Source organism: Streptomyces sp. NPDC003697, from assembly GCF_053587115.1.
In genome coordinates this window covers 1-46,831 of record NZ_JBSFNN010000054.1, presented here as the reverse complement: position 1 = coordinate 46,831, position 46,831 = coordinate 1, and the positions used below count along the sequence as shown (strand labels likewise).

The window sequence follows — 46,831 nt, the reverse complement described above, 5'->3', positions numbered from 1 at the left end:
CGGTAGTAACGGCGCAGCTGCGCCGTTACTACCGTCCGCTCGCCCGTTCGTGCCTGACTGACCACCGGTAGGAGAGAGCCGGGCGAGCGCGCTCAGGATGATCGATGCGGTACCCAGGCCTCCGGTGACCCTCCGCGACGACGTGGGTTCTGTCATGTCGGGCCGACGAGGGTGCCTGCTCAGTGCGGAGCTACCCGGTGTGGCGAGGCTGGTTGACTTCTCCTCGTCGAGCACGGGGATCGGGAACGACGCGGTCTTGCCGGACCCGATGCCGGCCGGGTCGGCGTCATGAGCGCCTTTCGGGTAAGTCGGTTAGGACCGCCGGGTACGCAACACCGCGACAACCGGCGAAGACGCCATGATGATCAGCGCTTACAACAACGCCCACCTCGGACATCGCTACCCACCCGGTCCATACCGGATCCCGGCCGCGGGGCACGGGGACGCGGGCGCCCGGTGACGCAGGCGGCCGAAGGTGCCTGTCCGACGGTTGCCTGCCCCGCCCCGCCGGGTGCCGGCGTCGGAAGGGCGCAAGGCTAGGATCGCTCCGTATGCGCGATTGTCATGCCGAAGTCACGGGGGCGGAGGTACGGAGCATGGGCGTACGCGGTGCGGGCGCGGGCCAGGAGGCCGGTGCCGATGTCAGAGTGTGCAGTCAGGACCTCACCAAACTGGCTGACGACCTCGACGACATGCGGATCCTGCTGGACAAGCAGGTCAGGCGGATGGATGCGATCGTCCACCGCATCGAGGCGGGCTGGCGAGGACCCGCGGCGACGGCGTACCGCGGTTTCCACCGGGCGGCGGCCGAGGACTCTGTGCGCATCCGTGAGGTGATCCGGCACCTTGAGCAGGCCGTACGCCGGAGCCGGAACGGCTTCACGGATCGGGAGCTGGAAGTGATGGCGCAACTTCGCGGGATCCCGGTGGACATCGACAGCGAGGTCGACAAGCTGTCCACACCGAGTCCGGAGACGACCGGGCCCGTCGCTCCGCGCAGCAGCCTCGACTCTTTCTGAGCATCCCTCCGATGCCCTTGCCGCAACCGCGACGACACCTGTGGAACGGGGAATCCATGCCGACCGGCAGCGCGGACGACGAGCACATCACCGTCTCCTTCGCCACCCTCCGCGAGCTCACCGCCGAACTGGAGGACATCCTCAAGAGGCTCAACGACAGTCTGGACGACCTTCACGACCGGGTCGTGCCGGTCGTGCTGTCCTGGAAGGGCGAGGCCCGCGAGGTCTTCGTCGACAAACTCGACGAATGGGACCGCTCGGCCCAGGAACTCCAGGCGGCCCAGAAGTGGCTGCACGAGTGCGTGACCGTGAGCCACGTCAACTACGCGGCGGCGCACCAGGCCGTGCTGCGCGGCTGGGGGGCCGGCTGATGGGGACGCCGCCGCCGGGCCGGAGCGGCACCATCGACGTCAAGCCGACCGACCTCCACCGTGTCTCCGCCGGTGTGGCCAGTCAGCAGACAGTGATGGACAAAGGCGCCAGGAGCCTGCTCGACGACCTGCACCAGTACCCGGACGCCGGCGGCTACGGCACCTCGCCCCAGGCGTTGGCGACGTCGTACGTCAAGGTGGGCAACCGCTTCCTCGAGGTATGGGCCAAGAGCGTCGTCAGTATCGGGGGTGCGGCAGTCGGTTTCACTTCGACGGCCAATGCCTACGCGAAGGCAGAGGCCGCCAACGACCCCGCGGGGAAGGCCAAGCCGGTCCTCCAGCCGTTGCCGAAGGTCATCGAGAAGCCACCCGTCTACGGCCCGGTGCCGAATCTGAAGTGGGGCGACGACGACGGCGGCGACGACTTCGTCCGCGGGCTTCTGGAGTGGGTACCCGAGCCCCTCCGGGACGTGCTGAGACCGGTGGTGAAGCATGCCTTCCGGATGGGCAAGGTCGCCGAGGTCTATCCGTTTCCACAGCAGCACTACCTGGACTCGCTGTCCAAAGCGTGGATGGCGACGACCACATCGCTCTCCACGGCGGAGAGCGGGCTGACCGGGAATGTCAGCAGCATCACGCAGCAGTCCCACAGCGAGTGGTACGACGCGATGCGCCAGTTCTGCAGTTCGCTGTGGGGCACGACGGCGTGGGGCACGAGCCGCGAGAACCACGACTGGAAACACGACAGGTCGTCCTCGCAGACCGCCAATCATCCCGTGATGACCGTGCTGTTCGACACGGCCCGGAAGGTCAGCGATCTCCTCTACGAATTCGCCGAGGCGGCCGTCTACCTCAACCGCGAGGTGTGGGACGTCTATGTAAAGGCCGTGCGCGACGCGATACCCCAGGTCGAGGTCGACCTCAAGGACGGCGTCGGCATGGACGACGTCAAGGGCCTGCTCAAGGGCGTGACCAAGGGTCTCGCCAAGGGTGCGAGCCAGTTGGGCGAGGGCATCGTTCTCAACATGGACACCGCCAGACTGAACGCGATCGTCACCGAGTACAACCGCCGGGTCCACGCGCTCGTGCCGCAACTCGACGCGCTGATGGGCGCGTTGGACGAGGCCTATCTGAGCGCGCCGAAGTTCGAAGCCCAGGAGGCGCGGGCGGAGGGATTCGGGATGAGATCCCTGGAGGATTTCAAGGACTCACAGGTCTGGCTGAAGATCGACTCGGCCGGGATGTACGACCTCGACCTCGCCGCCAACGAGTACCTGGAGAACGGCCACACCCTGGACAAGCACGTCGGCAAGACGGACGAGCAGTTGGCGCAGCGCTTGCGCGACCAGCAGACGAACGGGCCGACCCAGGCCTGGCCGTACGGCAAACCGTTCCCCGGGGCTGCTTCGTCCTTCCCGAACTACCGGCGCGCGGAGGAGCTGACGGAGTACAACCTCAACCAGAACAAGGCCGCCATCGACGCTTGGATCAAGGGCCCGCCGCCGCCGGCAGAGGGCAAGGTCGAGAAGTTCCTCTCGACCGCGCCGGACGGCGAGACCAGCGGCCGCAGCGTTTTCAAGCAGCCGGTGAACCCGAGTGACCCGAAGTCCGGGTACAAAGAGGGCGGGTTGGATGCCAGGGCCTATGACGTCACTGGCATCGACACGCGTATCAGGTACGACAGCAGCCGCAACCCGCCCTTCACGGTCATGACGTCGATGCCCTACAAGCCCTAGCCCGCTGAGGAAGGCCCGCACCACATGTCCACCGACCAGACGTCCTGGGACGCCGCAGTACGCCACCTGTACAGGGACGCGGCCGCGTACATCGCCACCGGCCCGCGCCGCCACGAGGACTGGACGGTGGACGCCCTCGCGCTGATGGAGCGGGCCGTGCCGGACCCCCGCGGGTGGGCCCGGATCGATGATGCGGAGGAGGCCCCCGAACGCGTGGGGAACCCCACGTGGCCCTTCGCCGCCCACCCCCCGGAGTACGTCGGTCCGCGCCTCAGGGAGATCGACCGGGACAGTGCCGAGAACCTGCTCCTGGCCCTCACCGAAGGCGGCTGCACTCTGGCCAACCTTCAGTACTTCGACGAGTCCCCGAACGAACTACGGGCGATGGCACGCACGGTCCTCGAGCGGTACGGGGACGAGGCCGTCTACCGCACCAACGTCAGCAAGACCGGCAGCGCGCCCGGCACACTCGACTTCACACTGGAGAGCCTGGGGTACAACCCGATGAGCGTCTTCACCGAGGATTGCGGCCTGGTCGTCGTCTCGGACACCGAGGTCGGCCTGTTCTGGAACTTCAACGACCTGTGACCCGGCTGCCGACCCCGCACGAGCGCAGCCTTCGGCCAGGTCGTTTGAGAGGATGTCTCCCGTGCTGACCCGTTCCGCCTCCTACCCCGACCGGGAGACCGCCCACTGGGCCACCCAGCAGGTGGTGACCGCCAACGAGCAGGTCGTCCACCGCTGGCTCGCCCAGGGCACCCGGGCCCGCCTCACCATCGAGGCCGCCTGGCCCTCCCGAGAGGAGTCCGTGGGCAGGGTGCAACTGGAGGCCGACCTACTGGCCGGGCGGGGGCCCGTCGACGTCCGCGCGGCGCGCGTGGTGCTGCGCCGCGAGCCGTCGAGCCCACATGGTTTCGTCGTCCACACGACCGTCCCGTTCTACCTGTAGGGCTGCCCGCACATGTCCATGAAGCCACTCGAATACGACCGCCGGTACGGCGAGCTGGACCAGGTGATGCGTGCCTACCTGGGGCAGCCGGCCGACGACACCCCGCAGCGGCGCAGCCACGCGCTGGACGCCTACCTCCGTCACACCTGGCACACCCGCCCCTGGGCCATCGCGGAGGCGGAACGCCAGTTGCGCGAGTACAGCCGCAATCCGCCGGGCCGCATCCGGCTCGGGCTGGGCGAGTTCTACGCCATCCCGGACACCGGGATGGCCGAGTCGGAGATCGGCGGCTGGCTGGTGGTGCTGGCCGACCACCTGAGGAAGAGCATCGAGGAAGGCGACGTCCCGGAACCGTCGATCCCGCAGACGCACTGGGCGTGGCACGCCCGCTTCCCGGAGACCGCGCAGCTGCTCGGCGGCTGGTTCTCGCAGGACATCATGGACGAGTTCCCCGACCACGAAGCCGCTGTCGCCGACTACGCCGCCACCACCGACCCCCACCTGGTCGCACGCCTCGTGGGCGAACTCCACGAGCTGCTCGCCCTCCCCCTGGACGAGGGGGACTACGCCCTGGCGGCCGCCGAACTCGGCATGGAGGTCGCCCCACCCGAGCCGTTCTCCTACGGCGCCTGGTTCCAGTCGCTGGCGACAGGGCTGTCCAGCACCTGACCCGGGCCTCGAGGCCGCCATCCAGCTCCCCTTTGGCGTCCTTGATGCGACCGGTGTCCTTGTTCGAGGAGGCGGTCGGGAATTTTCCACCGCGGACGCACATGAGGGAAAGCGTCGGGGAACAGCAGTAACCAGCCCTCGCTGTCCCACGCGGCGAGCGCGACGGCCGTCGGGAACTCCTTGCACTGGCGCGGGAACTCGGCGGTCAGTGTCTTGGTCGCGAGCGAGCCATCGGAGCCCTCCGCACGGCCGGAGTGGAAAACATCGCGGCCGGCCTCCGCCGCAACGCCCGCGACCCCCGCCGCCCCCTCGCATTCCTCGGCCTCGGGTGATCACGAACCGGACGTCATGCGACTGCGCCGAAGCCCTGGGAGAACGGGGCTGACGATCCTGGGGCGGATGCTGGGTAGGGTGAGTCGCTGAGCGTTTTCCGTCTTCACTCTGAGCCGGCCAGGCGGGGGTGAGGCCGGCCTCGACGCGACTGATGATCCGGCTGGTCGAGCACCGCAGTTCGCGGGAAGCTTGCGAGACTTGAGGGTCGCGACGGCCTGCTCGACGAGTGTCCGGATCTCGCCTGAGGCCGGTTGACCGTCCTTCCGACGCGAAGCGGGTCTCCCACGTCCGTCGTGGCGGTCCGTTGGGACGGGCGGACCATCGGTGCCGCCGGACCACCAGCGGCCGTCCGACCGCGGGAAACTCCGTGGCTCGGTGCTCGTGTCTTCCGTACTGTCGGTGCGGCATCGCGCGCTGTCTCGAAGGGGCAGTGCGCTTCCGTGACAGGTGAGAGGGGAGCCCGGCCATGCGCGACCGCGTCGCCGTCGTCGTCCCCCTGTCGCGGTCCGAGGTGATCCTGGTGTCCTCGTCCGCCCGGTGCCCGCTGCGCGGCCGGCACCGGAGGCCCGTGACGAGGATCTGAGCCTCAGCCTTCTCGCGCCTAGCGCCCGTCGACCGGCTCACGCCGGCGGGTTCGGTGCGGCTTCGTCCGGGGAATCGCGCCGTCCTTTTTCCGGATCTCCGGATCTCCGGATCTCCGGATCACATGATCACCGAAAGGCCACGGGCCATGCGCAACGACGCGACCCGCCACGTCATCGACCCCCTCGCCGCCGTCCGCAACCTCGGCATCCTCGCTCACGTCGACGCGGGCAAGACCACCGTCACCGAACGGATCCTGTACGCGACCGGCGGCACACACAAGCGGGGCGAGGTGCACGACGGCACCACCGTCACCGACTTCGACCCGCAGGAGCGCGAGCGGGGCATCACCATCTTCTCCGCCGCGGTGAGCTGTGACTGGGACGGGCATCGGATCAACCTGATCGACACCCCGGGGCACGTCGACTTCGCGGACGAGGTCGAGCGGTCCCTGCGCGTGCTCGACGGGGCGGTCGCCGTGTTCGACGCCGTCGCCGGCGTGGAACCGCAGAGCGAGTCGGTGTGGCGGCAGGCCGACCGGCACGGCGTGCCGCGCATCGCGTACGTCAACAAGATGGACCGAGCCGGTGCCGACCTCGACGCGGCCGTCGCGTCCATCCGGGAGCGGCTGCATCCGGCCCCGATGGTCGTGCAGATGCCCATCGGGGCGGAGGAGGGTTTCACCGGTGTGGTCGACCTCGTGCGCCTGCACGCCGTCGTCCGGGCCGACGGCGGTGACGCCGAGCGGGTCGGTCCGGTGCCGGACGGCCTGCGCGAGGAGGCGCTGCGGCGGCGGCGCGTCCTCGAAGAGGCGGTGGCGGAACGGCACCCGGCCGCGCTGGAGGAGTTCTGCGCGGGGGAAGGAGTCTCCGCGTCCACTCTCGTCTCCGCCCTGCGCGACCTGACCTCCACCGGCGACGGTGTGGTCGTCCTGTGCGGCTCCGCCTACCGCAACCGGGGCATCGAGCCGCTGCTCGACGCTGTCGTCGCCTATCTGCCGTCGCCGCTGGACGTGCCGCCGGTACGTGGTGTGCGGGATGCGGTCGAGCAGGAGCGGGGGGCCGACCCGGCCGCACCGTTCGCGGCGCTGGCGTTCAAGGTGCACGCGACCGCCACCGGACGGCTGACCTACCTGCGGGTGTACTCGGGCTCGATCGAGAAGGGAGACACGGTGTGGGACGCCAACGCACGACGTACCGAGCGCATCGGACGGATCCTGCGCGTGCAGGCAGACCACCGCACGCCCCTCGACCGGGCCGTGGCCGGGGACATCGTCGCCGTGGTCGGACTCAAGTCCGCCCGCGCCGGTTCCACGCTGTGCGCTCCGGACGCTCCGCTCGTCCTCGAACCGCCGGTCACCGCCGAGCCGGTCGTCTCCGTGGCCGTCGAGGCGCGCCGGAGCACGGACACCGGCCGGCTGGTGGCCGCGCTGGCCCGGCTGACCGAGGAGGACCCCTCGCTCGTCGTACGGACGGACCCCGAGACCGGTCAGACCGTGCTGTCGGGCTTGGGTGAGCTGCACTTGGAGGTCGCCGTGGAGAAGATCCGCCGTGACCACGGGCTCGACGTCGGTGTCGGCAGACCCGGGGTCGCTCTGCGCGAGACCGTCGTGCGGGGCGTGTCCGGCCATGTCTTCCGGCACGTCAAACAGGACGGCGGAGCGGGACAGTTCGCCCACGTCGTCCTCGACGTCGCGCCCCTGGACGACGGTGACGGCCACGGCGATTCGCCGGACTTCACCTTCCGTTCGGCCGTCGTCGGCGGGCGGGTGCCGCAGGAGTACGTCCGGGCGGTCGAGGCCGGCTGCCGGGACGCCCTCGCCGAAGGCCCGCTCGGCGCTCACCCCGTCACCGGGCTGTGCGTGACCCTGACCGACGGGGCGACGCACCCGAAGGACTCCTCGGACGCGGCGTTCCGCGCGGCGGGGCGGCTGGGCCTGCGTCAGGCGCTGCGTGCCTGTGCGATGGTGCTGCTGGAGCCGGTCGCGGAGGTCACGGTCACCGTGCCCGAGGACGCCGTGGGCAGTGTCCTCGGTGATCTGGCGGCACGCCGCGGCCGGGTCTCCGCGCAGGCCGTGCGTTCGGGCACCGCGGTGATCAGCGCCGTCGTGCCGCTGGCGGAGCTCTTCGGATACGCGACGCGCCTGCGCGGCCGTACCCGGGGCCGGGGCACCTTCACCACCCGGCCCGCGGGGTACGCGCGGGTTCCCGCCCACCTCACGGCCGGTTAGGGGCGGGCGGCCGGGCGCACCGTACGGCACGGGAGCCCGTCCGCCGGCCCTCGCGGCGGCCAGGGCCGCCGGCCCCTCCCGCACATCACGCGGGAGGGGCCGGCCGGACTCGGGCGGGGGACGCGCCGGCCCGGCTCACGGAGCCGGCGCCTCTCAGGCCGCCGACCCGCCGAACCGCATCGCCGTCACGGATACGACACCACCGTCGAAGGCACCGTCGACGTCCCCGACGTCGGCGCGCCCGTCTCGTTGATGACGTGCTCGTACTGGCCGTTGCCGCCGAGGGAGACCACCAGCAGGTCGTGGAACCTCACCCCGGGCCGGTTCGGGGCGGCGAAGCCGTGGTGCTGCACGATCGTCGGGTCGACGTTGTAGTAGCAGTAGCTGCCCAGGCCCCAGCCCTCGTGCTCGGTGACGGCGTCGCCGAGCTTGTAGGCGGCATAGCCCTTGACCGGGCCGTTCTGGATCGCGGCCTGGTTCGGGGCGTCGTACGCCTTCTCGTTCTGGAAGAAGATCGTGCGGCCGCGCTGGCCGTACCACTGCACGTCGTACTTGTTGAAGTGCTCCACGAACAGGCCCGTCGCCAGCACGTCGTCGCCGTTGACGACGATGCCGTAGTCGGCCCGGTTGGTCTCCCAGCCGACGCCCGTGCCGTGGTCGGCGCGCCAGACCCAGGTGTGGTCGACGATCGTGTGACGGCTGTTGACGACCATGCTCGTGGTCGCCTTGCCGGCGCCCGCGCCACCGATCCGGACGAACACGTCCTGCACGGTCGTCGGGTTGGCCGAGTGGTCCCGCGACGCGCCGGGCGGGCCGACCTCCAGCAGGGTCGCGGAGTTGACGGGGCCGGCGTCGATGAGGAAGCCGGCGAGCCGCACGCCGTCGACGTCGGCGACCTTCAGCGCCGTGACGCCGCCGTCCGGGACGATCGTGGCGTAGCCAAGGCCGAGGACGACGGTGTCGGCGCGGTCGACCTGGATCGGCTGGTCCACGTGGTAGACGCCCGGGGTGAGCAGGAGGTGCAGGCCCTGGGCGAGAGCCTGGTTGAGGGTGGCCGCGCTCACGCCGGGCCTGGCGACGTAGAACTGCGACAGCGGCAGCGAGGTGCCCCTCGGGGTGCCGTTGCCCCAGGTGACACCGCGTGCGTTCGTCCGCTTCTGCGGCAGGAAGACCCGGAACTCGCTGCCCTGGACGTACAGGAACGGCTTCTCGCGGGAGACGGGGGTGGTGTCGAGCGTGGTGTACGGCGGGTTGGGAAAGCTCTGCGCGGGGGCGCCCTCGACGCCGGAGAAGACCATGTTCCACACGCCGTTGAGCCAGCTGCCGATGGCGCTGTCGCGGGTGTACCACTGCTGCTGGGAGTACGGGCCGACCTGGCCGTCGACGCGGCTGTCGGCGATGTAGCCGCCGCTCGCCCAGCCGTAGCCGCTGGGTGCGAGGTCGAGGCCGCCGCGGACGTGCATGCGGCGGAAGGGGGCGGCCTGGGCGACGGCCCAGCGGTTGGTGCCGTTCGCGGGGACGAGGGCGAGGTTCTCCGCGCTGCGCCAGAAGTTCTGCGTGGCGTTGCCGTTGAACCAGCCCGCGTCGACCGTCACGTCACCGTTGATCGTCGTGTCGTCGGGGGAGAGGCCGAGTCCGGCGATGGAGGTGTAGAAGCCGAGCTGGGCGTTGAGGCCGTGGTAGGTGCCGGGCTTGAACAGCAGGGCCCACCGGCCGGTGCCGAACTGCGCCGACTCCTGCTGCCGGAACACCTCGTCCAGCCTGGCCTGGATGCCGGGCGTCGACGGGTCGAAGACGAGGACGTTGGGGCCGAGGTCGCCGCCGCCGGGCAGGGCGCGGGGCTTGGGGTGGGCCGGGCGGCGCTTTTTGTGGGCCGCGGCCGGCCCGCCCGCGGCGGACGCGGGCGGCGCGGCGAGTCCCGTCAGCACGGGCGCGGTCGCCGCGGCGGCGCCGAGCAGGGTGCGGCGGCCCAGCGGGGACTCGCGGCCGGGAGTGGGCGGTTGCGGGTCGGGGGCGTTCGGGGAGGCAGGGGGCATGGGGCGGCTCTCCTTGTTCAGGAAGTGAACGGCGTGGGGTGTGAGAGCGCTCTTTCGTCGCTGAATGCTTCATCTGCGTGAACGCAGCGTCAAGAGGTTGAACCGTAGTTCCTGCGGCGGTTCTTGCAGGGTCGTCAGATCGGAGGTGGGCGCCGGGCTGTGCGGTGGCCGCCGCGGCCGCGGTGGGCGGGTGCGTCGAGACCGAACCGTTGCATGGGTCGGCAACCGGCTTCTGCCGCAGGTCAGCAGGCGGCCGGCGACTGTGTGCGGGTGACTGTCGGGCGCCCACCACCGTCCCCCGCCGATTGGCCTTGCCGCATCCCTTGACGAGCCCCCGCCGCGCCGATTAACTCACGTCGTGAATTAAGTCATGAGGTGCTTCGGGAGTCGAACGGGTCGTCCGGGGACGTCATCCTGCCCACGCCCTCGCGGCAGCTCCGGACCGACGCCCGGAGAACCCCAGGCACCCGGACAACCCCGGAACTCCCGGAAAGGGACACCAGGAGCCATGCGCAGCATCCGAGCCGCGGCCGTAGGCGCCGTCACCCTGTCTCTCGCCCTGGCCGCCTCGGCATGCGGGGGCGGTTCGCCGACGGGCGGCGGGTCCAACGACTCGCCCAAGACGCTCACGTACTGGGCCTCCAACCAGGGTGCCAGTATCGAGGTCGACAAGAAGGTCCTCCAGCCCGAACTCGACAAGTTCGAGAAGCAGACCGGCATCAAGGTCAAGCTGGAGGTCGTCCCCTGGTCGGACCTGCTGAACCGGATCCTCACCGCCACCACCTCCGGTCAGGGCCCCGACGTCCTCAACATCGGCAACACCTGGAGCGCGTCCCTGCAGGCCACCGGCGCGCTGCTGCCCTGGGACGCGAAGAACTTCGGCAGGATCGGCGGCAGGGACCGCTTCGTCGACTCCGCGCTCGGCTCGACCGGCACCCCGGGCCAGGACCCCGCCGCGGTGCCGCTGTACTCGATGGCGTACGCCCTCTACTACAACAAGCAGATGTTCGCCGACGCCGGGCTGACCAAGCCCCCGGCCACCTGGGCCGAACTGGTCGCCGACGGGAAGAGGATCCAGGCGCAGGGCAAGCAGGTCCTCGGCGCCGAGGGGTCCAACCTCTCGGAGAACATCCACCACGTCTTCGTCTTCGCCAAGCAGCACGGGGCCGACTTCTTCACCGCCGACGGCAAGCCCGACTTCGCCAGTGACGGCGCGGTCGCCGCCGTCAAGCAGTACGTCGACCTGATGGCCAAGGACAAGACCATCCCGGCGGGCAACGCCGAGTACGCGCAGAACCAGTCCGTCAGCGACTTCGCCAAGGGCAGGACGGCCATGCTGCTGTGGCAGTCCGCCTCCGCGAACCTGAAGTCCCAGGGCATGAGCGAGGGCGCCTACGGCATCGCCCCCGTCCCCGTGCAGTCCGGCACACCGGGACCGGGCACCCGGGTCAACTCCATGGTCGCCGGCATCAACCTGGCCGTCTTCAGGAACACCGACAACATCGACGGTGCCACGAAGTTCGTGAAGTTCATGACCAGCGACGCCGAGCAGGTCGTCCTCAACAAGGCCTACAGCTCCATCCCGCCCGTGAAGTCCGCGCAGGCGGACCCCGCCTTCAACACCCCGGCCAACGCCGTCCTGAAGAGCACCCTCGCCAACAGCGCCGCCGCCCTGCCGCAGGTCGCCGACGAGTCCCAGTTCGAGACGGCGGTCGGCACGGCCGTCAAGGAACTGTTCGCCGACGCCGCGTCCGGACGCGCGGTGACCACCCGGTCGGTGAAGGCGAAGCTGGAGAAGGCCCAGCAGCAGATGCCGGCGAAGTGAGCACGGACACCGTCATGACGACCACTGCCACCCCTGCGGAGGCCGCCGGACCGACCGTGCGCAAGAGTTCCCCCGGTGCGGAGCGCGGCCCGCGCCGCACCGGGCGGATCCGGCGCGTCGGACTGCCGTACCTGCTGCTCCTGCCCGCCCTCCTCCTCGAACTCCTCGTCCACCTGGTGCCGATGGTGATCGGCATCGTCATGAGCTTCAGACAGCTCACGCGCTTCTTCCTCAACAACTGGGGAAGCGCGCCCTGGTCCGGCTTCGACAACTACCGCGTGGCGGTGGACGTCAACGAGCCCGTCGGCGAGGCGCTGCTCCACTCCTTCCTCGTCACGGTCGGCTTCACCGTGCTGTCGGTCGCCCTGTGCTGGCTGATCGGCACGGCCGCCGCGATCTGCATGCAGGACACCTTCCGCGGCCGCGGCCTGCTGCGCGCGCTGTTCCTGGTGCCGTACGCGCTGCCCGTGTACGCCGCGGTGATCACCTGGGTGTTCATGTTCCAGCACGACAACGGCCTGGTGAACCACGTGCTGCACGAACAGCTCCACCTCACCGACGAGCCCTCCTTCTGGCTCATCGGCGGCAACAGCTTCGCCGCGCTGCTCACCGTGTCGGTGTGGAAGGGCTGGCCGTTCGCCTTCCTCATCGTCATGGCCGGCCTGCAGAACATCCCGAAGGACCTGTACGAGGCGGCCGCCCTCGACGGCGCCGGCACCTGGCAGCAGATCCGCCGCATCACCCTGCCGTCGCTGCGCCCGGTCAACCAGGTGCTGGTCCTGGTGCTGTTCCTGTGGACGTTCAACGACTTCAACACGCCGTTCGTCCTGTTCGGCAAGGCCGCCCCCGAAGCGGCGGACCTCATCTCCGTCCACATCTACCAGGCATCCTTCGGGAGCTGGGACTTCGGCACCGGCTCCGCCATGTCCGTCCTGCTGCTGCTGTTCCTGCTCGTCGTGACGGGCGTGTACCTCCTGCTGACGTCCCGAGGAAGGAAGACGGCCGATGTCTAGCACCACCCGGGCGCTCCGTCTGCCGGACGCCGCCGAGGCCCCGCGCCGCTCACCCATGGCGCCGCCCCGGTCCTTCCTCTGGAGCCGGCGGATCGTCCTCACCCTGCTGACCGGCTTCGTCCTGCTGCCGGTCTACGTGATGGTCTCCAGCTCCCTGAAGCCGCTCGCGGACGTCACCGGCACGTTCCGCTGGCTGCCGAGCGAGCTGACGATCCGCCCGTACATCGACATCTGGTCGACCGTGCCGCTGGCGAAGTACTTCGTGAACTCGCTGATCGTGGCGGGCGCGGCGACCGTCTGCTCCGTCATCGTCGCGATCTTCGCCGCGTACGCCGTCAGCCGCTACGCCTTCCGCGGCAAGCGCGTCTTCACGGTCACGGTGCTGTCCACGCAGATGTTCCCCGGCATCCTGTTCCTGCTGCCGCTGTTCCTGCTCTACGTCAACATCGGCAACGCCACCGGCGTCGCGCTGTTCGGCTCGCGCGGCGGACTGATCCTGACGTACCTGACCTTCTCGCTGCCGTTCTCGATCTGGATGCTGATCGGGTACTTCGACTCGGTGCCGCGCGACCTGGACGAGGCCGCGCTGGTGGACGGCTGCGGCCCCCTCGGCGCCCTGTTCCGGGTGGTCGTGCCCGCCGCGGTCCCCGGCATCGTCGCCGTCGCCGTCTACGCCTTCATGACCGCCTGGGGCGAGGTGCTCTTCGCCTCCGTGATGACCAACGACACCACCCGCACGCTCGCCGTGGGCCTGCAGGGCTACTCCACGCAGTACGACGTGTACTGGAACCAGATCATGGCCGCGTCGCTCGTCGTGAGCGTGCCCGTGGTCGCCGGTTTCCTGCTGCTGCAGCGCTACCTCGTCGCCGGGCTCACCGCCGGAGCGGTGAAGTGACACCCCCCGTCCCCACCCCTGAGAGGCCTTACGTGTCCGACGCCATCGACCTCGCCGCTCTCCCGCACGACTTCCTGTGGGGTACGGCCACCTCGGCGTACCAGATCGAGGGAGCCGTCGCCGAGGACGGCCGCGCGCCGTCGATCTGGGACACCTTCTCCCACACCCCCGGGAAGATCGACCACGGCGACCACGGCGACGTCGCCTGCGACCACTACCACCGCTGGCGCGAGGACATCGGCCTGATGCGGCGACTGGGCACCAACGCCTACCGGATGTCCGTCGCCTGGCCACGGGTCGTACCGGGCGGCGACGGCCCGGTGAACGCCAAGGGCCTCGCCTTCTACGACGAGCTGACCGACGCCCTGCTGGAAGTGGGCATCACCCCGTCCGTCACCCTCTACCACTGGGACCTGCCGCAGGTGCTGCAGGACCGGGGCGGCTGGCCTGAGCGGGACACCGCCGAGCACTTCGCCGCCTACGTCTCCGTCGTCGCCGAGCGCCTCGGCGACCGCGTCACCCACTGGGCCACCCTCAACGAGCCCTCCTGCTCCGCCTGGATCGGGCACCTGGAGGGCAGGATGGCCCCCGGCCTGACCGACCTGACCGCCGCCGTCCGCGCCTCCTACCACCTGCTCCTCGGCCACGGCCTCGCCGTCCAGGCCGTCCGCGCCGCAGCACCGGACGCCAGGATCGGCGTCGTCAACAACCTGTCCACCGTCTTCCCCGCCACCGACCGCCCCGAGGACGTGGCGGCCGCCCGCCGCCAGGACGGCCACGTCAACCGCTGGTGGCTCGACCCGGTGCACGGCCGCGGCTTCCCGGCCGACATGCGCGAGGTCTACGGCGTCGAACTGCCCGAGCGGCCGCGCGACCTGGAGACCATCGCGGCACCACTGGACTGGCTCGGCCTGAACTACTACTTCCCGGCCACCGTGGCCGACGACCCCACTGGGCCGGCGCCCCACGCGCGTGCGGTGCGCCGCTCCGGCGTGCCGCGCACCGGCATGGACTGGGAGATCGACGCGAGCGGCATCGAGACCCTGCTGCTGCGCCTCACCGAGGAGTACGGCGCCCGGAAGATCTTCATCACGGAGAACGGCTCCGCCTTCCCCGACGTCGTGCGCCCCGACGGCACGGTCGACGACCCCGAGCGCCAGGACTACCTGGTGCGGCACCTGGCCGCCTGCGCGTCCGCCGTCCGCAAGGGGGCGCCCCTGGCCGGGTACTTCGCCTGGTCGCTGCTGGACAACTTCGAGTGGGCCTACGGCTACGACAAGCGCTTCGGCCTCGTCCACGTGGACTACGACACCCAGGTGCGCACGGTGAAGGGCAGCGGGCACCGGTATGCGGAGATCATCCGCGCACACCGGGACGGCGCCCGCAGGGCCGCCTGAGGGGTGTGTTGTGAGCGGTGGGCGCGGGGGCGGGGACCCGCGCCCACCGTGCGGTTCGTACCGCCGGGTGCCGGGTGCCGGGTGCCGGGCGGCGGGGGAGTGCGGGCGGAGTGGGCCGGCTGCCGGTGGAGAGGGGAACAGGACGAGGAGGACGAGGTCTCCGTCGATGTGCCGGCCGCCGGTTCACCTCATCGGGTGAGCTTCCCCGCGATGGGCACTCGCGGTGGACGCGGCCCGTTCGACGCGGTGACGGATGTTCCCGTTCGTCCGCATCGAGAAGGGGCGCTCATGACTGTGTACTTCCACCGCGATCCCGACGCCACGACGACCGGCCGGGACGGAGCGACGGGCTTCGCGCCTACCCATGCCGGCGACGAAGAGGCCGAGCGGCGGCGTCTTCACGAGGACGCCGGACGGGAGTACGGTCCGCCACCGCCCCCGGCCCGACCGGGCGTTCACCGGTTCACCCTGGTCCACGACGACCTCGACGCGGGCGGGTTCCGGGACGAGCGCTACGCGGCGCTGCGCGCACGCCCGCCGGAGGGCTGTGTACCGGCCGACCACGACTGCTTCGCCCTGGAGTGCGAACGGCCGGGCAGAACGCTCCTGGACGCGGTCGCCGGCACCGTCGCCGACATCCGCCGTGAGTACGGGATCGTGATGAACGGCCTCGGCATCGAGAAGCCCGACGAGTGGCTCGACGACGACGGAGGCGGCTGCGCGGCGCAGACCGTGGCACATCTGATGCTGTCGGCCGCTCACCGCGCCGCCCTGCTCGGCCACCGGCGCAAGGATCTGGTCCGTCTGCTCGACGCGGCGGGCGTCGAGTAGGGACGGGCTCGGACCCCCGCCGTCCGGCACGGCACAGGTGCCGTCGCGTCGCCGCACGGGGCATGCCGTGCGGTCTCCGCCGCTTGCCGCGGGTGTCGAGCGGTCGGTGCCTCCCTGAGCACGCCCTCGCACTTCGCCCACCCACCGGCCGCCACGGGCGCTTGGGGCGTCACGCTGCCCGCGCGCCCTCCAGGACCGCCTCCAGCACGACATCCTCCTCGGCGGGAGCCTGCTGGAGCAGCTTCCCCTCGGCGGGTGCGGCTTTCCGTCCGGCACCCTTCCCGGGGAGGCACGCCCGCCGCGCGGGTGCCTCTCGGAGCACGGACGGCGTCCGAGGCAACGCGCCCTGCACGGCAGCGTCCTGCGCGGCAGGGTCCTGCGCGGCGTTCCCCGTCCCGCCGGCGGGCACCGTCCGCGCCGGCCCCGCCGCGACGGCGGCGGACTCCGTCGCGGCAACGCCCCCGCTGACCGCCTGAGCGGCACGCGAGGTCCGCCACAGCCACAGGACGTCCCGGCCGAACGACCACACCAGCAGTCCCAGCGCCGACAGCACCACACCCAGAGCGGCCGCCTGCGGGAGCAGATCCGAGCCCGCCAGCAGCAGGCAGATGCCCTGGAGCGCGGCGACCGTCTTGCGGGCGGTGCTCGGCGGCAGCGGCGCGTTGAGCCAGGGCAGCACACGGGCCGCGGCGACGAAGACGTAGCGCATGCCGCCGATCAGCAGCACCCACGGGCCGAGAGCCGTCGACACGTGGACGCTGAGCACCAGGATCAGGAACGCGTCGACCTCCATGTCGAAGCGGGCGCCGAGCGGGGTGCAGGTGCCGGTGCGGCGGGCCACCTTGCCGTCGACCCCGTCGAGTACCAGGGCCACCGCCGTCAGGCCGACCAGCAGCGGCACCGGGGGAGAGCCGGCGAAGGAGTCCGCGACGAGCGCCGTCACACCACCGACGAGCGTGGCCCGGCCCAGGGTGACCCGGTTGGCGGGGCCGAAGGAGTACAGCCCCGACCGGTGCAGTGCCCGGGAGAGCACCGCCCAGGTGGCGAACGCGAAGACCAGGCCGGCCAGCCAGCCGGCCGGGCCCAGGTCGGCCGCCGTGCCGAGCAGGGCCAGCAGCAGGAGCTGCACGCCCGCTCCCACAGCGGTCTCCTGCTGGACCGGCCTCGCGTCGTAAGTGTTGTTCAGGGCCACCGCACACCCTCCGGCCGAGTGACAGAGTCGATCAACGCCGCGTACTGTGCGCGGCCTGTGCACACCTCTACGTGAGCAACATCCCGATCGTTCAGGAGGACGTCGATGAACCGATCCGCCCGCGCCTTCTGGCTCCGCTCGCCGGGCCACGGCGAGATACGCGACGTCACCCTGCCGGACCCGGCGGAGGACGAGGTGCTGGTGCGCACGCTGTGGTCCGGGGTGAGCCGGGGTACGGAGACCCTGGTGTTCCGCGGCGGTGTGCCGGTCAGTCAGCACACCGCGATGCGGGCGCCGTTCCAGGAGGGCGACTTCCCGGCGCCGGTGAAGTACGGCTACCTCAACGTCGGGATCGTCGAGGAGGGGCCGCGCGAACTGGCCGGGCGTACCGTCTTCTGCCTGTACCCGCACCAGACCCGGTACGTCGTCCCGGCGGGCGCCGTCACGCCGGTGCCGGAGCATGTGCCTGCCGGCCGGGCCGTCCTCGCGGGCACGGTGGAGACCGCGGTGAACGCCCTGTGGGACGCGGCACCGCTGGTCGGCGACCGTATCGCCGTGGTCGGCGGCGGCATGGTCGGCTGCTCGGTGGCGGCCCTGCTGGCCCGTTTCCCGGGTGTGCGCGTGCAGCTGGTCGACGCCGACCCCGCTCGCGCCGGGATCGCCAAGGCCCTCGGTGTCGGCTTCGCCGAGCCCGGGGACGCCCTCGGCGAGTGCGACCTCGTCGTGCACGCCAGCGCCACCGAGCAGGGCCTGGCCCGGTCCCTGGAACTGCTCGCCGCCGAGGGCACCGTCGTCGAGCTGAGCTGGTACGGCGACCGTCGCGTCGCCCTCCCGCTGGGCGAGGCGTTCCACTCACGGCGGCTGACGATCCGCAGCAGCCAGGTCGGCACCGTCTCCCCGGCCCGCTCCGGCCGCAGCTACGCCGACCGGCTCGCCGTCGCTCTCGACCTGCTCGCCGATCCGGCGCTGGACGCCCTGGTCACCGGGGAGTGCGCGTTCGAGGAACTGCCCGAGGTGATGCCGCGGCTCGCCTCCGGCGACCTGCCCGCCCTGTGCCTCCGGATCCGGTACGAGGACTGAGGCGACGGAGGCTCCGCGGGGCGATCGGGACGACCGGAGCGAGCGCCGCTGCGGACAGGAAGCCGGAGCGGCAGCCCGCACGACGGCCGGCGCGGCGGACGAGGGGACGGCCGGCTCGGGGTTCCGGGTCGGCCGCGTCGCCACGCTCCCGCCGAGACCGTTGAATCCGATACGACTGTTGAAACCGGGACGACAAGAGCGCCTGACCTGAGAGAAAAGGGTGGGACCGGCTGAACGCGGGGAAGCCTGGAGCCGTACTACCCGGCATCCCCCCGGCAGGGATCAGCAGGGGGACCAGACGCGCCGCACCTGGAGGGTCGTCCGTTGTTCAGTGTCACCGTCCGCGATCACATCATGATCGCCCACAGCTTCCACGGCGAGGTGTTCGGACCCGCGCAGCGGCTGCACGGAGCCACGTTCCTCGTGGACGCCACGTTCCGGCGCGAACAGCTGGACGACGACAACATCGTCGTCGACATCGGCCTGGCCACGCAGGAACTGGGCGCGGTCGTCAGCGAGCTGAACTACCGCAACCTCGACAACGAGCCGGACTTCGCCGGCGTCAACACCTCCACCGAGTTCCTGGCCAAGGTCGTCGCCGACCGGCTCGCCGAGCGGATCCACAAGGGCGCCCTGGGCGAGGGCGCCAAGGGCATCGCCGGCATCGGCGTCACGCTCCACGAGTCGCACGTCGCGTGGGCGAGTTACGAGCGTGCCCTGTGACCGACACGACCGTCGACCGGGCGCCGTCCCTGGCCTACGTGCCCGCGCAGCGCGCGGGCCTGGAGCAGTTCGGGATCATCCCCATGTCCCTGCGCACCGTGCACTTCGTCCTGCCGGGCGGCGTCGACGACCCGGCCAAGCCGAGCGGCGGCAACGCCTACGACCGGCGCGTCAGCCTGGACCTGCCCGGCTTCGGCTGGCAGGTCGCCGGGCACGCCGTGGGCGGCGACTGGCCCCTGCCGGACGCCGCCGCCCGAAGCGAACTCGCCCATACCCTCGGGCAGTTGCCGGACGGCGCCGTCGTCCTCCTGGACGGGCTGGTCGCCTGCGGCGTCCCCGAGGTCGTCCTCCCGGAGGCCGGGCGGCTGCGCCTGGCCGTCCTGGTCCACCTGCCCCTCGGCGACGAGACCGGACTGGACCCGGCCGTGGCCGCCGAGCTGGACGCCCGGGAGCGCACGGTCCTGCGGGCCGTCTCCGCGGTGATCGCCACCAGCGACTGGGCGGTGCGCCGCCTGGTCTCCCACCACGGCCTCGCCCCCGAACGCGTCCATGTCGCCGCGCCCGGCGCCGACATCGCGCCGCTCGCCCCGGGCACCGACGGCGTCTCCCGGCTGCTGTGCGTCGCCGCGGTCACCCCCCGCAAGGGGCAGCACCGGCTGGTGGAGGCGCTGGCCACGGTCACCGACCTGCCGTGGGAGTGCGTGTGCGTCGGGGCGCTGACCCAGGACCCCGCGTATGTCGACCGGCTGCGCGGCCTGATCCGCGAGCACGGCCTGCAGGACCGCATCCACCTCGTGGGACCGCGGGCCGGCGCCGAACTCGACGCCAGCTACGCGGCCGCGGACCTGATGGTCCTCGCCTCGTACGCGGAGACGTACGGCATGGCGATCACCGAGGCGCTCGCACGCGGTGTCCCGGTGCTGGCGACGGACGTCGGCGGCGTCTCCGAGGCCGTCGGGCGCGCCCCCGACGGCGGGGTGCCCGGCATCCTCGTGCCGCCGGAGGACCCGGCGGCGCTCGCCGCCGAACTGCGCGGCTGGTTCGGCGAGGCCGACGTGCGCCGCCGTCTGAAGGCCGCCGCCCGCGGCCGTCGCGCCGCCCTGGACGGCTGGGCGAGGACCGCGCGCAGCCTGGCCGGAGTCCTCGGCCGGCTCCCGGACGAACCGCGGAGGGCGGCATGAAGCAGACGACGACACCGGCCCAGGCCGCGCGGGGAGCCGAGGCCGCACCGGCCCCGGACGAGCGCACGGCCACGGGCCCGGCGCCCGCACCCGGGGCACACCCCGTCATCCCGGGCGCCGGTCCCGCCGCGCGCCCCGGGGAGCGCGCCACCGTGCGGCTCCGCGCGGACGACCCCGAGGAGCCGCCCCGGTACGCGCCCGAGTGGCTCCAGCTGCGGGAACCGGCCGACGCCGCCGCGCGGGCACAGGAGTTGCTCGACCCGCTGCGGGCCCGGCTCGCCGGCCGCCCGGACGGGCACGGCGGAACCGTCGTGCACGACCTGGGCTGCGGCACCGGTTCGATGGGCCGCTGGCTCGCGCCCCGGCTCGACGGCCCCCAGCACTGGATCCTCCACGACCGCGACCCCTACCTGCTGCACTTCGCCGCCGTCGCCTCCCCGCGCGCCGCCGCCGACGGCAGCCGGGTCACCGTCGAGACACGGCGCGGCGACGTCGCCCGGCTCACCCCGGACGCCCTGGACGGCGCGTCGCTGGTGACGGCGTCGGCCCTGCTGGACGTCCTCACCGAGGACGAGATCGACACCCTCGCCGCCGCCTGCGCGGGAGCGGGTTGCCCCGCCCTGCTGACGCTGTCGGTGGTCGGCCGCGTGGATCTCGCCCCGGCCGATCCGCTGGACGCCGACATCGCCGAGGCGTTCAACGCCCACCAGCGCCGCGGCGGCCTGCTCGGCCCCGACGCGGTCACCGCGGCCGGTGAGGCCTTCGCCCGGCACGGCGCGACCGTGCGGGTGCACCCGAGCGCCTGGCGGCTCGGCACCGACGAGCGCGACCTGACCGCGCAGTGGCTGCGCGGCTGGGTCGGCGCCGCCGTCGAACAGCGCCCCGCACTGAAGGAGCGCGCCGAACGGTACCTTGCCGACCGTCTGGCGGCCTGCGACGCGGGCGAGTTGGAGGCCACCGTCCACCACAGCGACCTGCTGGCGCTGCCGGGGCCTGTGGGCGGTGGCGCGTGAGTCTGGAGACGCTGGACGTCCGGACGGCCGCCCCGGCGGACGCGCTCCCCGGCCCGGGCGTGGCCGCCGCCAGGCAGGGCCGGGGGCCTCACACCCCGTTCACCCGGGCCGGCCTCCGCGCCCTGCGCACCCACGCCGGGACGGTCGCCGGTGTCGCCGTCCTCGGCGTACTGCTCTGGCACCTGGGCACCGGCGTCTTCCTGGACGGGCTGCGCCGGATCGACGTGCCGACGCTGGCCGCGGCGCTGGGAATCGGGCTGGTCACCACCGTCTTCAGCGCCTGGCGGTGGCAGTTGGTGGCCCGGGGCCTGCGCATCCGCCTGCCCCTCGGCGCGGCCGTCGCCGACTACTACCGTGCGCTGTTCCTCAACGCGGCACTGCCGGGCGGCGTGCTGGGCGACGTGCACCGGGCCGTGCGGCACGGGCGGAGCAGCGGCGACCTGGGACGCGGTGTACGGGCCGTGGTGCTCGAACGCGTCGCCGGGCAGCTCGCTCTGGCCGTCGCCGGGGCGGCGGTGCTGCTGACCCTGCCGTCCCCGGTGCGGGCCCAGGCGCGGCACCTCGCGCCGCCGGCCGGCCTGGCCGCCCTGGGCGCGCTCGCCGTCGTCCTCGCCCTGCGCATGAACGGGACGCCGTCGCGCCGTGGACGTGCCCTGCGCCGGACGCTCGGCGAGGCGCGGGAGGGGCTGCTGTCCCGCCGCAACGGGCCCGGCGTCGCGCTGTCGTCGGCCGTCGTGCTGACGGGACACGTCGCGATGTTCGTCGTCGCCGCCCACGTCACCGGATCCGCTGCCTCCGTCCCGGTGCTGCTGCCGCTCGCGGTGCTCGCGCTGCTCGCGATGGGGCTGCCGCTGAACGTGGGCGGTTTTGGGCCGCGTGAGGGCATCACCGCCTGGGCGTTCGGCGCCGCCGGGCTCGGCGCGGGCACCGGACTGGCCGTCGCGGTGGTGTACGGGGTGCTCAGCCTCGTGGCGAGCCTTCCCGGCCTGCTCGTCCTCGCCGCCCGCTGGTACGCCGGGCTGCGCGGGCGCGCTCCGCACCCCGGCGCCGCGACGGCCGCACCGGCAGGGGATGCGCCCGCCGATCCGGGGACGGGTCCGGGAGCACCGGGGGCACCCGCGGCAGCGACGGCCGCATCCGTCGGCGCGGGGGCACCCGCGGCAGCGACAGCCGTTGACCCGGGAGCACCTGACGCGGCGGCACCGGTTCCGCCGGCCGGCTCCGGGCACGGCTCTGCCGTGCTCGAATCACCGGCACCCGCAACGTCCGCCGGCTCCCTTCCGGGGGACCGGACGCCGCGTACCGAGTCCCGGACCCGCCCGCCGGCTCCGGAACCCGTCACCGCGTCCCGACTCCTCTACTCGCCCCGGCTGCCCGCCCCGCGCAGGGATCGGGCCGGCGTGTCCGGCGACGTGAGCAGCGAGAAATACGGGCCGAACGACGCGGCAAGGCTCGCGAGCAGTTTCTCTCCCTTTTCCGCCGAACCCAGGGAAGGACGGCCGATGACACCCGACTCGGTATAGGCGGACATTCCGGTGGTGAGCAGATGACGCCGATCGTCCGCGACGAAATCGGCGGACTCGTAACCGGCCCTGACACATTCGGGATGAGCGTGCAGAAGAATGGAGGTCTCGATTTCCCCCGCGTGCATGTCGGTGAGCAACGAGGTGCGCACACCGGCCCGTTCCCGGGCCGTCTCCCAGTCCTCCGCGGCCGGGAAGAGCGCCATCCGCTCGCCGCGCGCGGAGGCTTCCTGGACCACGTTGCCCAGTACGTAGTTCCCGCCGTGCCCGTTGACCAGCACCAGGGCGTCGACGCCCGAGCGGCGGAGCGATGCCGCGATGTCCCGTACCACCGCGTGAAGGGTCACGGAGGAGATGCTGACGGTCCCCGGCCAGGCGGCGTGCTCGTGCGAGCAGGAGATGGTCAGCGGCGGAAGGAGATGCACCGGGTGGGCGCCTGCGATCTCCCGTGCGACGGCGCAGGCGACCAGCGTGTCGGTCGCCAGCGGAAGGTACGAGCCGTGCTGTTCGAAACTCCCCACGGGCAGTACGGCGACCTGCCGTGACCGGCCCGCTCCCCGCGTCCGTACGTCCTCCGTGGTGTCCGCCGGCAACAGACCGTACGCCGCCGGCCGATTTCCCGAACCACTCATCGTTTCCCGGCCCTTCGTCTCTGCTTAGGATCCAGATCATGACAGAAAACCTCGGCGTACTCGGCACGAAGTCCCCACGGCGCACGGGTGTGGAACGCGTCGTGAATGCTCCCCTGCCCACCGTGTACGGCAAATTCCAGGCGGTCGGCTATCTCGACCACGACCGCGGTGACGAGCAAGTGGCGCTGGTCTACGGCGACATCGGCACGGAGGGCGTCCTCACCCGGCTGCACTCGGAATGCCTGACCGGCGACGCCTTCGGCTCCCAGCACTGCGAGTGCGGCGACCAGCTCGCCTCCGCCCTGCGCGCGGTCGCCGCCGAAGGCAGCGGCGTCGTCGTCTACTTGAGAGGGCATGAGGGCCGGGGCATAGGGCTGCTCGCCAAGCTGCGCGCGATGGCCCTGCAGGCGGAGGGCCTCGACACCGTCGAGGCCAACCTCGCCCTCGGCCTGCCGGTGGACGCCCGCGACTACGGGGTCGCCGCCGGGATCCTGCGCGACCTGGGCGTGCGATCGGTGCGCCTGATGTCCAACAACCCGCGCAAAGGCGAGGCGTTGGAGCAGCACGGTGTCCAGGTCGCCGAGCAGGTGCCGCTGTTGATCCCGCCGTGCGAGAGCAACATCACCTATCTGCGCACCAAGCGGGAGCGGCTCGACCACCACCTGCCCCACCTGGACGCGGTGGCGCACCTTTCGTGACGGCGGACCGGTACCCGGACGGGCGGACGGGCGGACGGAAGACCACGGACGTGGCCGACGGGGCGGGCCGGACTGACGAGACGGCCGGGACGGACGACGCGGACGGGCCGAGGCGTGGCCGGTGACCTCCTCCTCCGCTCCGGCCGCGTACGCTCCGGACGCGTCAGCCCGTCTCCGCGCCGGCCGGTCCGCGGCCGGCGTCCCGCGCCGGAGGGTCACCAGGTATGAGGGTGTCGGCCCCGCCGGACGCGGTCGTCATCGGTCTCAAAGAACTGCCCGAGCGGCCGGACGGGCTGACGCACCGCCATCTCGCAGCCGGGCGTGCCGGACCCCGCGTCTCCGGCATGATCCGCCGGACAGCCTCTGAGGGCGCCTGGGCCCGAGGTTCAGTCCAGGACCGCCTCGTGCAGCAGCCGCTTCAGCTCCGGGTAGATCCTCAGTGAGCTCCTCGGCCGGACCTGCGTCATGAACTGGAACGTCAGGTCGCGGCTCGGGTCGACCCAGAAGGTCGTGGTCGCGACGCCGCTCCAGCCGTACGTGCCGGGACCCGACGGGGCCTGCGTGCGGGCCGGGTCGACGACGACGGACACCCCGAGGCCGAACCCGACGCCGTCGTTGCCCGGCTCGTCGTGGGCAGGACGGCTGCCGAAGGAGCGCAGGTCCGCGCCGCCGGGCAGGTGGTTGCGCGTCATCAGGTGCACCGTCTCCGGGGCGAGCAGCCGGGTGCCGTCCAGCTCGCCGCGGCGGCGCAGCATCTCCATGAAGCGGTGGATGTCGTGCGCGCTCGCCGCCAGGCCGCCGCTGCCGGACAGGAAGCGGGGGCGGCCGCGCAGCAGCGGCAGGCCGGGGATCGGCTCGATGCCGCCGTCGCCGCTCTGCCCGTACAGCTCGGCCAGCCTGCCGGCCTGCTCGGCGCCGACGCAGAAACCGGCGTCGGTCATCCCGAGCGGCCGGAAGATCCGCTCGGCGAAGAAGACGTCCAGCCGTTGGCCGGACACCACCTCGACGACGCGGCCCAGGACGTTGCTGGCCACCGAGTAGTTCCACTGCGTGCCCGGGTCGAACTGCAGCGGCAGGCTCGCGTACACGTCGATCGTCTCGGCCAGGTCGGCGCCGGGTGGCACCGACGACTCCAGGCCCGCCCGCCGGTAGAGGGCGTCGACGGGGTGCGTGCGGTAGAACGCGAAGGTCAGGCCGGCGGTGTGGGTGAGCAGGTGCCGGATCAGGACGGGCCCGGCGGCCGGACGGGTGCGGACCTCGTCGCCGGACCCGCCGACGTACACGCGGGGCTCGGCGAAGACGGGGAGATGCCGCTCGAGCGGGTCGTCGAGGGACAGCCGGCCCTCCTCGGCCAGCAGCAGCACGGCGACCGCCGTGACCGGCTTGGTCATGGAGTAGATCCGCCACAGCGTGTCCGTCTCCACCGGCAGGCCCGCGGCCACGTCACGCCGCCCGTACGTGGTCAGGTGGGCGATCCGCCCGCCGCGCGCGACCGACACGACGAAACCGGGCAGACGCCCCTCGTCGACGAGGCCCGCGAGGTACCCGTCGAGGCGGTCGAGTCCCTTCGGGTCGAGCCCCGCCTCGCCCGGGCCCACGTCCTGCCGCAGCCGTGCCATGGCTTCTCCTCCGGTTCACGTCCCACGAGGACGCCTCCGGCATACCCCGGCCCGTACGCCCTCAGACCTCGGGACCACGCGCGCCCGCACCGGCGGCCCCCGGCCTCCATGATCGTCGCTCGCCGCCGGCGGCGGAACGGGATCCGCCGAAGTGGGGGGACTCCTTCGCGAAGCACCGGCCGGCAGGAGCGCGGAATGCGCGGCAGGACCGGCCGGTTGACCGGGATATGACACAGGACACGACGCACGACTCCGCGCAGGAAGCACTGCTCAGGCTGCTCGCCGAGGGCCATGCCGGGGTGCTGGTCACCCTCAGGCGCGACGGGCGGCCGCAGCTGTCGAACGTCAGCCACGCCTACCGTCCCGAGGAGAGGACCATCCGGATCTCGGTCACCGACGACCGCGCCAAGACCCGCAATCTCCGCCGGGACCCGCGGGCCTCCTATCACGTGACGACCGCCGACCGCGGTGCCTACGCGGTGGCCGAGGGCACGGCCGACCTCTCACCGGTGGCCGCCGACCCGCACGACGACACCGTCGAGGAACTGGTGCGCCTGTACCGCGACGTCCTGGGCGAGCACCCCGACTGGGACGACTACCGCGCCGCGATGGTCCGCGAGCGCCGCCTGGTGGTGCGGCTGCGGGTGGAGCGGGTGTACGGCATCCCGAGGGCCACCGGCGCCCTGGGGGCCGGGTCCGGCACCTGACGACCGCCGGCCGGGGCCCGGGGCGGGCTCCGGCACCTGGTGTCCCGCCCCCGGGCCCCGTCCCGCCCCGGTCTCACCGGCGTGTTCCCGGCCACCGCCGGTGACCCGGCCGGACCGGCGGCGGTGGTGCAGGGCCCGTCCGGGCGGCCGCGCACACAGCGACGGGGAACGTCAGCCCAGCGCGCCGGTGCCGGCGCCGCTGCGGGCCTCGAGGGCGCGGAGCACCGCCACCATGTCCTCGCCGCCGTGCCCGAGGGACACCGTCTCCTCGAACAGGGCATGGCACACGTCGAGCAGCGGGGAGGCGAGGCGGGCCCTGCGGGCGGCCTCGGCGATCAGCCGGTTGTTCTTGAGGACGTCGAGCGCGGCCGCCTGCACCGAGAAGTCCCCGTCGAGCAGCTTCGGCGCCTTCATCCGGGAGACCGCGCTGGCCATCGGGCCGGCGCCGAGGACGTCGAGGAAGAGCCGCCGGTCCAGCCCCTGCCGCCCGGCGAAGTGGAAGGCCTCCGTCAGTCCGGTCACCTGCGTGATCAGGAAGATGTTGACGGACAGCTTCATCAGCAGCGCGTTCGGCACGGGTCCGCAGGGGAACGTCTCGTGGCACATCGGTGCGAGCAGCGCCCGCACGGCGTCCACGGCAGGCTCGTCGCCGGCCAGCATCGCCACCAGCCGCCCGTTCTCCGCCGGGACGCGGGAGCCGGAGACGGGTGCCTCGACATAGCTCCCGCCCGCCGCGCGGATGTCGGCCTCCAGGGCGTGGGAGTACTCGGGCGAGGTGGTGCCCATGTGGACGACGGTCCGGCCGGTGACGCGCCGGGCGAACTCCGGGGTGCCGCGGCCCAGCGTGGCCTCGACGGCGAACTCGTCGGCCAGCATGAGGATCACCGTGTCCGTCCGCGCGAACACCTCGCCGGGGTCCGCCGCCACCTCGGCTCCGGCCGTGCGCAGCGGACCGGCCCGGGCGGCCGTGCGGTTCCAGACCAGCAGGGGGGTGCCGGCGTGGGCCAGGCGCAGCGCCATGGGCTGCCCCATGACTCCGAGGCCGATGAATCCGACGTCCATGGCGGACCGCCCTCCGGGCCGGGACGGGCTCCATGACGGCGGCCGGGCCATGACGGCCGTCATGCTATGACGGCCGTCATAGTAGCGGGCTTCATGACCGTGGTCATAGGGTGGATGACCGCGGTCGGAGAAGAAGCGCGAGGACCGGCGTACGGCCGGTCGGCGCACGGCGTCGGGAGGTCGGCGATGGCGGGGCCCGAGCGGGGACCGCGCGAGCGGATGGTGTTCAGCGCCGCCCAGCTCATCCGGCGGGACGGGGTCGGGGCGACCGGAATGCGGGACGTCGCCGCCCACGCGGACGCGCCGCGCGGTTCGCTGCAGCACTACTTCCCGGGCGGCAAGGAGCAGTTGGTCAACGAGGCCGTCGCCTGGGCGGGCCGGTACGCGGGCCGGCGGGTCGAACGCTTCGTCGCCCGGCTGGCCGAGCCGACGCCGAGCGGGCTGTTCGCCGCGATGGTGCGGCAGTGGACCGAGGAGTACGAGACGGCGGGCTTCGCCTCCGGCTGCCCGGTCGCGGCGGCGACCGTGGACTGCGTGTCGGCGGCCGACTCCACGCGGGAGGCGGCGGCCGCCGCGTTCGCGGCCTGGCGGTCGCCGGTGGCCGAGGCCCTGACGGGGATGGGTGTGCCGGCGCAGCGGGCAGAGCCGCTCGCCACGCTGATGATCAGCGCCCTGGAGGGGGCGATCCTGATGGCCCGCGCCGAACGGGACACGCGCCCCCTGACCGCCGCCGCCGAGGAGCTCGGCCCGCTCCTCGACGCGGCCATGCCCCGGTCCTGACCCGGTCCTGACCGCCGGGGCCCACGGCCGGTGCCGTCGCGGGCGCGCCGACACGGGGCGGCCTCGCCCCGCCGGTCCTGCCCCGGCGGGCGGCCTCGCCCCGCCGGTCCTGCCCCGGGCGCCCGCTCCCCTCACCGCCGATCCCGTCCGGGCGCAGGGTCCGCCCCTCCGCCGGGCTCCGTCTCGCGCCGTCCCCGCCCCACCGCCGACCCCCGCCCCACCGCCGACCCCGCCCCGGCGGCGGTGGGGCGGGGCCGCGACGGCGGCGGGGGACGGCGCGTGGTGCGCGGCGCGGCGGGCGGTAGGCGCCGTCCGCCGGTCAGGCCGAGACCGTCTCCGGGTCCCGGGCCGGCCGGCGGTTCCGCTCGCCGAGGTCCGCGGTGGGGACGCGGTGGGTCTCGCGGGCCGAGAGCGCGGCGATCACCGGCGGGACGCACAGCGCCGCCGTGAACAGGGCCACCGCCGACCAGTCCGTGCCGTCGGGACCGGCGATCCCGGCGGCGAAGGTGACCGCGAACCCGGCCACCGCGAAACCGGTCTGCGTGCCGATCGCCACGCCCGACAGCCGGACCCGGGTGGAGAACATCTCGCCGTAGAAGGCCGGCCACACGCCGTTCGCGGCGCTGTAGACGACGCCGAACGCGACCACCCCGAGGAGCAGCGTGAGCGGGTAGGACCCGGTGGAGATCGCCCAGAGGTAGAGGAACATCGTCAGCGCGCTGCCGGCGGCGCCGATCACGTACACCGGGCGGCGGCCGATGCGGTCCGACAGCATGGCCCACAGCGGAATGACGGCCAGCGCCACCAGGTTGGCGAGCGCGCCCAGCCACAGCATCGACGAGCGGGACATCCCCACCGCGTCGCTGGTCGCGTAGGCCAGGGCCCACACCGTGAAGATCGTGCTCACCGACGCGACGAGCGCACCGGCGACCACCCGCAGGACGTCCGCCCAGTGTTCGCGCATCAGCACCACCAGCGGCAGGCGGACCACGCCCTCCGTCGCGGCCTGCCGGGCGAACGCGGGCGTCTCCGCAAGCCGTCGCCGGATGACGTACCCGGCGACGGCCACCAGGACGCTGAGCCAGAACGGCACCCGCCAGCCCCAGGACAGCAACTGGTCGTCGGGCAGGGCGGAGACGGGGATGAACACCAGGGTGGCGATCAGCTGGCCGCCCTGGGTTCCGCTGAGGGTGAAGCTCGTGAAGAAGCCGCGCCGGTGTTCCGGCGCGTGCTCCAGGCTCATGGAACTGGCGCTGGCCTGCTCGCCCGCCGCCGAGACGCCCTGGAGCACACGGCACAGCACCAGCAGGACGGGGGCGGCGGTGCCGACCTGGGCACGGGTGGGCAGACAGCCGATGAGGAACGTCGACAGACCCATCAGCAGCAGCGTGAAGACCATGATCTTCTTGCGGCCCAGGCGGTCGCCGAAGTGGCCGAGGAAGAGCGCGCCGAGGGGGCGGGCCGCGTAGGCGACGCCGAAGGTGGCCAGCGACAGCAGGGTGGCGGTGGCCGGGTCGGAGGCGTCGAAGAAGACCTTCGGGAAGACCAGCGCGGCCGCGCTGCCGTAGACGAAGAAGTCGTAGTACTCCAGGGCGCTGCCGATCCAGGCGGCGGCCGCGGCCTTCTTCGGCTGGCCGGGCGGGGCGGCGTCGTGGGGCGGGGCGGGGAGGGACACGGCGGGGCTCCTTCGGGGGACTCCAACGCGGGCGGAAGCGGAGACGGCGGTTCCCTGGGGTGACGGGCCGGCCGGGCCGGGCGCGCAACGGCCCGGCAATTAACCCACTGGGTAGTTAGTGGCGGTGGCCAGTGATGTTGCGCCCGTGGCCGCGACGTGTCAAGGGGTCGCGCCCCGCGGCCCCGTCCGGGAGGCGTCCGCACGCGCGCTCAGCCGGTGGCGCGCTCGGCCGTCAGATAGGCGATCACCATGTCGCCGAGCATGGTGCGGTAGTGCTCGCGCCGGTCCGGGTCGACCAGGTCGCGGCCGAACAGGGCGCCGAAGGTGTGCCGGTTGGCGACCCGGAAGAAGCAGAACGAGCTGATCATCGCGTGCAGGTCCACGGCGTCGACGTCGGCGGTGAACAGCCCCGACTCCTGGCCGGCCGCCAGGATGCGGCGGATCACGGCGAGTGCGGGGGAGCCGATCCTGCCGAGCGCCTCCGAGGCGGCGATGTGCTCCGCCTCGTGGATGTTCTCGATGCTGACCAGGCGGATGAAGTCGGGGTGCTGCTCGTGGTGGTCGAAGGTCAGCTCCGCCAGCCTGCGGATGGCCGCGACCGGGTCCAGGTGCTCGACGTCCAACTGCTGCTCGACGTCGCGGATGACCCCGTACGCCCGCTCCAGCACGGCCGTGAACAGCTGCTCCTTGCCGCCGAAGTAGTAGTAGATCATCCGCTTGGTCGTGCGGGTGCGGGCGGCGATCTCGTCCACGCGGGCCCCGTCGTACCCGGCCCGGGCGAACTCCTGCGTGGCCACGTCGAGGATCTCGGCCCTCGTCCGGGCGGCGTCGCGGATGCGCCCGTTCGGTCGTGCCGGTTCGTCCACGCTGGTCATCGGGTTCCTCCGGGCGTAGGGCCAGTGCCGGAGATTGTAGAAGCAGGGCCGTGGGGCCGCGGCAGGGTCTTCCGGTCCACCGGCAGGGCTGATATAGCTAACGTACTGGTTCGTACATTGGAAGCTCGGGAGGTCCGCGTGGCCCAGGACTCGTATCTCGTCGGACTGATCGGTTCCGGCATCGGCCCGTCACTCAGTCCGGCGCTGCACGAGCGGGAGGCCGGCCGGCAGGGCCTGCGCTACCTGTACCGGCTGCTCGACCTCGACACCCTCGGCGTCCCGCCCGAGGCCGTCGGCGACCTGGTCCGCTCCGCCCGGAGCCTCGGGTTCGACGGGCTCAACATCACCCACCCCTGCAAGCAGCTCGTGACCGGGCACCTGGACGCCCTCACCCCGCAGGCCGAGGCGCTGGGCGCGGTCAACACCGTCGTGTTCGAGCAGGACGGCCGGGCCGTCGGGCACAACACCGACGTCACCGGCTTCGCCGCCTCCTTCGCGCGCGGCCTGCCCGACGCCTCCCTGGAACACGTGGTGCAACTGGGCGCGGGCGGCGCGGGGGCCGCCGTCGCCCACGCCCTCCTCACGCTCGGCGCCGCGCGGCTGACCGTCGTCGACGCACTGCCCGACCGCGCCGACGCCCTCGCCGCGTCGCTGAACCGCCACTTCGGCGCCGGCCGCGCGTCGGCCGCCGGACCCGGCGCGCCGGCGGACCTGCTCCCCGGCGCCGACGGCCTCGTGCACGCCACCCCCACGGGCATGGCCGCCCACCCCGGCCTGCCGCTGCCGGCCGGTCTGCTGCACCCCGGCCTGTGGGTCGCCGAGGTGGTCTACCGCCCGCTGGAGACCGAACTGCTGCGCACCGCCCGGGCGCTCGGCTGCGCCACGCTCGACGGCGGCGGCATGGCCGCCTTGCAGGCCGCCGACGCCTTCCGCCTGTTCACCGGGCGGGAACCCGACAGCGCCCGGATGCTCGCCGACCTCGCCGAGCTCACTGGCGGCCCGGTCGCGGCCCGCCACCGGTGAGCGGCCGCGGCCCGGAACAGGAAGAGGTACCGACGTGCGTACGTCCATCGCCACCGTCTCGCTGAGCGGATCCCTCACGGAGAAACTCACGGCCGCCTCCCGGGCCGGCTTCGACGGCGTGGAGATCTTCGAGAACGACCTGCTCGCCAGCCCCCTGACCCCCCGGGAGATCCGCGCCCGCTGCGCCGACCTCGGCCTCACCGTCGAGCTGTACCAGCCCATGCGGGACATCGAGGGCGTGCCCGCCGGGCGCTTCGCCCGCAACCTGCGCCGCGCCCGGCACAAGTTCGAGCTGATGCGCGAACTCGGCGCCGAGACGGTGCTCGTCTGCTCCAGCGTCTGCCCCGAGGCCCGGGACGACGACGCCCTGGCCGCCGCGCAGCTGAGCGAACTGGCCGACCTCGCCCAGGACTTCGGTGTCCGCGTCGCCTACGAGGCCCTGGCGTGGGGCCGGCACGTCAACACCTACGACCACGCCTGGCGCATCGTCGAGGCCGCGGACCACCCGGCGCTCGGCACCTGCCTGGACAGCTTCCACATCCTCTCCCGCGGCTCCGACCCCGCGGGCATCGCGGACATCCCCGGCGAGAAGATCTTCTTCCTCCAGCTGGCGGACGCCCCGCTGCTCGCGATGGACGTGCTGCAGTGGAGCCGCCACTACCGCTGCTTCCCCGGGCAGGGCGGCTTCGACGTCGCCGGACTCCTCCGGCACGTGCTGCGCACCGGCTACGACGGCCCGCTCTCCCTGGAGGTCTTCAACGACGTCTTCCGGCAGGCCGAGGCCGGCCCGACGGCGGTCGACGCCCACCGCTCGCTGCTCGTCCTGCAGGAAGCCGTCGGCGCCGCGGAACTCCCCGCGCCCGTCGTTCCCACCGGTGTCGCCTTCGCCGAGCTGGTCACGGCCGACCCCGAACCGGTCGCCGCCGTGCTCGAAGCGCTGGGCTTCACCCGCACGGCGCGGCACCACGGCAAGCCGGTGGACCTCTGGCAGCAGGGCGGCGCGCGCCTCCTGGTCAACACCGGACCGGCCGTGCGCCGGGGCGGCACCGGGCTCGCCGCGATCGGACTGGAGTCACCGGACCCGGCGGCCGCGGCGCGCCGCGCGGAGGGGCTGCTGGCGCCCGTGCTGCCGCGCCGCCGCACACCGCGGGACGTCCCGCTCGAGGCGGTGGCGGCGCCCGACGGCACCGAACTCTTCTTCTGTGCGTCCCCCGGACGGGACGGTGCCCCCGCGCTGCCCGACTGGCGGGCCGACTTCGAGGACACCGGCCGGGCGCCGGGCACCGGGGGCGTCACCGGTGTCGACCACCTCGCCCTCACCCAGCCCTGGCACCACTTCGACGAGGCGGCGCTCTTCCACCGCAGCGTCCTCGGTCTGGACGCCGAGGAGAGCGTCGACCTCGCCGACCCCTACGGGCTGCTGCGCAGCCGCGCGGTGACCAACGCCGACGGCAGCGTCCGCATCGCCCTCAGCGTCGGCGCGGCACCCGTCGACGACACCGTCCACGCCCAGCACATCGCACTGGCCACCGGCGACGTGGTCGCCGCCGCCCGCCGCTTCACCGAGGCCGGCGGCCGGCTGCTGGCCGTTCCCGCGAACTACTACGACGACCTGGCGGCCCGCCACGACCTGCCGCCGGAGGAACTGGACACCTACCGCGAGCTGAACATCCTGTACGACCGTGACCAGGGCGGCGCCTTCCGGCACTGCTACACCGAGACCATCGGCCGCGTCTTCTTCGAACTCGTCCAGCGGGACGCCGGCCACCGCGGCTACGGCGCCGCGAACGCCCCGGTCCGCCTGGCAGCCCAGCACGCCCGACGCCCCCCACGATGAGGCTCCGGCGCGCCGCGCCGGGTGAGGTCGCCGGCCCCGGCACCACCGCGGACCCACTTGGCGGGGCCGGCGGTCCTCGCCGCGCGCTCGGCGCGGCAGGGCATCCCGCCCCACCGCGCCGAGCGCCTCCGCCGCCTGTGCGGCACTAGTCGTTCTTCGCCGCCTCGACCGCGTGGCCCCCGAACTGGTTGCGCAGGGCGGCGACCATCTTCATCTGCGGGGAGTCCGGTTGGCGGGAGGCGAACCGGGCGAAGACGGAGGCGGTGATGGCCGGGAGCGGCACGGCCTTGTCGATGGCCGCCTCCACCGTCCACCGGCCCTCGCCGGAGTCCTCCGCGTAGCCCCGCAGCTTGTGCAGGTGCTCGTCATCGTCGAGGGCGTGGACGGCCAGGTCCAGCAGCCAGGAGCGGATGACCGTGCCCTCCTGCCAGGAGCGGAAGACCTCGCGGACGTCGGTCACCGAGTCCGCGGCCTCCAGCAGCTCCCAGCCCTCGGCGTAGGCCTGCATCATGGCGTACTCGATGCCGTTGTGGACCATCTTCGCGAAGTGGCCGGCGCCCACCCTGCCCGCGTGGACGTAGCCGTAGGGGCCCTGCGGCTTGAGGGCGTCGAAGATCGGCCGGAGCCGCTCGACGTGTTCCTTGTCGCCGCCGACCATCAGGGCGTAGCCGTTCTCCAGGCCCCACACGCCGCCGGAGACGCCGGCGTCGACGAAGCCGATGCCCCGCGCGCCCAGCTCCTTGGCGTGCTTCTCGTCGTCCGTCCACCGGGAGTTGCCGCCGTCGACGACGATGTCGCCGGGGCCGAGCAGGTTCGCCAGCTCGTCTATGACGCTCTGGGTGGCGGCGCCCGCGGGGACCATCACCCAGACCGTTCGGGGTGCTTCGAGCTTGTCGACGAGGTCGGCCAGGCTGCCGACGTCGGAGACGGACGGGTTGCGGTCGTAGCCGACGACGGTGTGGCCGGCCTTGCGGAGGCGCTCCCGCATGTTGCCGCCCATCTTGCCGAGGCCGATGAGTCCGAGCTGCATTGGGTTCACTTCTTCCTGAGCGAGCGGTAGGCGGCAACCAGGGCGGCGGTGGACGGGTCGAGGCCGGGGACGTCGGCGCCCTCCCTCAGGGCGGGTTCGACCCGCTTGGCGAGGACCTTGCCCAGCTCCACGCCCCACTGGTCGAAGGAGTCGATGTTCCAGACGGCGCCCTGGACGAACACCTTGTGCTCGTACAGCGCGACGAGCTGGCCGAGGACCGACGGGGTCAGTTCGGTGGCGAGGATCGTGGTGCTGGGGCGGTTGCCGTGGAAGGTGCGGTGCGGCACCTGCTCCTCCGGGACGCCCTCGGCCCGCACCTCCTCGGCGCTCTTGCCGAAGGCGAGCGCCTGTCCCTGTGCGAACAGGTTGGCCATCAGCAGGTCGTGCTGGGCCTTGAGTTCGTCGCCGAGCTCGTCCACGGGATTGACGAAGCCGATCAGGTCGGCCGGGACGAGCTTGGTGCCCTGGTGGAGCAACTGGTAGTACGCGTGCTGGCCGTTGGTGCCGGGAGTGCCCCACACCACCGGCCCGGTCTGCCACTGGACGGGCGTCCCGTCGCGCTGCACCGACTTGCCGTTGGACTCCATGTCCAGCTGCTGGAGGTAGGTGGTGAACTTCGACAGGTAGTGCGAGTACGGCAGCACCGCGTGCGTCTGCGCGTCGTGGAAGTTGTTGTACCAGATGCCCAGCAGGCCGATGATCAGCGGGGCGTTGGCCTCGGCGGGCGCGTTGCGGAAGTGGTCGTCGACGATGCGGAAGCCGTCGAGCATCTCCCGGAACCGGTCGGGGCCGATGGCGATCATCAGCGACAGGCCGATGGCGGAGTCGTAGGAGTAGCGGCCGCCGACCCAGTCCCAGAACTCGAACATGTTGTCCGGGTCGATGCCGAACCCGGTGACCTTCTCCCGGTTCGTCGACAGGGCGACGAAGTGCCGCGCGACGGCCTTCTCCTCGCCGAGCCCGGCCAGCAGCCACGAGCGGGCGGAGGTGGCGTTGGTGATCGTCTCGGTGGTGGTGAACGTCTTGGAGGCGACGATGAACAGCGTCTCCGCCGGGTCCAGGTCCCGCACCGCCTCGTGCAGGTCGGCGCCGTCCACGTTGGAGACGAACCGGAACGTGAGCGAGCGGTCCGTGAACGGGCGCAGCGCCTCGTACGCCATCGCCGGCCCCAGGTCGGAGCCGCCGATGCCGATGTTGACGACGTTGCGGATGCGCTTGCCGGTGTAGCCGGTCCACTCGCCCGAGCGGACCCGCTGCGCGAAGTCGGCCATCTTGTCCAGGACGGCGTGCACCTTGGGGACGACGTTCTCGCCGTCGACCTCGACCACCGCGTCGCGGGGGGCGCGCAGCGCGGTGTGCAGGACGGCGCGGTGCTCGGTGACGTTGATCTTCTCGCCGCGGAACATGGCGTCGCGCAGGCCGAACACGTCGGTGGCGGCGGCCAGTTCGCGCAGCAGGGCGAGCGTCTCGTCGTTGACGAGGTGCTTGGAGTAGTCGAGGCGCAGGTCACCGACGCGCACCGTGTAGCGTTCCGCGCGCGTGGGATCCGCCGCGAACAGCTCCCGCAGGCTGGGATTCCGCATCGCGCCGGCGCGGTGGTCCGCCAGGGCGGTCCACTCCGGCCGCCGGTTGAGCAGGGGGGTGTCGGACATGTCAGACGGTCTCCTTGCTGCCCTCGCCCCGCAGGGCGATGGCGTACATCTCGTCGGCGTCGAGGCGGCGCAGCTCCTCGGCGATCAGTTCGGAGGTGGGGCGGACCTTCAGGGCGAGGGTGCGCGACGGCTGGCCCGGGAGGGTCAGCGTGGCCAGCGGTCCCTCGGGCCGGTCGATGACGATGTCCCCGGCGTCGGTGCCGAGCCGTACGGCCGTCACGACCGGGCCTGCGGTGACGACACGGTCCGCCGTGACGCCCAGCCGGGCCTCCAGCCAGCGGGCCAGCAGCTCCGCGCTCGGGTTGTCCGCCTCGGCCTCCACGGCCGCCGACGTCACCTCCATCCGGGCCTGGTCCAGGGCCGCGGCGAGCATCGAGCGCCACGGCGTCAGGCGGGTCCAGGCCAGGTCGGTGTCGCCGGGCGCGTAGGAGCGCACGCGGGTCTCGAGCACCTCCAGCGGATGCTCGACGGCGTACAGATCGGTGATCCTGCGCTGGGCGAGCGCGCCCAGCGGGTCCTTGGCGGGGTTGTCGGGCGCGTCCACCGGCCACCACACGACGACCGGCGCGTCCGGCAGCAGGAGGGGCAGCACCACGGAGTCGGCGTGGTCGGTCACCTCGCCGTACAGCCGCAGCACGACCGTCTCGCCGGTGCCGGCCTCGGAGCCCACCCGCACCTCGGCGTCCAGCCGGGACTGGGTGCGGTCGCGCAGGGTGCGGGCGTGCCGCTTGATGACGACCAGGGTGCGCGAGGGGTGCTCGTGCGAGGCCTCCTCCGCCGCCCTGAGCGCGTCGTAGGCGTTCTCCTCGTCCGTGACGATGACCATCGTCAGGACCATGCCCACGGCGGGCGTTCCGATGGCGCGTCGGCCCTGCACCAGCGCCTTGTTGATCTTGCTTGCCGTGGTGTCGGTCAGGTCGATCTTCATGGCCTGCGCCAGCTCCGTCCGTCTCGTGCGAGCATCTCGTCGGCTTCCCGCGGTCCCCACGTGCCCGCGGGGTACTGCGCGGGCTTGCCGTGCCTGTCCCAGTAGTCCTCGATCGGGTCGAGGATCTTCCAGGACTCTTCCACCTCCTGGTGGCGGGGGAACAGGTTGGCGTCGCCGAGCAGCACGTCGAGGATGAGCCGCTCGTACGCCTCCGGGCTGGACTCCGTGAAGGACTCGCCGTAGGCGAAGTCCATGGTCACGTCGCGGAGCTCCATGGAGGTGCCCGGCACCTTCGAGCCGAACCGCACCGTCATGCCCTCGTCCGGCTGGACGCGGATCACGATCGCGTTCTGGCCGAGTTCCTCGGTGGCCGTGGAGTCGAACGGGGAGTGCGGGGCGCGCTGGAAGATGACCGCGATCTCCGTGACGCGGCGGCCGAGCCGCTTGCCCGTGCGCAGGTAGAACGGGATGCCGGCCCAGCGCCGGTTGTCGATCTCCAGCTTGACCGCCGCGTAGGTGTCGGTCTTCGAGTGCGGGTCGATGCCCTCCTCCTGGAGATACCCCGGGACCCGCTTGCCGCCCTGCCAGCCCTCGGCGTACTGGGCGCGCACGGTGTGGGCGCCCAGGTCATCGGGCAGCTGCACCGACTTGAGTACCTTCAGCTTCTCGGTGAGCAGTGCCTCCGCGTCGAAGGCGATGGGCTCCTCCATCGCCGTCAGCGCCATCAGCTGCAGCAGGTGGTTCTGGATGACGTCGCGGGCGGCGCCGATGCCGTCGTAGTAGCCGGCGCGGCCGCCGATGCCGATGTCCTCGGCCATCGTGATCTGCACGTGGTCGACGTAGCTGCGGTTCCACACCGGCTCGTACATCTGGTTGGCGAAGCGCAGCGCCAGGATGTTCTGGACGGTCTCCTTGCCCAGGTAGTGGTCGATGCGGAAGACCTGGTCGGGGTCGAAGACCTCGTGCACGATCCGGTTCAGCTCGCGGGCGCTGCGCAGGTCGTGGCCGAACGGCTTCTCGATCACCGCCCGCCGCCAGGAGCCCGGCGGCGCGTCCGCCAGACCGTGCTTCTTCAGCTGCTGCACGACCTTGGGGAAGAACTTCGGCGGCACGGAGAGGTAGAACGCGAAGTTGCCGCCGGTGCCCCGGGAGGCGTCCAGCTCCTCGACGGCCTTCCGCAGCTGCTTGAACGCGGTGTCGTCGTCGAAGTCGCCGGGGACGAACCGCATGCCCTCGGCGAGCTGCTGCCAGACCTCCTCGCGGAACGGCGTGCGGGCGTGCTCCTTGACGGCGTCGTGCACGACCTCCGCGAAGTCCTGGTCCTCCCAGTCACGCCGGGCGAAGCCGACGAGGGAGAAGCCCGGCGGCAGCAGCCCGCGGTTGGCGAGGTCGTAGACGGCGGGCATGAGCTTCTTGCGGGACAGGTCGCCGGTGACGCCGAAGATGACGAGACCGGACGGTCCGGCGATGCGGGGCAGCCGGCGGTCGGCGGGGTCCCGCAGGGGATTCACCCAGTCGGTGGCGGGCACGAGGGGCAGGCGCACGTCGGCCTTCGGCGCGCGGGCCTTCGCGGCGCCGTCGTCCGACGCGGACGCGTCCTGGTTCCCCGCGGCCCTGGCGGCCTGTGTCGCCTCGGGGGACGCCTCGGGGGACGCCTCGGGCGTGCCCTCGGCCTCGCGCGCCTGCGCCGCCTGGGGGGTTCCGGCGGCCTCGGCGGACTCCGTGGCCTCGGGGGATTCCGTGGCCTCGGCGGCCTTCGCGGCCGCCGCCTGGGCGGGCTTCTTGCTCATTCCGCGTCAACTCCCTTGCTGTCGAGCGACTTCGTCACCGTGACCAGCAGGTCCTGCCAGGCCTTCTCGAACTTGGCGACGCCCTCGTCCTCGAGCTGCCGCACGACCTCGTCGTAGGAGATGCCGAGCGCCTCCACCGCCGCGAGGTCGGCGCGCGCCTGCTCGTAACCGCCGGTCACCGTGTCCCCCCGGATGTCGCCGTGGTCGGCGGTGGCGTCGAGGGTGGCCTGCGGCATCGTGTTGACCGTGCCCGGCGCGACCAGCTCGTCCACGTACAGGGTGTCCTTGTACGCCGGGTCCTTCACCCCGGTCGACGCCCACAGCGGACGCTGCGCGTTGGCACCGGCGGAGGCCAGGGCGAGCCAGCGCTCACCGGCGAAGACCTCCTCGTAGGCCTGGTAGGCCAGCCGCGCGTTCGCCAGCGCGGCCCTCCCCTTCAGACCGAGCGCCTCGTCCGTGCCGAGCAGCGTCAGCCGCTTGTCGACCTCGCTGTCGACGCGTGAGACGAAGAACGAGGCGACGGAGTGGACCGTCGACAGGTCTACCCCCGCGGCCCTCGCCTTCTCCAGGCCGGCGAGGTAGGCGTCCATCACCTCGCGGTAGCGCTCCAGGGAGAAGATCAGCGTGACGTTGACGCTGATGCCGAGGCCGACCACCTCGGTGACGGCCGGCAGGCCCTCCCGGGTCGCGGGGATCTTGATCATGACGTTGGGCCGGTCCACCAGCCAGGCCAGCTGCCGGGCCTCGGCGACGGTCGCCCGCGTGTCGTGGGCGAGGCGGGGGTCGACCTCGATGGACACCCGCCCGTCCCGGCCGCCGGTGGCGTCGTACACCGGGCGCAGGACGTCGGCGGCGGCACGCACGTCGGCGGTGGTCATCATGCGCACGGCCTCCTCGGCCGTGACGCCCCGCACCGCCAGATCGGCGAGCTGCTCGTCGTAGCCTCCCGCATTCCCGGCCGCACCCGACGCGGTGGACCCCGCTCCCGAGCCGATGGCGGCCTGGAAGATCGACGGGTTGGTGGTGACGCCGACGACGGAACCGCTCTCGACCAGCTCGGCCAGGTTGCCCGAGGTGATCCGCCCGCGCGACAGGTCGTCCAGCCAGATCGAGACGCCCTCGTCGGCAAGGCGCTTGAGTGCTCCCGCGGTGGCGGTTGCTTCGGTCACTGTGATCATCTTCCTTACTGGCGATCGGATCAACCGCGCGCGGCAGCCAGCGATTCCCGGGCTGCGGCGGCGACGTTCTCGGGGGTGAAGCCGAACTCGGCGAACAGGGTCTCGGCGTCGGCGGACGCGCCGAAGTGCTCGAGGGAGACGACGCGTCCCGCGTCCCCGACGAAGCGGTACCAGGTCAGGGCGATACCCGCCTCGACGGCGACGCGCGCCTTCACGGACGGCGGGAGCACGTCCTCGCGGTACTCGCGCGGCTGCTCCTCGAACCACTCCACGGACGGCATCGACACCACCCGGGCGCCGATGCCCTCGGCCTCCAGCCGCTCCTGGGCGGCCACGGCGAGCTGCACCTCGGAGCCGGTGGCGATCAGGACCACGTCGACCGTGCCCGTGGAGGAGTCGCGCAGGACGTAGCCGCCCCGGGCGGCGTCCGGGTTCGGCGCGTACGTCGGCACGCCCTGGCGGGTCAGGGCGAGGCCGTGCGGGGCCGGGTGGGTGGAGTGCCGCTTGAGGATCTCGCCCCAGGCCGCCGCTGTCTCGTTGGCGTCGGCCGGGCGGACGACGTTCAGGCCGGGGATCGCGCGCAGCGAGGCCAGGTGCTCGACCGGCTGGTGGGTCGGGCCGTCCTCGCCCAGGCCGATGGAGTCGTGCGTCCACACGTAGGTCACCGGCAGTTGCATGAGTGCCGACATGCGGACGGCGTTGCGCATGTAGTCGGAGAACACCAGGAAGGTGCCGCCGTAGATACGGGTGTTGCCGTGCAGGGCGATGCCGTTCATCTCCGCGGCCATGGAGAACTCGCGGATGCCGAAGTGGATGGTCCGCCCGTACGGATCGGCCCCCGGCAACGGGTTGCCCTTCGGCAGGAACGACGACGTCTTGTCGATGGTGGTGTTGTTGGAGCCGGCCAGGTCGGCGGAGCCGCCCCACAGCTCGGGGATCACCTCGCCGAGCGCCTGCAGCACCTTGCCGGAAGCGGCTCGGGTGGCCACCGCCTTGCCCTCCTCGAAGACCGGCAGGGCGTCCTCCCAGCCGCCGGGCAGCTTCCCGGCGACGATCCGGTCCAGCAGCTGCGCGCGCTCGGGCTGCGCGTCGCGCCAGGCGTCGAGCTGCTTGTCCCAGGCCGCGTGCGCCTCGGCGCCCCGGTCCAGGGCCCGGCGGGTGTGGGCCAGGACGTCGTCGTCGACCTGGAAGGAGCGCTCCGGGTCGAAGCCGAGGACGCGCTTGGTGGCGGCGACCTCGTCCTCGCCGAGCGCCGAGCCGTGGGCGGCCTCGGTGTTCTGCGCGTGCGGTGCCGGCCAGGCGATGATCGTGCGCATCGCGATGATGGAAGGGCGCCCGGTCTCTGCCTGCGCGGCCCTCAGCGCCGCGTACAGCGACTGCACGTCGACGTCGCCGTTGTCCGCCGGCTCGATCCGCTGCACGTGCCAGCCGTAGGCCTCGTAGCGCTTCAGCACGTCCTCGGAGAACGCGGTGGCCGTGTCGCCCTCGATGGAGATGTGGTTGTCGTCGTAGAGGAAGACGAGGTTGCCGAGCCTCTGGTGGCCGGCCAACGACGACGCCTCCGCGGAGACGCCCTCCTGCAGGTCGCCGTCGGAGACGATGGCCCAGATGGTGTGGTCGAAGGGGGACTCGCCCTCGGGGGCGTCCGGGTCGAACAGGCCGCGCTCGTAGCGAGCGGCCATGGCCATGCCGACGGCGTTGGCGGCGCCCTGGCCGAGCGGTCCCGTGGTGGTCTCCACACCGGCCGTATGCCCGTACTCCGGGTGACCAGGCGTCTTCGAGCCGTGGGTGCGGAAGGCCTTCAGGTCGTCCAGCTCCAGCTCGTAGCCGGCCAGGTAGAGCTGCGTGTACAGGGTGAGCGAGGCGTGGCCGGGGGAGAGGACGAAGCGGTCGCGGCCGGTCCACTCCGGGTCGGCCGGGTCGTGACGCATCACCTTCTGAAAGAGCGTGTACGCGGCGGGCGCGAGGGCCATGGCGGTGCCGGGGTGGCCGTTGCCCACCTTCTGGACGGCATCGGCGGCCAGCAGGCGCGCGGTGTCGACGGCACGCCGGTCGAGATCGGTCCACTCCAGGTGGCTGGGTGTCTGCGTGCTCATCTTCAAGAAATCCTCGGATGGAGACGGTATGCGGGCCGGACGCGTTCGAATCTAAAAGTCTGACTTTTTTCGGGAAAGGTCTTCGTGTGTCAGCCTGTGGTGAAAGTGGGACACGCTGACGGCTCAGCGCCTGATCAAGGCGGCACGAGAAGGACATGGCGGACGAAACGCTGCATGGCGCGGACGGGGGCGGAGGCGCAGGCCGGAGGGGCGGCGCGCCCACGCCCGCGGGCGCCGCAGGGACCGCCCCCGCGGGGGGCGGCACGGGCGCCGGCGAGGGCACGGACACAGACGGTGGCGGGATCAGGACCTTCCCCTTTCCGGTCGACCTCAGCGTCTGCGGTGTCGGCATGCAGGTCGGCCCGATGGGACCCGACCGCACCTGGCACGCCGACGCGCCCCTGCACCGCGTCCACCGCATCGACTTCCATGTGGTCATGCTCTTCAGCGGCGGCCCCGTGCGGCACATGATCGACTTCGCCGAGTACGAGGCCGGGGCGGGCGACGTGCTGTGGATCCGCCCAGGGCAGGTCCACCGCTTCTCCAGGACGGGCGAGTACCGCGGAACCGTGCTGACCATGCAGCCCGGCTTCCTGCCGCGTGCCACGGTGGAGGCCACCGGCCTCTACCGCTACGACCTGCCGCCCCTGCTGCACCCCGACGAGGCGCAGCGCGAGGCCCTGCTGGCGGCGCTCACCCAGCTGCGGCGCGAGTACGAGGACACCACCACCCTGCCCCTGAGCCTGCACACCGCCGTCCTGCGCCACTCGCTCACGGCGTTCCTGCTGCGCCTCGCCCATCTCGCGGCGAGCTCGGGGAAGGCGGTCGGGGAGCAGGCCGACACGACGTTCACCCGCTTCCGCGACGCGGTCGAGCAGGACTTCCCCGTCAACCACAGCGTCAGCGCCTACGCCGACGCCCTCGGCTACTCCCGCCGCACCCTCGTCCGTGCCGTGCGCGCCGCCACCGGCGAGACACCGAAGGGCTTCATCGACAAACGCGTCGTCCTGGAGGCCAAGCGCCTCCTCGCCCACACCGACCTGCCGATCGGTCGCGTCGGCGCTGCCGTGGGCTTCCCCGACGCCGCCAACTTCTCCAAGTTCTTCCAGCTGCACACGGGGCAGACCCCGGTGGCCTTCCGGGCGGAGCTGCGCTGAGCTCCGCACACGGCGACGGGCCCCACACCCGGGTGTGGGGCCCGTCCGTCCGGCAGGCCCGTGCGCGCCGAGGGGGAGCCCTCCCGGAAGGTGCGGCACCGACCGGCGCCGGCCGCCGGGGGCGGGCGGTCGCGGTCGGTGCCGAGGGGCCGGTGCCGGCCCGGGCTGGTCGCCGGGTGCGCCGGTCAGTGCCCGAAGGTGAACCAGTTGACGTTGACGAAGTCCGCCGGCTGGCCGCTCGTGAAGGTGAGGTACACGTCGTGCGTCCCGGTCACCGGGCTGATGTTCGCCGGGACGGTCCGCCACGACTGCCAGCCGCCGGTGTCACCCACCGCGAAGCTGCCGACGGGGGCGTTGGAACGGCTGTCCAGGCGCACCTCGACCAGCCCGCTGACGCCGGCTGCCGCGCCGCCGGCCACCCGTGCGGAGAACTGCCGGGCCGCCGTGGAGCCGAAGTTGACGCCCTTGTACAGGGCCCAGTCGCCGTTCGCCAGGGAGGAGAGGTTCAGGCCGCCGCCGGTGTCCGAGGTGGCCTCGGTGCCCACCCCGGACTGGCTGTCGTAGGACTCGGCCTGGATGGTGCCGTAGGCGTCCCGGTTGCCGGACGGCGGCGGCGTGGTGGGGCCGCCCCCGGAGGACTGCAGCACCTGGACGTAGTCGACGACCATCGGGTGGCCGGGCTCGGTCCCGCCGTCGGGGCCTCCGCCGAACGCGCCCGGGAAGCCGCCCCCCATCGCCACGTTCAGGATGACGAAGTAACCGTGGTTCGTGGCGTTCGCCCACGTCGTGGCGTCGACCTGGTTGGCCCGCACGGTGTGGAAGTTGACGCCGTCGAGGTAGAAGCGGATCTCCTCGGGGCCGGTCGACCTGTCCCACTCCATCGAGTAGGTGTGGAAACCGGCCTGACACGTCGTGCCCGCACAGGAGGTCGAACCGCCGATGCCCGAGGTCTCGTTGCACGGCCCGCCGGGGTTGGTGCCGCAGTGCATCGTGGCCCAGTCGGTGTTGAGGCCCTGCACGTTCTCCATGACGTCCAGCTCGCCGACGGCCGGCCAGTTCTGGTAGTTGCCCCGGAACGGCGCGCCCAGCATCCAGAACGCGGGCCAGTACCCCTTGGCGGCGGCGCCCGTGACGTTCGGCATCTGGATGCGGGCCTGGACGCGCAGCTTGCCGCCGGACGGGGGCTGGAAGTCGGTGCGCCGGGTCTCGATGCGGCCCGACGTCCAGTGGCCGGAGGCGTCGCGGCGCGGGGTGATCTGCAGGTTGCCGTTGCCGTCGAGCGCGACGTTGCTGGTGCTGGAGGTCATCGTCTCGACCTCGCCGGTACCCCAGTTGGGGGCGCCGCCCGGATACGACGTGCCGGTGTCGTACTGCCAGTTGGTGGTGTTGACGCCGGAGCCGGCCGCCCCGTCGAAGTCGTCCAGGAAGACCTGCGTCCAGCCCGACGGGGGCGTCGGCGCGGAGGCGTTCGCGGGGAGGGTGGCGGCGGTCGCGGCGGCCGCCGCGAGACCGAGCGTGCCGATGACGGCGACGAGCGCGCGCCGCAGGGGACGCCGTCCGCCGGGCGCGGCGGACGGTGTGCCGGAGGATCTGCTCATGTGGGGGCCTCTCGGGTACGGGGCTGATGCGCGGGTGCCTCGCAGGAGGGCGCTCAGAACGGTCTTGAGAGCGCTCTCATGCGATGGTTGCGGGCTCAATGTGCTCTCCGCCGCCTCCGCGGTCAAGAGGTGAAGCCGAGAAAGTCCGTGCGGCATACGGGAGTTCAGGCAGTGAACGTCCAGACGCGCGGCCGGCGGGGCAGGACGCGGCGTCCCGGACGGCTGAAGGGGGCGGCCTCGCCCGGGCGGGTGACAGGCAGGGGCCGCACCGGGCCGGAACAGCGGCCGGGGGCGCGCACCTCCGGCGCAGGGCAGCCCAGGCCCACCGGCAGGCCGGGGAGGGGCAGCGCAGGGGCCGCGGAGGCGCGGGGGCGCCACCGCGCTGGATCACCGGTCGCGGCGGCCTCTAAGGTGCAGGCGTGAGGCTGACGATTCTGGGCGGTGGCGGATTCCGGGTGCCGCTGGTGTACGGCGCGCTGCTGCGGGACCGCGCCGAGGGCCGGGTCACGGCGGTCGTGCTGCACGACGTGGACGCCGGCCGGCTCTCCGCTGTGCGCCGGGTGCTGGCCGAGCAGGCGGCGGGGGTGCCCGACGCGCCCGAGGTGACCGTCACGACCGACCTGGACGAGGCGCTGCGCGGCGCCGACTTCGTGTTCTCCGCGATCCGCGTCGGCGGCCTGCAGGGGCGCGCCGACGACGAGCGCATCGCCCTCGCCGAGGGCGTCCTCGGCCAGGAGACGGTCGGCGCGGGCGGCATCGCCTACGGCCTGCGCACCGTCCCCGTGGCCGTCGACATCGCGCGCCGGGTGGCCCGGCTGGCTCCCGGCGCCTGGGTCATCAACTTCACCAACCCGGCCGGCCTGGTCACCGAGGCCATGTCCCGGTACCTCGGCGACCGCGTCATCGGCATCTGCGACTCGCCGGTCGGGCTCGGCCGCCGTATCGCCCGCGTGCTCGGCGTGGACCCGGACCGGGCCTGGATCGACTACGCCGGCCTCAATCACCTGGGCTGGGTGCGCGGCCTGCGCGTCGACGGCCGCGACCAACTGCCGCGCCTGCTCGCCGACCCGGAGCTTCTCACGTCCTTCGAGGAGGGCAGGCTCTTCGGCACCGAGTGGCTGCGGTCGCTCGGGGCGGTGCCCAACGAGTACCTGCACTACTACTACTTCGGCCGCGAGACCGTCCGGGCCCACCAGGAGGCCGAGCACACCCGCGGTGCCTTCCTGCGCGACCAGCAGGCCCGGTTCTACGAGGAGCTCCGCAAGCCGGACGCGGACGCCCTGGCCGTCTGGGACCGCACCCGCGCCGAGCGGGAGGCCACCTACATGGCGGAGAACCGCGACAGCGCGGGCGCGGGCGAGCGGGACGCCGAGGACCTGTCGGGCGGCGGCTACGAGAATGTCGCGCTGGCGCTGATGCGGGCCGTCGCCCGCGACGAACGCACCACGCTGATCCTCAACGTCCGCAACCGCTCGACCCTGACGGTGCTGGACGCCGAGGCGGTCGTCGAGGTCCCGTGCCTGGTCGACGCGAACGGGGCGCACCCGGTCGCCGTGGACCCGCTGCCCGGTCACGCCGCCGGACTGGTCTGCGCGGTGAAGGCGGTCGAGCGCGAGGTGCTGGCGGCCGCGGCGTCGGGGTCCCGTGCCACGGCGGTGAAGGCCTTCGCCCTGCACCCGCTCGTCGACTCGGTCGGTGTCGCCAGGCGCCTCGTCGACGGCTACACGGCCGTCCACCCGGGCCTCGCGTACCTGAAGTAGGGCCGGTACGGAGACCGGTCGGTCGCTCCCCCGTGACAACGACCGACCGGCCCGCCCCCCGGGGCCCCCCCCCCCCCCCCCCGCCCCCCCCCCCCCCCCCCGCGGCCCCCCCCCCCCCCCCCCACCACGCGCAAGC

General features: G+C 72.6%; 36 protein-coding genes and 2 pseudogenes. 24 read left to right on the top strand and 14 right to left on the bottom strand.

The window, feature by feature from the left end; genetic code table 11:
- Positions 1–596 precede the first annotated feature (596 nt).
- The 7 genes from ACWDNY_RS21090 to fusA all read left to right on the top strand — a co-directional run bounded on the left by ACWDNY_RS21090 (position 597) and on the right by fusA (position 7,889).
- Positions 597–1,019: a WXG100 family type VII secretion target gene (locus ACWDNY_RS21090; protein WP_451647317.1), complete on the top strand. Its 423-nt coding sequence runs from the start codon at positions 597–599 to the stop codon at positions 1,017–1,019.
- Between the two features lie 56 nt (positions 1,020–1,075).
- Positions 1,076–1,390, top strand: coding sequence for a WXG100 family type VII secretion target (locus ACWDNY_RS21085; protein WP_451647316.1), 315 nt, complete (start codon positions 1,076–1,078; stop codon positions 1,388–1,390).
- Between the two features lie 95 nt (positions 1,391–1,485).
- Positions 1,486–3,126 carry an RNase A-like domain-containing protein gene (locus ACWDNY_RS21080; protein WP_451647315.1) on the top strand — a complete coding sequence of 547 codons (1,641 nt, stop codon included), beginning with the start codon at positions 1,486–1,488 and terminating at the stop codon, positions 3,124–3,126.
- Positions 3,127–3,150: 24 nt separating this feature from the next.
- Positions 3,151–3,714: a hypothetical protein gene (locus ACWDNY_RS21075; RefSeq protein ID WP_451647314.1), complete on the top strand. Its 564-nt coding sequence runs from the start codon at positions 3,151–3,153 to the stop codon at positions 3,712–3,714.
- Positions 3,715–3,775: 61 nt separating this feature from the next.
- Positions 3,776–4,075: an RNase A-like domain-containing protein gene (locus ACWDNY_RS21070; RefSeq protein ID WP_451647313.1), complete on the top strand. Its 300-nt coding sequence runs from the start codon at positions 3,776–3,778 to the stop codon at positions 4,073–4,075.
- A gap of 12 nt (positions 4,076–4,087) precedes the next feature.
- Positions 4,088–4,744 carry a contact-dependent growth inhibition system immunity protein gene (locus ACWDNY_RS21065; protein WP_451647312.1) on the top strand — a complete coding sequence of 219 codons (657 nt, stop codon included), beginning with the start codon at positions 4,088–4,090 and terminating at the stop codon, positions 4,742–4,744.
- 1,063 nt (positions 4,745–5,807) lie between these two features.
- A complete protein-coding gene (gene fusA, locus ACWDNY_RS21060) occupies positions 5,808–7,889 on the top strand; it encodes an elongation factor G (protein ID WP_451647311.1) in 2,082 nt (693 codons plus the stop codon).
- 185 nt (positions 7,890–8,074) lie between these two features.
- Here the strand turns inward: fusA and ACWDNY_RS21055 are convergent, their stop codons facing one another.
- Entirely contained in the window at positions 8,075–9,925 is a 1,851-nt protein-coding gene (locus tag ACWDNY_RS21055) for a coagulation factor 5/8 type domain-containing protein (RefSeq protein ID WP_451647310.1), read from the bottom strand.
- Positions 9,926–10,433: 508 nt separating this feature from the next.
- On the opposite strand from ACWDNY_RS21055, the gene ACWDNY_RS21050 reads away from it, so the two are divergent.
- From ACWDNY_RS21050 to ACWDNY_RS21030, 5 genes are all read left to right on the top strand, one after another.
- Positions 10,434–11,750: an extracellular solute-binding protein gene (locus ACWDNY_RS21050; protein WP_451647309.1), complete on the top strand. Its 1,317-nt coding sequence runs from the start codon at positions 10,434–10,436 to the stop codon at positions 11,748–11,750.
- Between the two features lie 14 nt (positions 11,751–11,764).
- A complete protein-coding gene (locus ACWDNY_RS21045; protein ID WP_451647308.1) occupies positions 11,765–12,763 on the top strand; it encodes a carbohydrate ABC transporter permease in 999 nt (332 codons plus the stop codon).
- Positions 12,756–13,658, top strand: coding sequence for a carbohydrate ABC transporter permease (locus tag ACWDNY_RS21040; RefSeq protein WP_451647307.1), 903 nt, complete (start codon positions 12,756–12,758; stop codon positions 13,656–13,658). The genes ACWDNY_RS21045 and ACWDNY_RS21040 overlap by 8 nt, the downstream gene beginning before the upstream one ends.
- Before the next feature lie 32 nt (positions 13,659–13,690).
- Positions 13,691–15,055: a GH1 family beta-glucosidase gene (locus tag ACWDNY_RS21035; protein WP_451647306.1), complete on the top strand. Its 1,365-nt coding sequence runs from the start codon at positions 13,691–13,693 to the stop codon at positions 15,053–15,055.
- Between the two features lie 288 nt (positions 15,056–15,343).
- The gene (locus tag ACWDNY_RS21030; protein WP_451647305.1) at positions 15,344–15,886 is read left to right on the top strand and encodes a hypothetical protein; all 543 of its coding nucleotides are present in this window, start codon (positions 15,344–15,346) and stop codon (positions 15,884–15,886) included.
- 466 nt (positions 15,887–16,352) lie between these two features.
- On the opposite strand, the pseudogene ACWDNY_RS21025 reads toward ACWDNY_RS21030, so the two are convergent.
- Positions 16,353–17,078, bottom strand: a pseudogene (locus ACWDNY_RS21025) (CDP-alcohol phosphatidyltransferase family protein); the annotation flags it as partial.
- Positions 17,079–17,183: 105 nt separating this feature from the next.
- Here ACWDNY_RS21025 and ACWDNY_RS21020 point away from each other — a divergent pair.
- The 5 genes and pseudogenes from ACWDNY_RS21020 to ACWDNY_RS21000 all read left to right on the top strand — a co-directional run.
- Positions 17,184–18,158 (top strand): zinc-dependent alcohol dehydrogenase, encoded by a 975-nt coding sequence (locus ACWDNY_RS21020; RefSeq protein ID WP_451647304.1) that lies wholly within the window; start codon positions 17,184–17,186, stop codon positions 18,156–18,158.
- A gap of 324 nt (positions 18,159–18,482) precedes the next feature.
- A complete protein-coding gene (locus ACWDNY_RS21015) occupies positions 18,483–18,881 on the top strand; it encodes a 6-pyruvoyl trahydropterin synthase family protein (protein ID WP_451647303.1) in 399 nt (132 codons plus the stop codon).
- Entirely contained in the window at positions 18,878–20,062 is a 1,185-nt protein-coding gene (locus tag ACWDNY_RS21010) for a glycosyltransferase family 4 protein (RefSeq protein WP_451647302.1), read from the top strand. The genes ACWDNY_RS21015 and ACWDNY_RS21010 overlap by 4 nt, the downstream gene beginning before the upstream one ends.
- Positions 20,059–21,075 carry a methyltransferase domain-containing protein gene (locus tag ACWDNY_RS21005; RefSeq protein WP_451647301.1) on the top strand — a complete coding sequence of 339 codons (1,017 nt, stop codon included), beginning with the start codon at positions 20,059–20,061 and terminating at the stop codon, positions 21,073–21,075. The genes ACWDNY_RS21010 and ACWDNY_RS21005 overlap by 4 nt, the downstream gene beginning before the upstream one ends.
- Positions 21,072–22,001, top strand: a pseudogene (locus tag ACWDNY_RS21000) (lysylphosphatidylglycerol synthase transmembrane domain-containing protein); the annotation flags it as partial. The gene ACWDNY_RS21005 and the pseudogene ACWDNY_RS21000, both read left to right, overlap by 4 nt.
- A gap of 431 nt (positions 22,002–22,432) precedes the next feature.
- Here the strand turns inward: ACWDNY_RS21000 and ACWDNY_RS20995 are convergent.
- Positions 22,433–23,230, bottom strand: a complete 798-nt coding sequence (locus ACWDNY_RS20995; protein ID WP_451647300.1) for a creatininase family protein — start codon at positions 23,228–23,230, stop codon at positions 22,433–22,435.
- A gap of 38 nt (positions 23,231–23,268) precedes the next feature.
- On the opposite strand from ACWDNY_RS20995, the gene ribA reads away from it, so the two are divergent.
- Positions 23,269–23,928 (top strand): GTP cyclohydrolase II, encoded by a 660-nt coding sequence (gene ribA, locus ACWDNY_RS20990; protein WP_451647299.1) that lies wholly within the window; start codon positions 23,269–23,271, stop codon positions 23,926–23,928.
- A gap of 386 nt (positions 23,929–24,314) precedes the next feature.
- Here ribA and ACWDNY_RS20985 read toward each other — a convergent pair whose 3' ends face one another.
- A complete protein-coding gene (locus ACWDNY_RS20985; protein WP_451647298.1) occupies positions 24,315–25,547 on the bottom strand; it encodes a serine hydrolase domain-containing protein in 1,233 nt (410 codons plus the stop codon).
- A 227-nt stretch (positions 25,548–25,774) separates the two neighbouring features.
- On the opposite strand from ACWDNY_RS20985, the gene ACWDNY_RS20980 reads away from it, so the two are divergent.
- Positions 25,775–26,254: a PPOX class F420-dependent oxidoreductase gene (locus tag ACWDNY_RS20980; protein ID WP_451647297.1), complete on the top strand. Its 480-nt coding sequence runs from the start codon at positions 25,775–25,777 to the stop codon at positions 26,252–26,254.
- Between the two features lie 171 nt (positions 26,255–26,425).
- Here the strand turns inward: ACWDNY_RS20980 and ACWDNY_RS20975 are convergent, their stop codons facing one another.
- Positions 26,426–27,316, bottom strand: coding sequence for an NAD(P)-dependent oxidoreductase (locus tag ACWDNY_RS20975; RefSeq protein WP_451647296.1), 891 nt, complete (start codon positions 27,314–27,316; stop codon positions 26,426–26,428).
- A 186-nt stretch (positions 27,317–27,502) separates the two neighbouring features.
- Between ACWDNY_RS20975 and ACWDNY_RS20970 the strand changes: the two genes are divergently transcribed.
- The gene (locus tag ACWDNY_RS20970; protein ID WP_451647295.1) at positions 27,503–28,096 is read left to right on the top strand and encodes a TetR/AcrR family transcriptional regulator; all 594 of its coding nucleotides are present in this window, start codon (positions 27,503–27,505) and stop codon (positions 28,094–28,096) included.
- A 319-nt stretch (positions 28,097–28,415) separates the two neighbouring features.
- Here ACWDNY_RS20970 and ACWDNY_RS20965 read toward each other — a convergent pair whose 3' ends face one another.
- Both ACWDNY_RS20965 and ACWDNY_RS20960 read right to left on the bottom strand, forming a co-directional pair.
- Complete coding sequence (locus ACWDNY_RS20965) at positions 28,416–29,771, bottom strand: MFS transporter (RefSeq protein ID WP_451647294.1); 1,356 nt, start codon at positions 29,769–29,771, stop codon at positions 28,416–28,418.
- A 209-nt stretch (positions 29,772–29,980) separates the two neighbouring features.
- Positions 29,981–30,646, bottom strand: a complete 666-nt coding sequence (locus ACWDNY_RS20960) for a TetR/AcrR family transcriptional regulator (protein ID WP_451647293.1) — start codon at positions 30,644–30,646, stop codon at positions 29,981–29,983.
- Positions 30,647–30,784: 138 nt separating this feature from the next.
- On the opposite strand from ACWDNY_RS20960, the gene ACWDNY_RS20955 reads away from it, so the two are divergent.
- Both ACWDNY_RS20955 and ACWDNY_RS20950 read left to right on the top strand, forming a co-directional pair.
- Positions 30,785–31,669, top strand: a complete 885-nt coding sequence (locus tag ACWDNY_RS20955; RefSeq protein ID WP_451647292.1) for a shikimate dehydrogenase — start codon at positions 30,785–30,787, stop codon at positions 31,667–31,669.
- A gap of 34 nt (positions 31,670–31,703) precedes the next feature.
- Positions 31,704–33,506 carry a bifunctional sugar phosphate isomerase/epimerase/4-hydroxyphenylpyruvate dioxygenase family protein gene (locus ACWDNY_RS20950; RefSeq protein WP_451647291.1) on the top strand — a complete coding sequence of 601 codons (1,803 nt, stop codon included), beginning with the start codon at positions 31,704–31,706 and terminating at the stop codon, positions 33,504–33,506.
- Positions 33,507–33,651: 145 nt separating this feature from the next.
- On the opposite strand, the gene gnd is transcribed toward ACWDNY_RS20950, so the two are convergent.
- The 6 genes from gnd to tkt are packed head-to-tail and all read right to left on the bottom strand — an operon-like array spanning position 33,652 to position 42,180.
- Entirely contained in the window at positions 33,652–34,536 is an 885-nt protein-coding gene (gene gnd, locus ACWDNY_RS20945) for a phosphogluconate dehydrogenase (NAD(+)-dependent, decarboxylating) (protein WP_451647290.1), read from the bottom strand.
- A 5-nt stretch (positions 34,537–34,541) separates the two neighbouring features.
- Complete coding sequence (pgi, locus tag ACWDNY_RS20940; protein WP_451647289.1) at positions 34,542–36,188, bottom strand: glucose-6-phosphate isomerase; 1,647 nt, start codon at positions 36,186–36,188, stop codon at positions 34,542–34,544.
- Position 36,189: 1 nt separating this feature from the next.
- Positions 36,190–37,116, bottom strand: coding sequence for a glucose-6-phosphate dehydrogenase assembly protein OpcA (gene opcA, locus ACWDNY_RS20935; protein ID WP_451647288.1), 927 nt, complete (start codon positions 37,114–37,116; stop codon positions 36,190–36,192).
- Positions 37,113–38,906, bottom strand: a complete 1,794-nt coding sequence (zwf, locus tag ACWDNY_RS20930) for a glucose-6-phosphate dehydrogenase (RefSeq protein WP_451647287.1) — start codon at positions 38,904–38,906, stop codon at positions 37,113–37,115. The genes opcA and zwf overlap by 4 nt, the downstream gene beginning before the upstream one ends.
- On the bottom strand, positions 38,903–40,084 hold the full coding sequence (gene tal / locus ACWDNY_RS20925; RefSeq protein WP_451647286.1) for a transaldolase: 1,182 nt from the start codon (positions 40,082–40,084) through the stop codon (positions 38,903–38,905). The genes zwf and tal overlap by 4 nt, the downstream gene beginning before the upstream one ends.
- Before the next feature lie 20 nt (positions 40,085–40,104).
- Entirely contained in the window at positions 40,105–42,180 is a 2,076-nt protein-coding gene (gene tkt / locus ACWDNY_RS20920) for a transketolase (protein ID WP_451647285.1), read from the bottom strand.
- Positions 42,181–42,530: 350 nt separating this feature from the next.
- On the opposite strand from tkt, the gene ACWDNY_RS20915 reads away from it, so the two are divergent.
- Positions 42,531–43,337, top strand: coding sequence for an AraC family transcriptional regulator (locus ACWDNY_RS20915; protein ID WP_451647284.1), 807 nt, complete (start codon positions 42,531–42,533; stop codon positions 43,335–43,337).
- Positions 43,338–43,522: 185 nt separating this feature from the next.
- On the opposite strand, the gene ACWDNY_RS20910 is transcribed toward ACWDNY_RS20915, so the two are convergent.
- Positions 43,523–44,935 (bottom strand): glycoside hydrolase family 16 protein, encoded by a 1,413-nt coding sequence (locus tag ACWDNY_RS20910; protein ID WP_451647283.1) that lies wholly within the window; start codon positions 44,933–44,935, stop codon positions 43,523–43,525.
- 419 nt (positions 44,936–45,354) lie between these two features.
- Here ACWDNY_RS20910 and ACWDNY_RS20905 point away from each other — a divergent pair, with 419 nt between their 5' ends.
- Positions 45,355–46,695 carry a 6-phospho-beta-glucosidase gene (locus ACWDNY_RS20905; protein WP_451647282.1) on the top strand — a complete coding sequence of 447 codons (1,341 nt, stop codon included), beginning with the start codon at positions 45,355–45,357 and terminating at the stop codon, positions 46,693–46,695.
- Positions 46,696–46,831: the final 136 nt, after the last annotated feature.

Excerpts from the sequence above, each read along its gene's own strand:
- ACWDNY_RS20970 (WP_451647295.1), top strand. The coding sequence starts at position 27,503 with ATGGCGGGGCCCGAGCGGGGACCGCGCGAGCGGATGGTGTTCAGCGCC.
- ACWDNY_RS21020 (WP_451647304.1), top strand. The coding sequence starts at position 17,184 with ATGAACCGATCCGCCCGCGCCTTCTGGCTCCGCTCGCCGGGCCACGGC.
- ACWDNY_RS20985 (WP_451647298.1), bottom strand. The coding sequence starts at position 25,547 with ATGGCACGGCTGCGGCAGGACGTGGGCCCGGGCGAGGCGGGGCTCGAC.
- ribA (WP_451647299.1), top strand. The coding sequence starts at position 23,269 with ATGACAGAAAACCTCGGCGTACTCGGCACGAAGTCCCCACGGCGCACG.
- ACWDNY_RS20980 (WP_451647297.1), top strand. The coding sequence starts at position 25,775 with ATGACACAGGACACGACGCACGACTCCGCGCAGGAAGCACTGCTCAGG.
- opcA (WP_451647288.1), bottom strand. The coding sequence starts at position 37,116 with ATGAAGATCGACCTGACCGACACCACGGCAAGCAAGATCAACAAGGCG.
- ACWDNY_RS21050 (WP_451647309.1), top strand. The coding sequence starts at position 10,434 with ATGCGCAGCATCCGAGCCGCGGCCGTAGGCGCCGTCACCCTGTCTCTC.
- ACWDNY_RS20910 (WP_451647283.1), bottom strand. The coding sequence starts at position 44,935 with ATGAGCAGATCCTCCGGCACACCGTCCGCCGCGCCCGGCGGACGGCGT.
- ACWDNY_RS21030 (WP_451647305.1), top strand. The coding sequence starts at position 15,344 with ATGACTGTGTACTTCCACCGCGATCCCGACGCCACGACGACCGGCCGG.
- tkt (WP_451647285.1), bottom strand. The coding sequence starts at position 42,180 with ATGAGCACGCAGACACCCAGCCACCTGGAGTGGACCGATCTCGACCGG.
- ACWDNY_RS21065 (WP_451647312.1), top strand. The coding sequence starts at position 4,088 with ATGTCCATGAAGCCACTCGAATACGACCGCCGGTACGGCGAGCTGGAC.
- ACWDNY_RS20915 (WP_451647284.1), top strand. The coding sequence starts at position 42,531 with ATGCAGGTCGGCCCGATGGGACCCGACCGCACCTGGCACGCCGACGCG.
- ACWDNY_RS21085 (WP_451647316.1), top strand. The coding sequence starts at position 1,076 with ATGCCGACCGGCAGCGCGGACGACGAGCACATCACCGTCTCCTTCGCC.
- ACWDNY_RS20975 (WP_451647296.1), bottom strand. The coding sequence starts at position 27,316 with ATGGACGTCGGATTCATCGGCCTCGGAGTCATGGGGCAGCCCATGGCG.
- ACWDNY_RS21055 (WP_451647310.1), bottom strand. The coding sequence starts at position 9,925 with ATGCCCCCTGCCTCCCCGAACGCCCCCGACCCGCAACCGCCCACTCCC.
- pgi (WP_451647289.1), bottom strand. The coding sequence starts at position 36,188 with ATGTCCGACACCCCCCTGCTCAACCGGCGGCCGGAGTGGACCGCCCTG.
- zwf (WP_451647287.1), bottom strand. The coding sequence starts at position 38,906 with ATGAGCAAGAAGCCCGCCCAGGCGGCGGCCGCGAAGGCCGCCGAGGCC.
- ACWDNY_RS20960 (WP_451647293.1), bottom strand. The coding sequence starts at position 30,646 with ATGACCAGCGTGGACGAACCGGCACGACCGAACGGGCGCATCCGCGAC.
- gnd (WP_451647290.1), bottom strand. The coding sequence starts at position 34,536 with ATGCAGCTCGGACTCATCGGCCTCGGCAAGATGGGCGGCAACATGCGG.
- ACWDNY_RS21045 (WP_451647308.1), top strand. The coding sequence starts at position 11,765 with ATGACGACCACTGCCACCCCTGCGGAGGCCGCCGGACCGACCGTGCGC.
- ACWDNY_RS21040 (WP_451647307.1), top strand. The coding sequence starts at position 12,756 with ATGTCTAGCACCACCCGGGCGCTCCGTCTGCCGGACGCCGCCGAGGCC.
- ACWDNY_RS20995 (WP_451647300.1), bottom strand. The coding sequence starts at position 23,230 with ATGAGTGGTTCGGGAAATCGGCCGGCGGCGTACGGTCTGTTGCCGGCG.
- ACWDNY_RS21090 (WP_451647317.1), top strand. The coding sequence starts at position 597 with ATGGGCGTACGCGGTGCGGGCGCGGGCCAGGAGGCCGGTGCCGATGTC.
- ACWDNY_RS21080 (WP_451647315.1), top strand. The coding sequence starts at position 1,486 with ATGGACAAAGGCGCCAGGAGCCTGCTCGACGACCTGCACCAGTACCCG.
- fusA (WP_451647311.1), top strand. The coding sequence starts at position 5,808 with ATGCGCAACGACGCGACCCGCCACGTCATCGACCCCCTCGCCGCCGTC.
- ACWDNY_RS21075 (WP_451647314.1), top strand. The coding sequence starts at position 3,151 with ATGTCCACCGACCAGACGTCCTGGGACGCCGCAGTACGCCACCTGTAC.
- ACWDNY_RS21005 (WP_451647301.1), top strand. The coding sequence starts at position 20,059 with ATGAAGCAGACGACGACACCGGCCCAGGCCGCGCGGGGAGCCGAGGCC.
- tal (WP_451647286.1), bottom strand. The coding sequence starts at position 40,084 with ATGATCACAGTGACCGAAGCAACCGCCACCGCGGGAGCACTCAAGCGC.